Here is a 56,059-nt window from a genome sequence, read left to right as displayed (position 1 = left end):
CCAGCTTCACAGAGGACACGGACCGCACCCCGCTTGCCATCATGGTCGGGCCGGACGACACGCTCGCCGATCTTGCCAGCCGCATCAGCGGGTCGAGCGGGGGCGCTCAACGCTTATGTCGCGGAAGGGGAGGGCGGCCCGCAGCTGTTCATCAAGGGCGAGGAAGGCGCGGCCTACGGCGTCGTGCTCGAGTTTCCTGCGCCAGCAATTCGAGGTGAGGGGCAATTGAGATGACTGCGCTGCTCTCCCGCAACCCTGCCGCCGCCTATCGCCGGGTCGAAGTCGATGCCCGAATCGAGGCGGCTCGCGGCGGCGAGCTGACCCGGATCTGCCTTGAGGAGGTGGTGACCGCGCTCGGACAGGCCCTACTCGCGATCGAGCGCAATCCCGGCGTGGCCCCGCGCGAGGCGCTTGCCCGGGCGCACGGGATCGCGCTCTGGCTCGGCCGCTCTGTCGATCCAGCCAACCCGCTGCACGAGGCGCTTGTGCAGTTCTATGGCGGGCTGGCGAGCCTTATCCGGCGCAACATGGTACGCGCCGTGCCCGAAGAGATCGCGCAGGTACGCTGCGATTTCGCCGACCTGCTCGAAGCGGCGGAGGCTAGCTGATCCGCCGTTTCAGCCGATCCAGCCCGCGATGATTCGCGCGGCGTCTGCCGGGTCTTCGAAAGGGTGGAAATGGGTCCGGTCGGGGCGGTGCAGATCTTCGCCTCCGGGGATGGTCGAGGCGAGCTGCGGCCAGGTCGGCGAGCTCTTGAAATCGGTGAAGTCGGTCTGCTTCGCGCGAACGACCAGCGTCGGCGCCTCGATCCGCTTCACCGCTTCAAGAATGCCCGCATTGGAGCGGCTGGAGGCATAGACGCTCGCTTCGACTTCCGGCGAACAGGCGAGTTCGTATCCTTCTCCGCTTTCCTTCGGCAGCAGGCCATGGCGGCAGTAATCCTCGAACACGCGAGGCTCGAACAGGCAATAGGGATCGCGTTCGCGGAATCGCTCGATCATCGCTTCTGGCGAGGCGAAGTCGCGCTTGCGCCGGATCGCTGGATGGGGAGCATCGCCGGTGTAGAGCGCCGCGTCGGGGGCGTAGAAATCGGGGGCGCAGATGACGGGATCGAACAGGACGAGCCTGCTGAAGGCTTTGGGTTTGTCGGCAGCGCATTGCGCTAGGACATGCCCGCCCATCGAATGGCCCACACCCACGGCTCGGCGGATACCCAGCCGGTCGAGTACCGTCTTCACGTCCTCGGCGACGATCCGCCAGTCGTCGATCGGCTCGCCTGCGGAGCGCCCATGTCCGCGCAGATCGAGCGCGATGCATCGCCTGTCGGGGAAATGTTCGATCACCGCGTCCCACACCCGCGCGTGGAAGCCGGTCGCATGGGCGAAGATCAGCGGCGGCTCGGAATTGCTCGGTTTGCCAAGCCAGTCGAAATGGGTGAGGCGCACGCCCCCTACCTCGACCTGGTGGGTGGCGGGCGCGGTTCGTGTCGGCATGTTTGGTCTGATCCCGTTTTCTCGGCCATCGGCCGATTGGTGCTGCAGGCCTCATTCCTACAGCCGGCGCGAGGGTCAACCTCCCCCTTTTGCGAAACGGCCCCGCCGAAACTTGCGGCACCGAGATGCGCCTCGGGATTTGATTTGTCGCGCGCAGCCTCTATCGGGTAATCCGCGATCCGCCCGAACCCTCCCATGCCTTCACCCGGAGAATCCCCCTTGCCCGATGCCGCCCCTGCAGACCCGGCCCTGACTGCCGAGTTTCGCAGGCTGATGAGCCTGTTCGCGACTGGCGTGTGCGTCGTCTCCGCCCCCTCTGCCGACCACGCGGAGAATGGCGGGATCATGGGGATGACGGTCAATTCTTTCGTCTCGGTCTCGCTCGACCCGATGCTGGTGTGCTGGAGCCTGCAGAACGCCTCGAGCCAGTTTTCGGGCTGGCTGGAGACGGAGCGGTTCGCGATCTCGATCCTCGCCGAGAGCCAGCAGGCGGTCGCCCGCCGCTATGCCGCACGCGCCTCGAGCGGGCTGATCGAGTCCGATTTCGATTGGAGCGAGAACGGATTGCCCGTGGTCAAGGGCGCGCTCGCGCGGATCGAGTGCCGCCACTGGGCAAGCCATCCCGCGGGCGACCACACCATGATCCTGGGCGAAGTGACCGCGATGGACGCGCCCGAGGCCTCCGACAACGCTGCACCGCTCGGCTTCTTTCGCGGGCGTTTCTGCCGCGTCGGGGAATGAGCGTCCCGTTCATTACAATGCCGTCCGGCTGCCCTATATGACGCCGCATCGATCCATCTGACGAGATCCCCCATGCCAGTTTTCCATTCCGACCGCCGCCACTTCCTTTCCGCCACCGGCACCGCCTTTGCCGCGCTCGCCCTGAGCGGCTGCATGATCCGCACCGCGGGCCGCGACGGAATGCCGGGTGCGAACGGAGCGTTCGCCGGATATGGCCCGCTGCGGTCCGATCCGCAGGGCCTGCTCGACTTGCCCGAAGGGTTTTCCTACCGCGTGCTTTCCCGTCTCGGCGATGCGATGGACGACGGCGGCACCGTGCCCGACCGCGGCGATGGCATGGGCGCGTTCGACATCGGCAATGGCGAGATCGCGCTCGTCCGCAATCACGAACTTCAGCCGCAGCATGATGCGGGCGGACCGATCGCCCAGGGCTTCGGGACGCGGAACGGTGAATTCGTGCCCGGCGGGACGACGACGATCGTGCTCGATGCCGGCACACTGGCCGTGAAACGCCAGTTCCGCTCGCTCGGCGGGACGATCCGCAATTGCGCGGGCGGGACGACGCCGTGGGGCACCTGGCTCTCCTGCGAGGAAGCGCCGACCGGGCCGGGCCAGAAATATGGCGACGGCCTAGCGCGCAATCACGGCTGGGTGTTCGAGGTTCCCGCTACCGCGAACGGGCTGGTCGATCCGGTCCCGCTCACCGCGATGGGGCGTTTCAACCACGAAGCGGCCTGCGTCGATCCAGAAACCGGCTTCATCTACATGACCGAGGACCGCGACGACAGCGTCCTCTATCGCTTCGTGCCCCGGATGTCGGGCGACCTGGTGAAGGGTGGCCGCTTGCAGGCGATGGCGCTCGAAGGACTGGCCGACACGCGCAACTGGGCAGGCAGCGCGATGCCGGTAGGGCGCGGTTACGACGTGCGCTGGATCGACCTTTCCGACGTGGAGGCGCCCGCCGACGACCTGCGCCGGCGCGCCGCGGCCGCGGGTGCGGCGCTGATCGCGCGGGGGGAGGGGCTGCACATGGGCGCGGGCGAAATGTTCGCCTGCGCGACCAGCGGCGGGGCGAAGGGGCTCGGCCAGGTCTTCCGCCTCGTGCCCGGACGCCGCGGCGCAAGCGACCGGTTTGAGCTGTTCTTCGAAAGCGAGACTGAGGAGCAGTTCAATTACGGCGACAATCTGTGCGTGGCGCCCAACGGCCACCTGATCGTGTGCGAGGACCAGTATACCGAGGTCGTCGACAACCATCTGCGCGGGATCACGCCCGCTGGGCGCGCCTATGATTTCGCGCGTCTACGGACCCAGACCGAGCTTGCCGGGGCGTGCTTTTCGCCCGATGGCAGGTGGCTGTTCGTCAACGTCTATTCACCGACCGCGACGCTCGCGATCATGGGTCCGTGGGCGGCCTGAGGAAAGTCGCAAGGCTTGCATTGAGCCTCCGCATCCTGTGTAGCCCGAGGCCATGCAGGACGGCCCTTTAACAATGGCGTGGCGCTTCGCGATCGACCGGGGCGGCACCTTCACCGATGTAGTCGCGGTGACGCCGGATGGGCGGTTGGTCACCGACAAGCTGCTGTCCGAAAAGCCCGGCCATTATGCCGACGCGGCGAGCGAAGCGATCAGGCGGCTGATGGAGGCTCATGGCCCGGACGCGCCGGTCGCGGAACTGCGCATCGGCACTACGGTTGCGACCAATGCGCTGCTCGAACGCAAGGGCGAACCCCTTGCGCTGGTGACGACGCGCGGCTTTGCCGACGTGCTCAGGATCGGCACGCAGGCGCGGCCCGAAATCTTCGCGCGGCACATCGTCCTGCCCGAACAATTGCCGCGCTGGGTGGTCGAGGTGGACGAGCGCGTTAGCGCAGCCGGGAAGGTGCTGACGCCGCTCGATGAAGAGGCAGCCCGGCAGCGACTCGAGGCGCTGCGGGGCGAGGGCTGTGATGCGCTCGCCATCGTCCTCATGCATGGCTGGCATTTCCGCGATCATGAGAAACGGCTGGCGGAAATCGCGCGCGAGATCGGCTTCGCGCAGGTCAGCGCAAGCCACGAGGTCGCTCCGCTCATCGGCATCGTTGCGCGCGGGGATACCAGCGTGGTCGATGCCTATCTCTCGCCGGTTCTGAAACGCTACACCGACGGATTGCAGGCCGAATTACCCAACGCCGGACGGCTTCGCTTCATGCAGTCCAATGGCGGGTTGGCCGAGGTCGGCGCGTTCCGGGGCAAGGACGCGATCCTGTCCGGGCCCGCAGGCGGCGTCGTTGGCATGGTCGCGGCGAGCGCACCGCTCGGCAATGGGAAACTCATCGGTTTCGACATGGGTGGGACCAGCACCGATGTCGCGCACTACGCAGGCGAATATGAACTCACCGGCGACAATGTCGTCGCAGGCGTGCGGGTCGCCGCGCCCATGATGCAGATCCATACCGTTGCGGCGGGAGGCGGGTCGATCTGCTCCTTCGATGGATCGCGTTTCCGCGTCGGTCCGGACAGCGCGGGTGCGGACCCCGGCCCCGCCTGCTACCGCAAGGGCGGGCCACTTACCGTCACAGACTGCAATCTCTTCCTCGGGAGGCTCGATCCCGCCTTTTTCCCGCGCGTCTTCGGACCCGGCGGCGACGAACCGCTCGACCGGGGAGCGGCGCGGCACCGGCTGGAGGAGGTGGCGGAGCGCCTGCCCGAACCAAGGAGCCTCGAGGACATTGCCGAGGGCTTCCTCGACATTGCGGTCGACAACATGGCGAACGCGATCCGCAAGATATCGGTCGCGCGCGGTCATGACGTTACGACCTATGCGCTCGCCTGTTTCGGCGGGGCGGGCGGTCAGCACGCCGTGCGGGTGGCGGACCGGCTCGGGATCGAGACGGTGCTGGTCCACCCGCTTGCGGGGATATTGTCCGCCTATGGCATCGGCCTTGCGCCGGTAAAGGCGATCCGGGAAGTGAGTTTCGGCGAGGAACTGGGCGCGGATGTGTCCGGGCCGCTCGGGGAACTGGTCGAGCAAGCGCGCGGAACGCTGATCGCGCAGGACATCGCCCAAGAGGCTATCCACGTCGAACGCCGCGCCCGCCTGCGGTTTGCAGGGAGCGACAGCAAGCTGACCGTTCCGGTCGGGGAACCTGCGGACATGGCCGCCGAATTCCGCGCGCTGCACGCGAAGCTCTACGGCTATTCGGACGACGCTGCCGCGATCATCGTCGATGCGTTGAGCGTCGAAGCGAGCGGGACCAGTGGCGGGCTTGGCGCGGCGCAGGCCGAACCGCTTGCCGTTTCGGGCGAGGCTTCGGGCGACTGGCGCACGGTGGAACGAGCCGCGATGGGCGCCGAAATGGCTGGAGGAGAGGCAGTGGACGGCCCCGCTCTGGTGATCGATCCGGGCTCCACCACCGTCATCGAACCCGGCTGGCAGGCGCGCCTCGCCGAAGAGGGCAGCCTTGTCCTCACCCGCAGGGTGCCCTTGCAGCGCGAGCAGGCGATGGGAACCGCGGTCGATCCTGTCAGGCTCGAAATCTTCAACAACCTGTTCATGGCGATCGCCGAGGAAATGGGCGTCGTCCTGCGTTCGACCGCAACGAGCGTGAACATCAAGGAGCGGCTCGATTTCTCCTGCGCGCTGTTCGATGCCTCCGGAGCGCTGATCGCCAACGCGCCGCACATTCCCGTGCATCTCGGCAGCATGGGTGACAGCATCGCGCGGGTGATCGAGGTGCGGGGCAAAAGCCGCGATGGACGCGGGTTTCGACGGGGCGATGCCTATGTCCTCAACGATCCTTTCCGCGGCGGCACGCACTTGCCCGATATCACGGTGATCGTTCCCGTCTTCTACGATGACGAGGCCGACGAACCGGGCGCCTTCGTCGCCGCGCGCGGGCACCATGCCGATATCGGCGGAATCGCGCCCGGATCGATGCCGCCCGAAAGCCGTACGATCGTCGAGGAAGGAGTCCTGATCGACAATTTCCTGCTCGTCGACGAGGGACATTTCCGCGAGGCCGAGATGCGCGCCAAGCTTGCCGATGCGCAGCACCCCGCGCGCAACCCGGCGCGCAACATCTCCGACCTTCGCGCCCAACTCGCCGCCTGCACCCGCGGGGCGGAATTGCTGCGCGGCGCGGCGGCGGAGCAGGGGGGCGAGGTCGTTGCCGCCTATATGGCCCACGTCATCGACAACGCCGCCGAAAGCGTGCGCCGCCTGCTGGGCGGTCTGGAGGACGGCGCGTTCGAATATCCGATGGACAATGGCCTGACCGTCAGGGTGGCGATCCGGATCGACCGCGAGGCCCGCAGCGCCGTGTTCGACTTCACCGGGACGAGCCCGCAGCACGAGGGCAATTTCAACGCCCCGCGCTCGATTACGCGTGCGGCCTCGCTCTATGTCCTTCGCACGCTCATCGACGACGAAATCCCCATGAACGACGGCTGCCTGCGCCCGGTCGAACTGATCGTTCCCGAAGGTTCGATGCTCAACCCGAGACCCGGCGCGGCGGTGGTGGCGGGCAATGTCGAGACGAGCCAGGTCGTCACCGACGCGCTGTTCGCCGCGACGGGTCGCCTTGCGCCGAGCCAGGGCACGATGAACAATTTCACATTCGGCAATGACGAACACCAATATTACGAAACAATCGCGGGCGGATCGGGTGCGGGCCCCGACCATGACGGGACCGACGCGGTGCAGACCCACATGACCAACAGCCGGCTGACCGATCCGGAAATTCTCGAAACGCGCCTCCCGGTCCGGCTGGATCGCTTCGCCGTGCGCGAAGGTTCGGGCGGTGAGGGGTTTCACAGGGGCGGCGAGGGGGTCGAGCGCCGCGTCACCTTCCTCGAAGCCATGCGCGCCAACATGCTCGCCAATCGCCGCGCGGTGCCGCCGCGCGGCATTTGCGGCGGTGGCGATGCAGCGCCGGGAGCGAACTGGGTCGAGCGCGAGGACGGCAACCGGGTCGAACTCGGCGCGACCGGATCGGCCCGTGTCGAACCGGGCGATACCTTCGTCATCCTCACCCCCGGCGGCGGAGGCTGGGGCGCGCCCGGGCGCTAGGCCGGGGCGCCTAGATCAGGCCGCGCGCCATGTAGTGATCTTGCGGCTCTCTGGCTTCGCCATTGTCGGCGACGCATGTTTCGAAAGCGCGCGATTGCGACAGGAACACCTCGCCATTGAGTTCCTCGAGGAAATGCGAGCGTTTCAGCCGGTCCATCACTGGGCCCTTGACCTCCGACAGGTGGAGACCGACCCCTGCATCGCCCATCCGGTGATTGATCGCCTCGAGGCTTTCGAGCCCCGATGCATCGATCGCGTTGACCGCCGAACACATCAGGATGACGTGGCGCAGTTCGGGCTTTTCCGCGACCCGGGCGAGCACATATTCCTCGAGCCAGCGGGCGTTCAAGTAGGTCAGGCTTTCATCGATCCGGATCGACAGGACATGCGGCACGGTGAAGACGTCGTGCCGGTCGACATTGCGAAAATGCTCGGTTTCCGGAACGCGCCCGACGATCGCCGCGTGCGGCCTGCTGGCGCGCCACAGGTAAAGCAGCAGGCCGACGCCGACCCCTGCGATCACGCCCATTTCGACGCCCGCGATCAGGGTGATTCCGATGGTCGCCACGTGCGCCGCGAAATCGGACTTGGAATAGCGCCAAAGTCGCCCCGGCGTCTTGAGATCGACGAGGCTGAGCACGGCGACGATGATCGTCGCGGCGAGCGTCGCGATGGGCAGGCTGAACAGCAGCGGGGTAAGGAACAGCGAGGCGAGCGCGATGCCCACAGCTGTGAACGCGCCCGCCGCCGGGGTCTGCGCGCCCGCGTCGAAATTGACCACCGAGCGCGCGAAGCCGCCCGTCACCGGGTATCCGCCCGACAGCGCGCTAGCGATGTTCGACGCGCCCAATCCGATCAGCTCCTGGTCCGGTGAAATGCGCTGGCGGCGCTTGGCGGCGAGGGTCTGCGCGACCGAGACGCTTTCGACGAAGCCGATGATCGAGATGAGGAGCGCAGGCACCCACAGCGCCTCGATCAGCGACAGGTCGGCGGACGGCAGAGCGAAGGGCGGCAGACCCGGCGGGATCTCGCCGGTGATGGCCACGCCCTTTTCGCCTAGATCGAAGACGATCACCGCGATGATGGTCAGCGCCACCGCGACGACCGGCCCCGCCTTGGCGATCATGTCGGCGGGCTTGTCGGCAATGCCGAGCCGCATGAGAGCAGGCTTCGCCCCCTTGCGGACCCAGAACAGGAAAGCGAGCGCGGGAATACCGATCGCGAGCGTCCAGGGGTTGGTCGTGCCGAGCGAAGCACCGATGCTGCCGAGCATTTCGGGCCAGTTGTCCCCGCCGCCGCTCACGCCGAGGATATGGCGCAGCTGACTGGTCGCGATCAGCACGCCGCTGGCGGTGATGAAACCGCTGATGACCGGATGCGACAGCAGGTTCGCCAGGAACCCCGCACGCAAGAGGCCAAGTATGGCGAGCATAATGCCCGACAGGAATGCGAGCGTGATCGCTGCTTCGAGATAGGCCGCCGTGCCCTGCTCGGCGACCGCTCCGGCCGCAGAGGCGGTCATCAGCGAGATCACCGCCACCGGCCCGACCGCAAGCGTGCGGCTGGTCCCGAAGATCGCGTAGAGCACCAGCGGCAGGATCGAGGCGTAGAGCCCGACGACCGGCGGCAGTCCGGCAAGCAGCGCATAGGCGAGGCTCTGCGGGATCAGCATGATCGTGACGATCACCGCCGCCACGAGGTCGCTGGAAAGCACCGAGCGGTCGTAGCTCCGGCCCCATTCGAGGATGGGCAGATAACGCTTCAGCATGCTCCGCTTCTTTTCGTCACGATGCGATCAGGCCGCCCGGCCCGGCCAGCCATTCGCGGCCCTTGAGCATCCCGTTCCAGTAAAGCCAGGGGAGGAAATCGGCCTTGAGCATCCATGAAAGCCGCTGCGGCTTCGTCCCGTCGACGAGCCATTCGGGAAAGCTCGGCATGAGCTTTCCGCCATAGCCGAATTCGGCGAGCACGATCTTGCCGCGTTCCACCGTGAGCGGGCACGAACCGTAGCCGTCATAGCCCGCGCGCGGCCCCTTGCGGGAAAGCTGCTGGAGCACGTTGACCGCGACCACAGGCGCCTGCTTGCGCGCGGCGGCGGCGGTCTTGGCGTTGGGCATGCCGCCCGCGTCGCCGACGCCGAAGACATTCGGATATCGTACGTGCTGGAGCGTGTGCTGGTCGACATCGGTGAAGCCCGATTCCGCTGCCAGCGGGCTGTCGGCGAGAAATTGCGGCGCGACCTGGGGCGGGACGACATGGAGCATGTCGAAATCGCGCGTGACCTCGCCCTCTTCGGTCTTGAAAGTCGCCGTGCGCGCGGGCCCGTCGACCGCGACGAGATTGTTGCCGAGCTGGAGCGCGATGCCGTATTTACCGACATAATCCATCAGCGCGGGAACATAGTCGGCAATGCCGAACAGCGCGCCGCCCGCATTGCAGAATTCGACTTCGATATCGCCCAGCACGCCGCGCCGCAGCCAGTGGTCGCAGGAAAGATACATCGCCTTTTGCGGCGCGCCCGCGCATTTGATCGGCATGGGCGGCTGGGTGAACAGCGCGCGGCCGCTGCGCAGGGTCTGCACCAGTTCCCAGGTATAGGGCGCGAGGTCGTAGCGGTAGTTCGAAGTCACCCCGTTCCGCCCAAGCGTCTGCTCGACCCCTTCGATCTGTTCCCAGGCAAGGCGGATGCCCGGCGCCACGACGAGAACGTCATAGGCGACGGTGGACCCGTCGGCGAGCGTGACCTGATTGTCCTCGGGCCGAAAGCCGGCGGCCGCCTGTCTCAGCCATGTCACGCCTTTCGGCATGACGCTCTCCATCGGGCGGACCGTTACCTCGGGCTCGAACACGCCGCCGCCCACCATGGTCCAGCCGGGCTGGTAGGCGTGGGTGTCCGAAGGTTCCACGATCGCGATGTCGAGCCCCTTGCGCCGCTTCAGCAACGAGCTCGCGGTCGCGATCCCCGCCGCGCCGCCGCCAATGACGACGATTGTGTGTCTGTGCGTGCCGGCCATGTTTTCTCTCCCTTTTATGTGGTGCTCAGCCGCCGAGCCGTGGGGCAAGCGCGCTGAGATCGTATCCGGCGGCCTTCGCGTCCCTCAGGCGTTCATCGGCGCTGCGGGCTGCCGGGTTCGCGAGCGTCTCCAATGTGATCGACCGCGTGCCGGTGCGGCAGTATGCGATCAAAGGCCCCTGCGTGCCGCGCCGCACCGCTGCGAAGGCGGCGATCGCCGCATCGGGGAAGGCTCCGCCCGCAACGGGGATGTGGTGGAAGGCGAGGCCCGCCTGCGTCGCAGCGGCGCGCAGGTCCTCGAGCGGGGGCTGGCCGGGCTCTTCGCCATCGGGGCGATTGCACACGACCGCGACATAGCCCTTGTCCGCAAGCGTCTTCATGTCCCCAGGAGCGATCTGCGGCGAGACGGCGAAACCGGGGGTCACTTCACGAATGTCCATCACGGGTTCCTTTCGGTGAGGCGGACAAGGCCCATGCCGGCAAGCATGGCGATGACGAAGACGGCAGCGCCGACCGGCTCGATCACGAGCGCGGCGATGCCCGGTCCGGGGCACAGACCGGCAATGCCCCAGCCCACCCCGAACAGCGCCGCCCCGCCGATCAGGCGTGCATCGAGGTCCTTGCGCGTGGGGATCGCGAAAGCCTCGGCAAAGAGGGGATGGGCGAGGCGCGGCTGCAAACGCCACACCAACACCATGACGAGGACCGCCCCGCCCATGACGAAGGCAAGCGTGGGATCCCAGTCGCCGAACAGGTCGAGAAACCCGCGCACCCGCGCAGGATCCGTCATCCCGCCGAGCGCCAGCCCCGCGCCGAATACGACCCCCGAAAGGAGCGCAACGATCGAGCGCGCGTTCATTGCAGCACCTTGAGGCCAAGGGCGTTCATCGCCGCGACGGTGGCGAAACCGGTTGCCATGAACGTCGCCGTCGCGACGATCGAGCGAGACGAGAAGCGGCTCATCCCGCACACGCCGTGCCCGCTGGTGCAGCCGCTGCCGAGCTTGGTGCCGACACCGACGATCAGCCCTGCAATGGCAAGGACGAGCGGCGAGGCGAAGCTCGCCTCGATCCCGCCCAGCATCGCCATGATGACGAGCGCGCCGAGCGGCAGGCCGATCACGAAGGCCCAGGCGGAGCTGCGTTCCATCCCGCTCCCGCCGAGGCCCGCGGCGCGCGCGGCGATACCGGAGACGCCCGCGATCCTCCCCGCGCCAAGCAGCATGATCGCCGCCGCAAGGCCGATCAGCACGCCTCCGGCCAGCCCCGCAAGCGGGGCGGCGTCAGGGAAGCCTGCCAAGGTCATACCGCGTTGACCGGGATCTTGATGTAGCTCACGCCGTTGTCCTCCGGATCGGGCAGGCGCCCGCCGCGGATATTGACCTGTACCGAAGGCATGATGAGGTTCGGCATGGCGAGCGTCGCATCGCGCGTCGTGCGCATCTTCACGAATTCGTCCTCGGTCACGCCGTCCTTCACATGGACGTTTTCGCGCCGCTGCTGGCCGACCGTCGTCTCCCAGGCATAGTCGTCGCGGCCCGGTGCCTTGTAATCGTGGCACAGGAACAGGCGCGTCGCCTCGGGCAGCGAAAGCAGCCGGCGGATCGACTGGAACAGCTGGCGCGCATCGCCGCCCGGGAAATCCGCCCGCGCGGTGCCGAAATCGGGCATGAAGATCGTGTCGCCCACGAAGGCCGCATCGCCGATGATGAAGGCCATGTCGGCCGGCGTGTGGCCAGGGACGTGGAGCGCGATCCCGTCGAGCGTGCCGACCTTGAAGGTTTCGCCGTCTGCGAACAGGTGGTCGAACTGTGATCCGTCGCGCTCGAAATCGGTCCCGGCATTGAACAGCTTGCCGAACACGTCCTGCACGCGGATGATCTCCTTGCCGATCGCCAGCTTTCCGCCGAGCTTTTCCTGGAGATAGGGCGCAGCGGAGATGTGATCGGCATGGGCATGGGTCTCGATCAGCCAGGTCACTTTCAAATTGTTCAAAGTGACATATTCGACAATCCGATCGGCAGAGCCATGCGAAGTGCGGCCCGAGGCGGATTCGTAATCGAGCACGGAATCGATGATCGCCGCCTCGTTGGTCGCGGGATCATGGACGACGTAGCTGATGGTGAAAGTGGCCTCGTCGAAGAAGCCCGCGATCGTGGGGCGCTTGGCCTTTTCGGCGCGTGCGGCTTCGATCTGGATGGTGGCTGCTGCGAGAGCAGAATCGGTATTGCCCATGACACTCTCCTATAAAGTTACATAAAATGTGTATATGTATTGCATTCGAACTGTCAAGTGCTATGAGGGTGGCGATGAACGAGGCAAACGAGAATCCACCCCGTCCCGCAGGGCTCAGGATCGGCGACAGGGCTCCCGATTTCGAAGCCCGCAGCACGATCGGCCCGGTGCGGCTGTCCACCTTTCGCGGGCGCTGGCTGATCCTGTTTTCGCACCCGGCCGATTTCACCCCGGTGTGCACCACCGAATTCATGGAACTCGCCCGCCACGCGCAGGAATTCGAGGCGCTCGATTGCGAACTCATGGCGCTTTCCGTCGACAGCCTGTTCGCCCATTTCGCCTGGCTTCGGATGATCCGTGACCGGTTCGGCGTCGAGGTGCGGTTTCCCATCGTGGAGGACCCGACGCTGGTGATCGGGCGCGCCTTCGGCATGGTCGCCCCGCAGGACAATGACAGCGCGGCGGTGCGCACGACCTATTTCATCGATCCTTCGGGCACGATCCGGGCGATGACCTGCTATCCCGCCAATGTTGGGCGTTCGACGCCCGAAATGCTGCGCACATTGCGAGCGTTGCAGGCGATCGATGCCGAGGGCGGGCTCGCCCCGGCCAACTGGCAGCCCGGCGAGAAACTGCTTTGCGCGCCGACCCATGATCTCGATGCGGTCTATGCCGCGAAGGACGCGGTGTCGTGGTTTCTCGACCGCGAAGGAGACGAGGCATGAGCGATGCCCCCCCGATCCAGGAGCTCAAGGCGATCGCCCACCCGGTGCGTTTTCGCATTCTCGAAGTGTTGAGCGCAGGCGAACTCAGCGTGGGAGAAATCGACCAGGCCGCCGATATCGGTCAGCCCGCGCTTTCGCAGCAGCTCGGCGTCCTGCGCAAGGCGGGCCTCGTCGAGACGCGCAAGGAAGCCAAGCTCGTCTTTTACAGCCTCGCCGCCGAAAGGATCGCGGCGCTTTCTTCAGCGCTCGGCCGCATTGCGGGAAGCGGGCAGGGCGAGCCCGCCGTGCTGCGCACTCCCGCGCCCGGCGTTGCCAATTTCGCCCGGCTGACCTGATCGAAAAGGCGCCCGCGCGGCCCTACTTGTCGCGGAACCGCCCGATCACCAGCGCCGCCACCGCCAGCAGCAGGATCGCGCCCGCATCGAAGACGACATTCTCGGGCGCCATATCCTTGCCCTGAAGCACAATCAGCCGCGCGATGGCGGTGATCGCGATGAAGATCGGGAAGACGAAGAACGCGCCCTTGCCGGTGTAGAACACCGCGATCATGCCGATCACTTCGGTGTAGAGGAACATCAGGAGAAGGTCGGCAAGCTCGATCCGGCGGTCGGCAACCACCGACCAGACCTCGGTCCCGGCGGCCACCAGCGTCATCACCATGGTGACGATCAGGAGCGCGCGTTCGACCCAGCGAAAACCGCTCTCTGCGACAAGCAGGTGCCTGTCCTCGATCTCCTCGTCGAGGTCGGTCGGGGGGCGCGGCTCGGCCATGACGGTGATGATACAGCAAATCCCTTGATCTTCCATGCCTTTCGCGCCGCGCCTTTTCGCTTGCGGATGCGCGCAGGGATTCTAGGGTCGCGCCGACAACACGAACAGGGAGGGGCGCTTCACGATGAAAGCGATCACCACGATGCGGGCCGTGACGGCCCTTGCGGGGAGCGGAATCGCCGCAGCCTCGCTGGCGGGAAGCCCGGCGAACGCGCAGGAGCGCGCGATCGCCTTTACCGATGCGACGATCCTCACCATGGCGGGCGAGACGATCGAGGATGGCACGCTCGTGATCGAGGACGGCAGGATCGTCGCGGTCGGGAGCGATGTCGCGGTCCCCGCCGATGCGGAGCGGCGCTCGATGGAAGGGCGCGTTATCATGCCCGGCATCGTCGACACCCATTCGCATATCGGCCAGGTTTCGGGCGCGGATTCCTCCGGGCCGATCCAGCCCGAAGTGCGCGCACTCGATTCGATCAACGCGCTCTCCTCGAACATCGCCAAGGCGCGCGCGGGCGGGGTCACCACCGCCAATGTCATGCCCGGTTCGGGCCATCTGATGAGCGGCCAGACCTATTACATGAAGCTGCGCGACGGAAAGACGGCCGAGGACATCGCCTTCGAATACAAGGATGGTGTCGCGCTCGGCGGAATGAAGATGGCGAACGGCACCAATTCGATGCGCGGCAATGGCGGCTTTCCCGGCACGCGCGCGAAATCGGCGGCGCTGGTGCGTGAAACCTTCGTCGAGGCGCAGAGCTATTGCGACGGCGACAAAAAGAAACGCGATCTGGCCAAGGAAGCCCTGTGTGAAGTGCTTTCGGGTGAACGGCTGGTCCATTTCCACACCCACCGCGCCGACGACATCATGACGGTGCTGAGGCTCAAGCGCGAATTCGGTTTCGACGTGCTGATCCAGCACGGGACCGAGACCTACAAGGTCGCCGACAAGCTCGCCGAGGCGGGCATTCCGGTCTCGAATATCACGCTCGACGCTCCGGGCGGCAAGCTCGAGACGATGGATCTGAGACTCGACAATGCGGGTATTCTCGAACGCGCGGGCGTGCTCGTCTCGATCCATTCCGACGATCCGATCGTCGATTCGCGCATGATGCTGCGCGAGGCGGCGATGGCGGTGCGCGGGGGCATGAGCCGCGATGGCGCCCTGAAGGCGCTGACCATAAACGGGGCGAAGCAGATGCGGCTCGACGAGCGCGTCGGATCGCTCGAACCGGGCAAGGACGCGGATTTCCTGATCCTCTCCGGCGATCCCTTCTCGGTCTACACGCACGTCCTCGAAACCTGGGTCGAGGGCGCAAAGCTGTTCGACCGCAGCCGCGAGGAAGACCTCGTGATGGCGACCGGAGGATATGGCGCGGGCAGCCCGCTCGAAGCGTCGCACCACCATTGGGAAATCGCCGCAGGGGAGGCCGGGCAATGAACATGATGACCAGGCTTTTCGCAGGCGCCGCCGCGCTCGGTTTCGCCGTTTCGGCACACGCGCAAGACATCGTCGTCAAGGGCGAGCAAGTCCACACCATGGCAGGGCCGATGATCGCAAACGGCGTTGTGGTGATCGACGACGGCACGATCGTCGCGGTTGGCCCCGCAGCCAGCACTCCGCTTCCCGAGGGCTTCCGCGTGATCGAGGCGAAAGTGGTGACGCCCGGCCTCGTCGATGCGCGCACGGTGGTCGGCCTTGCTGGCTATCTCAACCAGGCGCAGGATCAGGACCAGCTTGACGAAAGCGCGCCGGTCCAGCCGCAACTGCGCGCGATCGACGCCTATAACCCGCAGGAGGTGCTGGTCGAGTGGCTGCGCGGCTTTGGGATCACGACGATCCACACCGGGCATGGCCCGGGCGCGCTCGTTTCCGGGCAGACCATGGTCGCCAAGACCGCTGGACTGACCGCCGACGATGCGGTGATCCGGGGCGAGGCGATGGTCGCGGCCAATCTCGGCCCATGGGCGCTCACCGACGGCAGCAAGTCGCCCGGCACGCGCGCCAAGCAGATCGCGCTGCTGCGTACGGCCCTGCTCGCCGCGCAGGCGGAGGATGAAGACAGCGAGGACAAGAAGGGCAAGTCCAAGCCCCCCAGTCTTGAAACGCGGGTCATGCGCGCCGTGCTGGCGGGCGAGCGGCCCCTGCTTGTGACCGCGCACCGATCGCAGGACATCATGAGCGCTTTGAGGCTCAAGGAGGAATTCGGCATCGACCTCGTCCTCGACGGGGCATCGGAAGCTTATCTCCTGACCGATGCTATCCGCGAAGCCGGCGTGAACGTCATCCTCCACCCCCCGATGATGCGGCAATATGGCGAGCTCGAGAATGCGAGCTTCACCACCGGCGCCGTGCTGTTCGAGGCGGGCATACCCTTCGCCTATCAGTCGGGCTATGAAGGCTATGTCCCCAAGACCCGCGTCGTGCTGTGGGAAGCCGCGATCGCCGCGGCGAACGGGCTCGAATGGAACGAGGCGCTTGCCGCCATCACAATCGATGCCGCGCGCATCCTCGGGGTGGAGGACCGCGTCGGTTCGCTCGAAGTCGGCAAGGACGGCGACGTGGCGCTCTTCGACGGCGATCCCTTCGAATACACTTCGCATGCGGTCGGCGTCGTGATCGACGGCGAAGTGGTCAGCGACACGCCGCAATAGCCGGGAATGTTCGCAAGCACGGGCCACTGCCCGGCGGCGTGAGCGATTCGCAGGCGAACCCGTGACGCGTTAAGGAACCGGGCTTCAGCAGGGTGACCATGACATCAGGCTAGGCCCGGGTCCTCGCGCTTCGGCAGACTGTCGCCAGGTGGTCAGGATCATCCGCATCAGGCACGGGATGGCGCTTTGCCTGCCTTGCCGGCTTGCGGCCCGATATCCCATAAACGAAAAAAGCCCCGGCATCGCCGGGGCTTTTGTGCATCCGTTCGCCGCTTCTCAGGGGCTGCCGAAGAGAACTCCGATCCATTTCCACATAGAAACCTCCTGTAAGCACACCGTGTGCTGCCAAGTATGGTTAACAGAGTTTTAATGGATTGCAAGGTCACGCTGCCATTCGGGCATCCTTCAGCAGTTTGGCCAGCGCCTTTGCGGGGATGGCCTGGGAAAAATAATACCCCTGCGCCATGTCGCATCCAAGCGCACGCAGCCTGTCGGCGGTTTCCTTTTTCTCGACCCCTTCGGCGACGACGGATTTCGACATGGAATGAGCCAGTTCGATCGTGCCCCGGACCAGTTCGTCCCCATCCTCCGAAGAACCTACCGACGAGACGAAACGGCGGTCGATCTTCAGCTCTGCGCTCGGCAGCTGCCTGATATATTCAAGGTTCGAATAACCCGTGCCGAAATCATCGATCGAAACCTGGGCTCCGAGCGCGACGAGGTCCGCGATCGTTCGCCTGGTGCTCTCGAAATCCAGCAGCACGGATTCCGTGATTTCGATGATGATGTTCCTGGCCGGAACGTCGTGTTTGGATAGGATCAATGCGACATCTTCGGTGATGTCCCCTCTGGTAAGGGTCCGTGAACAGAAATTGATGCTGACCCTGAATTCGGGGTGGGAACCGAGAATGTCCCCAAGATCGCTCATGGCGCGGTCGACAACGTACAAGGTGAGCTCGTCGATCAGATCGTGATCTTCGGCGAGCTTCACCGCTTCCTGTGCGGCAATCGGGCCGAGCTCGGGATGATGCCACCGCAGGAGGGCTTCGGCACCGACGATCCGGCCGCTCGGAAGATCGATCTTGGGCTGGTAACCCAATTCGATCTTCTCGTCCTCGATGGCGGATTCTAGGTCCGCGAGAAGCTTCTGGTGCCGCTCAATTTCAGATACGTGCGCTTCGTCGGAAATGCAGAGGTCGTTCCTCAGGTAAGAGCATTGTTCGCAGGCCAGCATGGCGTGGGAAATGCGCCTCCTGAGGTCCATCTCGTGATTGACGTCCACGCCCAGCACCGCCCCCAGTTTGGTGCCTTGCCGATCCTTGCCCAATGTATGCCGAACGATCGCCAGCAGACCTTCTCCATGCTCTCCGATTTCGCTTCGGGATAGCGCAGGCGCACACCAGACGAGCGTATCTCCCTCGACGGCGAACTCGGTATCGATCGAGAGCGACGGGTCGGCCTGCGCCACAAGCCGGGCCACTTTCTCCATGAACTGCGCCGCGCCGTGCGCCGCATCGCCTTGTTTGCGGTTCGGCAGGTTGAGGAGCCGCAACGCATAGACATCGCTCTGCGGCGCTGTGCCGTCTCCGGCTGTGGCTTCGAGCTTGAGGAGGCTGGTAGCATCCTCATACTTACCAAGCGCAACGCGCTTGAGGCCTCTTGCAGCGATGCCCATGGCGATCATCGCCGGGAAGATTTCGAAATAGACGCCCAGGCGATCGAGAGCCAGAGGGGCGAGCGAAAGGATGGCGACCGCCGTCCAGGTCAGCCTTCTCGACGGATGCGCCTTGCGTGTCTGGGCGATGATGATGGCGAGCGCGAAGAGCAAAGCGGGATACCAGCTCAGCTCAAGCGGCGCCCCGTCCTTGAGGGTGTGAGCGCCCAGCACGTGAAAATAGACGCCGGGCATCTGATCGCCCATCGGCAGACGATGCAGATCCGGGGAATTCAAGTGTGTCGGTGCGACGACAACCTTCTTTCCTGACAACGCAGAGGCCGGGACGCGATCGAAGATCACATCCGCATAACTCAGGGTGGGAATCGTCTTCACCTCGAAAGCCCAGTCTGGCCGATACCAGATTTCCTCGCCGCTATAGGATGCCAGGACGGCGGATATCGAGGGAATGTCCTGGCCGTCGATCTTGCTTGAAGTCGGGAAGCGCACGGCAAGTCCGAAGGGCGCTGCCTGCCCCATCATGGATGCCAGCAAGGCCTCGCTGCGCAAGGCCGGCGTCGGCATGAGGCCGTCATGCTGATTAAGGCCGTTGTCGGTTTTCGGCATGGCGCCCAGCCAGACCCGCCCCTTGAACCTGCGAAGCGCCTCTACGAACGCGCGGTCCTCATCCGGCTGCGCGGGGCTTGCATAGGCGCGGTCGAACAGGACCCGGGACGTCCCCTTTTCGAACAGGCGCGTCAGGAGCACGGCGTCATGGCTTCTGGTTGGAGGCTGCCAGCCCAGCTCGTCCATAGTGGCGTCGTCGATCGCAATGACCACGATATCGTCCGGCGCGTTGCGGGCCCTGAGTTCGGCCCTCGCGGTGCGATAGGCGTCTTCAAGCGGGAGAGGCAATTCGATGAGACCGGCGAGCGCTCCGATCAGGACCGCGACAAGGGCAACCCGGCGCCGCCGTCGCTGGACAGCCGACAATGCGTGGCTCCGCCGGCCGCCGTTAAGGTTGCCGAACCATCCCCGGACGGTTGCCATAAGCTTGGCTGGCGTGGTTGATCGCTTTTGCATTGTGATTGCCTGACCAGCGCACGTTTACGAGCTTTAGGTTGTTAAATTGGCAGCAGAGCAGGCTTAATTTCGTCTTACCATAAAGCCTGGCGCTCTCGCCAAGTGGACGATGCGCTCGTCGGCACAAAGCCCGATAGTCGCCTCAAAAGCAACCGGTTACACTGCCATCGCGTGCAGGTCATCCGTGAAAGGCTCGGGCGGATGGAATTTGCGGAGAACCCGTTTGCGGGCCAATTGCATGAAATGCGCCCGATTTGGCGCACGGATGGCGATTGCCCGACCTCGGTCAGGGGACTTGATCCGCATTTCGCCCTTGCCTTAGCCAGGCAAAGTCAAGCTTGACCGGATGGTCGGAACGGGGTCGTCAGCAAAGAAGCCGCTTGCAAGCGGTGGCGTGGCACACCTATCGGCCCGCTATCAGGGCAAGCTTTAGAGCTACCTTACGGTTTGGTTTGTGTTCTTTGGTTGGAGCCCGAAGTTTCTGCCACGTAGGAGCAGAGCCTCGGGCAGTTTTGATGCCCTCCGTTGGGCGTGAAGGTGGCGGCCGAGGTTGGAGACCCCGGCCGCCCTTCGATCCTCACTTGCGGAAGATCAGGCGTTTTCGGCCCTCGTCTGTTCCAGTTCACGACTGGTTTTGACGGTCTCGTAAACGCCAAGGCCCAGTGCAGCTCCTTGGATAATAATGAAGAGAGGGATCAACATAAGAAAGTCCTTTGGTTGTCCCGCCGCTAGAAAACCAAACTCAGACAGATGCAGTCGCACCCAAATTTGAAAATGGTTGGCATTGATCCCGAGGTCTGGAACTCGTTCGCATCGTGACAGATACAAGCATGATGTGATCCACGACCTTAGCGTGAAAATGTGCGTGGCCCGCCGAAGTTTCGGGTTTTCGCATGATCTGTTTGCAAGCAGGATCGCGTCATCCGCAAACTTGCCTTTTTTGGCCCCATTTTTTGTCGTAATTTTGCTCGCGAAGACCTGTGCTGTACAGCATTCGAAGCGATCGAAAACGCTCGGGGCCATGTCGGACAAGATGGTCGCGGGACGAGGGAACGCGCCATGCCCTGTCCGTTCCAATCTCTTACCTGCATCGCTCTCGAACGGAAGCATGATGCTTGAGCCGCCGCGGCGATATGGCAACTTCAAACAAGCTGTGAGGCGCACAGTCAGTGAATTGTCGGCAGGATGCGTTCCTACCCTGCACATCGTAGGGAGTAAGACTTTACCGCGTTCACACTAGCTAAAGAAACAGGTCACAGGGCGATTCTGCAGATTTCCTTAAGTGGCCGGCTGGTCATAATCGGGCAATTTACGAAGGCGTCGGAATTCTAGCGACGGCGAGGTTGATTATGGCAAATAACCGATCCGAGAAGCCCTTCGAGCACACTGAAAGCGGCAGACTTTCCCCCGTCGAATCTGCGCCCGAGGGCGAGGAGGCAACGGCCAGTTCCTGTCTTGCCGATAGTGAAAAGCAGGAACGGAGCACACTCGACGAAGCTGTCCGAAGCTACGAGCTTCGTCGCGTTCGTGATCGAGTGTTCGAGGATCTAAGCATCTTTGGCGAGCCGCCGTGGGATATGCTTCTTTATCTGTACATCCATGAGGCGCGCGAGCAGCTCGTCAGCGTCGATCAACTGATCATTTGTTTAGCCGCTTCAAAAACGATGGCCTCGCGCTGGCTGAAAGCTCTCGAGAACGCAGGCTTGATTAGAACGACTGATTTTGGACCAGAAGGTTGCCTTCGGCGCGTGAGCCTTACTTCTGACGGCTATGAGAGGATGACTCGGTGTTTGAGCCATCTTCCGGTCTAAGAGCTGGTTCCACGGGCAAACCAATAGGTCTCGCCTCAATCTCGCGCTTTAGCGTTTCGCAAGCTTCCGAGAGCTTTGCAGCGGTCAACAGGAAGCCTGCGCTATCGAGAATCAGTAATTCCGAATTTAGACGCGCCAGGATTGGCTCGATTGCTGCCGTCTTCGAGACCGGCCGATTCTCTCTCATGGCGCTTTAACTCCTCGGCAAGCCCGGCCATCTGCGCAGAAAATGCGAGTAAATTGCGCTCGGGATATTCACAAGGGGAAGTTGTAACATTCTATGAAACTCTCACATTGCAGCGCATTGTCAAAACATTCCGTCGAAGCTCTTCTCAAACCGTTGCCTGTTTCGACAGATTAAGTGGCGCTCCATCGGGATAATCTGGAGGCGCTGACGTACTATCTTGTAGAGGGCAGCGACCGCGATGCTGCCGACGAACTCATTATGGAGCTGGTGGGATCGGAAGGGCGGATTATGGGGAGGCGGTGCGGGCGGACGCAGAACCTTGGAAAGCGTGAGCGCCCCAACGAGTTTAAAGCGGATGGACCGCTTACGCCCCAAATTTGGACTTAGGCTCAGGACCCATTAAATCACTTGCGCTGGCGGCAGTCGATTGATTCAATAGCGGCAGCAAGGAGGTGCTGCCGATGTCCGGGCTGTGGTTGTTGAGCGAGGCGCAGATGCGCCGGATTGAGCCCTATTTTCCGTTGTCGCATGGGATCCCACGGGTCGATGACCGGCGGATTGTGAGTGGTATCATCTTCGTGATCAGGAATGGATTGCGCTGGCGTGATGCGCCTGCCGGCTACGGCCCGCACAAGACGATCTATAATCGCTTCATCCGCTGGAGCCGCCTGGGCGTGTTCAACAGGATCTTTGCCCAGCTCGCCGCCAAGGGCGGAAAGCCCGATCAGCTGATGATCGACGCCACCCACCTCAAGGCGCACCGGACGGCGGCAAGCCTGCTAAAAAAGGGGCTCTACCCAGACGTATCGGCCGCACCAAAGGCGGACTGAACTCCAAGCTGCATGCAGTCTGCGATGGCAAGGGCCGGCCATTGATCATGCTGCTCAGCGAAGGGCAGATGAGCGACTACAAAGGGGCTGCGCTGATGATCGAAGCCTTCCCCAAGGCCGAGGCGTTGCTCGCCGATCGGGGCTACGATGCCGACTGGTTCCGCGCCGCTCTGGAACAGCGCGGTATCGCTGCCTGCATCCCGTCAAAAACGAACCGCAAAGTGCCCATCCCCCACGACGCGGTGCTCTATCGCCAACGCCACAAAGTCGAGAACATGTTCGGCAAACTCAAGGACTGGCGACGCATCCACACCCGTTACGACCGATGCGCCCACACGTTCATGTCCGCCATATGCATCGCCGCAACCGTCATCTTCTGGCTGCCGCAATGAGTCCTGACCCTAGGTGAAAACATGCTCCGCGGAAGGAGCTAATCTCGGACGTTATGAGTCCTGAGGTAAAGGTTAGGCAGCCGGATACGAGGAGCGTCCTGACCTAAGCCGCCGAAATTCGGCCGTTCAGGCTGATGCGACTTGAGAGAAAGAAGCTCTAGGTAAGAGAGCGGAAATTGACACAGCTGGAAAGCGGCGCGACTGTTCAACATGATTTTCTTTCGCTTGATTGCCGCATGCGCCCTCCCGTTGACCTTGGCAGTTCCGGCCGAGGCAGAAGCTTCTGACTGTCCTGACCCAGCGCTCGCGCGGGATCAGGTCGAAGATACAATCCATGCATTCTTCGATGCCGTTCGTTTGCAGGACAAAGCGCCGCTAAGGGGTCTGGTCACGGAAACCTTCTACGCATTCGACGTGGGCAAACGCTTCCCGGGCATCACGCTCGGCGATATCATAAGCGATGCTCTTGATGCCGGCCTACAGATTAACTGGAACCTCGGCCCTATGGACACGAAGGTCCGTTGTGACGTGGCATGGTCGCAATGGGAAAACACCGGCAGCGTAGGAAATCCCCCTGACCCGAAGCCTGTCCGCTGGTTGGAGTCCGCAGTGCTCGTTTATGAAGACGGACTTTGGAAGCTCGACTTCTTTCACTCGCAGCGGGCTGAGCAGAACTAGACCGGAAAGGATGTGCCTGTTCGCAGACCCCTTCACCAAGCTTCCTTCAGCGTCTGGGCTGCCCCGAACGGATCCAAGGGGAAGCCCGTGGAAAGGCTCGACACGGGACGCCGGCGTGTGCCTTGATCAGCCACACGGCGCTCGACCCTAGAGTATAGTCCTGCAATCGTTGATCCATCCTGCAATTATCGCGCGTTTCGGCGGGCCACATTGGACTGGTCGGAAACGAGGCTTCGGAAGCGTCGGGTTTCCATGGCCATTCTTGATTTATGTGATCGGGATTTTCGGTTTTTCCTTATCGGCCAAACCGATTAGTTCGCGGGTCGTTGATCGATCCGTTCACAAGATCTCAGGAGAGGCGTCAAATGCCCAACTTCTTCAAATCTGCACTGCTTCTATCGGCGGGTACTTTCCTTGCCAGCGGCAGCTATGCAACCCCGCCCGGCTTTAACGAGCCGGGCATGGGACAGATGCCCGTGCGTGCCGCGGGCGACCTCACCCCGCGCGACGTTCAGGACTGGTGGCCGGAAGTGGTTGACCTCGAACGGCTCCGGCAGAACGAAACCAAGGCCGACCCACTCGGGGAAGACTTCGATTATGCGACGGATTTCGCGAAGCTCGACCTGGACGAAGTCAAGGCGGATGTGGCCGCAGTGCTTAAGGATTCGAAGGATTGGTGGCCGGCCGACTATGGGAGCTATACCGGCCTCTTCATCCGCCTCGCCTGGCACAGCGCCGGGACATATCGTTCCGGTGACGGGCGTGGTGGCTCCGATGGCGGGCAAATCAGGTTCGAGCCGCTCAATAGCTGGCCCGACAACGGAAACCTCGACAAGGCACGTCGCCTCCTGTGGCCGGTGAAACAGAAATACGGCCGCAGCCTCTCGTGGTCCGACCTCATCATTCTGTCGGGCAACGTCGCCCTCGAACAGGCCGGCTTCAAGACGTTCGGTTTTGCCGGCGGCAGGACCGACGACTGGCAGCCGGAACTCGTCTATTGGGGCCCGGAGAGCAAGTTCCTTACAGCCTCGCGATTTAGCCATGGCAACGGCCGCCCGGCGGATGAAGGCGCGATCCCGCAGGAATTAAAGCAGGATCTCGGGGCTTCGGAAATGGGTCTCATCTACGTCAACCCCGAAGGCCCGGAAGGCAATCCAGACATCCTCGCATCGGGCGAGCGCATCCGCACGACCTTCGGCCGGATGGGCATGAACGACGAGGAAACAGCTGCGCTGATCGTCGGTGGGCACACGCTCGGTAAGAACCACGGCGCAAGTTCGAAGGACTGCATCGGAAAGGAACCCGCAGCCGCTGGCGTCGAGGCACAGGGCTTCGGCTGGAAGAACTCCTGCGGGACGGGCGCTGGCCCCGACGCCACGACCAGCGGCCTCGAAGGCGCGTGGACCGCGACACCGGACACTTGGAGCAGCAACTACCTCGAAAATCTCTACAACTTTGAATGGCGCCTGACGACCAGCCCAGCGGGCGCGAAGCAATGGATCCCGGTCAACGCCGACCAGGTCGAATTTGTGCCGGACGCTTTCGACCCGGAGAAGTTTCACCCCCCGGTGATGCTCACGACCGACCTCGCGATGCGCTATGATCCCAAATACGGCCCCATCACCAAGCGTTGGGCGGAAAATCCGGCCGCGATGGATGCCGCCTTCGCCCGTGCCTGGTTCAAGCTCACTCACCGCGACATGGGTCCGGCTGCGCGGTATGTCGGCTCCGAAGTGCCCGATGAGCAATTCGTCTGGCAGGACCCGCTGCCAAGTGCTGATTACGGGACGATCACCTCGTCCGACATAGATATGCTCGAAGGCAAGATCCGAGATGCAGGACTGTCGACATCGGATCTCGTGCGCACGGCATGGGCTGCGGCCGTCACTTACCGCGACACAGACATGCGCGGCGGCGCGAACGGTTCGCGCATTCGCCTTGCTCCCCAGAAAGACTGGCCGGTGAATGACCCCGAAACGCTCGCCCGGGTCATCGCTGCGATGGAAGCCATCCAGGCTGACTTCAACGCCATGGGGACCGGTCGCAAGGTATCGATCGCGGATCTCGTCGTGCTGGGCGGTGCCGTCGCAATCGAGGAGGCGGCCAAGGCTGCGGGCCATGAAATCGATGTCTCATTCAGCCCTGGCCGGGTCGATGCGACGCAGGATCAGACCGATCTCGAAAGCTTCGAATATCTGCGCCCGGCTGCCGATGGCTTCCGCAATTTCTACAGCGAACGCGCTCGGCTCTCGCCGACCGAGATGCTGATCGATCGCGCGGATCTGTTGACGCTGACCGTGCCGGAGATGACGGTTCTCGTCGCGGGCATGCGGGCACTCGATGCGAATGCGGACGGTGCCAAGCACGGCGTTTTCACCGACACGCCGGGGGCGCTCACGAACGACTTTTTCGTCAATCTGCTCGACATGAGGACCGAATGGTCACCGGTCGAGGGCGAGGAATATGTCTTCGAAGGCCGCGATCGCGAGACCGGTGAGCTAAAGTGGACGGCGACCGAGGTCGATTTGGTGTTCGGCTCCAATTCGGAGCTGCGCGCCGTGGCGGAAGTCTATGCCTATGCTGATGGCGAAGAGCGCTTCATCAAGGACTTCGCGCAGGCGTGGAACAAGGTGATGATGCTCGACCGCTTCGATCTTCGGTAAGCGAACGGCGCTGGACGCGCGGCGGTCACGCTTACGCTTGCACCGCGCGTCCCTTCATTTTCCCGATAGGAAACAGGAGCAGCACATGCTTGACCGACGAGCCGCTATCCTCGGCAGCGCGGCCGCGTTCGCATTGTCAGGTTCGCGGCTCTTCGCCCAACCGCAAGGGCACGTCGTGGAGATGACGGGCCGCCCTGGCGGTGACATGTCCTTTTCGCCCCGCATCCTGCGTATTGCATCAGGCGATACCGTCACTTTCAGGCCTGCGGATCCTTCGCACAGCTGTCTTTCGACGCCCGGAATGCTGCCAGAAGGGGCCGAAGGCTGGCGCGGCAGCATTGGCAAGCCTGTGACCGTCACCTTCGACAAACCCGGTTTCTACGGCTTTCATTGCCTTCCCCACCGAAGTCTCGGAATGGTGGGCCTCGTGATTGTGGATGGCTCGGGACGTGATGCCAACCTCGCCGCAGCGAAAGCGGTGAAGCATCCGGGAAAAGCGGCGGGCGTCTGGAAGGAGATCTGGCTCGAAACCGAAGTGTAAGCGTCGCCGTCAGCCGATCAAAAGGAGCGTGTCATTAAGCTTTGCGTTGAGGTCTGGGCGAGGAACGAGATGTTGGCTGTTGGGCCCAACAAAGTGATCAATCAGTCCCAATTCGCTTCGTCGACCAAGCCTGCCCTCTCGCTTATTGATCATCTGCTCACCACCCAGAATCAGCCTTTCCCAGCAAGCCTGGTGGTCACCAGAGCGGTCAGGCAGATGTTGTGCGCATCTCTGACAACAGACCGACTGGAAACGGCCCCAAAATGGACCCAGACGCATTTTCTTTTTCCGCGTGAAAGTAGAGAGTTTTCGCGGTCGCCAGATTTGAAGACGTTCATGCGAATGGGCAATTGAGCGCTTCTCGACAAGCGTCATGTCCGCTTTCGACCTGGACCACAGTAGTCTTGCACAAGGCCCTCAGCCCCATGGTTCGTGACAAACGCCAACGCATGAACTAAGCGCAGCGCCGCATGCGGTCCAATTCGACATCCTTCTCCACGAGGAGACTCGCGGTCTTTGCGGTGATGGTGCTCGCGCTCATCGCCAGCATGCTGATCCCGCGCGGATACATGATCGCGCCGTCCTCGACGCATCTGTTCAGCCTTTCTGCCTGCCCTGAAACCAATCCAATCGCGCGCATGGCCGTGCGTGGCATGGGCGACGAACAACGCATGGTGCATGCAGCCATGGGCCACGATACCGATCCGGCCCATGGCGACCCTGCGAAAGGCCAGAAGGCTGGAGATTGCTCGTTCGCAGGGTTCACAGCGCAGGGTCTCGCACCGGATCACGAACCGGAGGAGGAGCGTCTTCGGGTTGATGCCGCGCCGGTACCATCGGCTTATCGGGAGCGTGCCGAACAGCGCCTGCTGAGGCTCAGACCTCCCTTGCGCGCGCCACCCTTCAGCGCCTGACCCCGACGAGATCAGACACTGACGCTGGCCATCTGCCAGCGGCAGACGGCGCACACCTTTTTCCGGATATAACCAATGGCATTCAACACGCTTGGCAGGGCGATTCTGCTCGCCTCCTTCTCATTCATCCCACTCAACCACGCGCTCGCGCAGGACACGGACGAGCGCGAGAAGTCCGACAGGCCGACGGCCGATCCCATCCTCACCGACACGATCTTGGTGAGCGCCGTGCGCGCCAGCCGTGACGAGAGGATCGCGACTGATGAACTCGCGATGCCCGAGCAGATCGCTCTCCCGGCCGATGCCACTGCGATCGCCGCCCGCGTGCCCGGCGGCGCGTTCTTCGGCAACGGCGCGCTGTCTGGCCAACTGTCCTATCGCGGCCTCGCCGGGCAACGAGTGCTGGGACGGGTCAACGGTCAGCGCTTCGCAACGGGCGGGCCGAACGCGATGGACCCGCCCTTCCATTACGCGCCTTCCGTCCTCGTCGAGCGCATCGACGTGGCGCGGGGCGTTGCCCCGGTCTCGCAGGGACCCTCGCTTGCCGGGGCGGTCAACGCGCAGCTTTTCGAGACAGATTTTACGGAGAGCGCCGGCTGGTCGACCGACCTTCGCTTCACCAGCCAGTATCGCAGCGTCGACAACAGCTACGCCCTTGGCGGCATGGCCGGCCTGTCGAACGAGAAATGGCGCATCGGCGTCATCGCCAGCCGGGAGGAGGGCGAGGACTACGAATTTCCCGGAGGCACGGCCGTCGGCACGTCCTTCGAGCGTAATCTCTATGGCGCCCATGCTGGCTTTCAGACCGGTTCGGGTGAGCTTTTCCTCGAATACAGACGCAGCGAAACCGACCCGACCGGCAACCCGCCTTTCTTTCTCGACATCGTCTTCTTCGACACAGACTTCGTCCAGGGGGGCTATCGAGGGGAGATTGCACAGGACGTGCAACTCACGCTCAGGCTGGGACATGTCGCGATCCGTCACCTGATGGACAATCAGACCACCCGCGATCCCGTGGCCCCGCCCAATCGTGCGCGGGCGACATTCGCCGATGCCGATACGAGCACGGCAGAACTTGCTTTGCGTTTCGGCGAGCCCGATTCCTATTTCCAGATCGGAGCGGATACCGAACTGACCGACAAGTTCGTCACCATCACAAATCCGTTTAACGATGCCTTCTTTCTCGAATCGCAGCCCAATGTCGAAGCGGAGCGGATCGGCGCCTTCGGCCAGTGGCGCGGCGCGGCCGGCAAGGTCGAGTTCGAGCTTGGCGCGCGGGTGGACAGCACGAACCAATCGGCCGGCGCACCGCAAGTGGGAACGGCCGTGCCCATGGGGCCGCGCGGGCTCGCCGCTGCCTTCGCTGCCGCCGATCGCGAGACGCGACAAACGACCATGGACGCGGTTCTTCGGACATGGTTCCCGCTCGGTGACATCACGCCGCGCATGACGCTTGCCCGGAAGGAGCGCGTGGCAAGCCTCCTTGAGAGGTTCGGTTGGCTGCCGACAGAGGCGAGCTTTGGTCTTGCGGACGGCAACATCTACGTTGGCAATCTCGATCTCGAGCCAGAAACCGCCTGGATCGCCGAAATAGGCTTCGATCTTGACACGGGCGATTTCTCGCTGCGCCCGACCGCCTTCTACCGCCGCATCGACGACTTCATCCAGGGCGTCCCCTTCGACGACACCATCGGTGTGATCGACAGCCCCGTGGAGATGATCGCCTCCATGAACGGCGATCCCACGCCGCTTCGCTTCGGCAATGTGGACGCGGAGCTGTTCGGGGTCGATCTTGATTTCGCGCTAAGGCCGGTCGATCGAATCGAAGTCAGTGGCACGGCCAGCTTCGTGAGGGGCAAGCGACGCGATGCGGATGACAACCTTTACCGAATACCGCCCGCCAATCTGCGCCTGTCGGCGGCATACCGGGGCGACGGCTTTTCCTTCGGCGCCGAACTCTTCGCCGCTGCGGACCAGAACGAGGTGTCGGCATTCAATGAAGAAGAGCCAAGCGATTCCTTTGCAGTCGTTGGCCTTTTCGCACGATATGGAATTGCCGACGGGCTCGCCCTCGAGGCGGGAGTGGAGAACCTGTTCGACGAGTTCTATCAGCCGCATCTTGCGGGCCGGAACCGGTTCGGGGCGTCGGACGTCCCACTGTTCGACCGCTTGCCAGGTCCTGGACGCGGTGTCTGGGCGCGACTCACCGGGCGCTTCTGACGAAGCGCCCATCACATGGCAGGCATGTCTGCAATAGCAGCGCTAGGGGCCAGCAATGAAGGAGAACGAGCAACTCGGCCCCTAAGCGGTGCAATATTCCTGCGCGCCGCAACAGCCCTCCCATTGACTGTCGCTGACCAGACTTACGTACGATCAGGATGACCGGTGACCGCCCAAACCGAGCCGTACGGTGCCTGTAGGGGGTGTCCTGAAAAAGGTCTGACTGGTTTGCCAATTTACTGTCCAAAAGTCGCTGGTCGGCTTTCGACCTCTTTTCCGGACGTTCGCTAACCGAACTTTTGTCGGCAGCTTAGGGGCGGACAGCTGCCGGCATCGGCCCCCAAATTCTCAAGCGTTTTCTACCGAGTGCTCAAAAACGCTGGTTTTCCGCCATTCTTGAAAAGTGGTGCCCCATAGAGGACAAAGATGGGCACTCAAATCATTGGAGAATTCAGACCGAGCTGCCTGAGTGATGAGCGTTTTTCGCCCTAATCTCGGCTATTCGCCCTTTCGCCCGCAGCTCCCGAAAGCAGGCGAAGCCGCCAGACCTCGGTGAATGTCCGCTCTCGTATCTTTCCAGGTGGATTTGTCGCGAAGTGGGTGGTTGGCTGCCTGTCTGCCGTCAGGACGCCCGCTCTAAGAACCCACATTGATCGGTAGTTGTGGCCAAGCTGGTTTGCGCCCGAATCGTGGTCGCTTGAGGCGGCGCAGCCTGTATTCGATCGGGCAGTGCTGCGGTGGTGCGCGGCTTTGCTGGCGCGCTTTATCGGGCAAGAACACGTCCCAACGATTTCAGCACCCGAGCAGACCACGTTTGGCCATGGAATCGGCGGCGCAGCAATGTATTTGCGGCCTTGAGTTGCAATTCCTCATTTGTCACAAAATCTTGGAGTGTTTGATCACGGAGCAGCGCATGGCGACATCGGACAACCCGTCTGGCGGCGGACGGACTTTCATGCGGACGTCGGCAGGCGCGGTCCGCAGGGCGCCGCCACTGGCCACGGGCGTCCGGCTCGGCCCGTGGGCGGTGGAAGAGCCGCTCGCGACCGGCGGGATGGGACAGGTCTACCGCGCAAGGCGCGCCGACGGCGTCTATGAACAGGCAGTCGCGATCAAGCTCATCCATGACAGCGATCCCGTCCGCGTGGGCCGCTTCGGCGCCGAGCGGCAGCGGCTCGCGGAAATGGACCATCCCGGCATCGCCCGGATCATCGACGGCGGAACCCATGACGATGGCCGCCCGTGGATGACGATGGAACTGGTCGACGGCGAGCCGATCATGCCGCAGGCGTCGGCCCTGCCGCGCAAGGATCGCCTGAGGCTGTTCGTCGCCCTGTGTTCGGCGGTGTCGCACGCCCATGGCCGGCTGGTCCTGCACCGCGATCTCAAGGCCCAGAACGTGCTGCTCGATTCCAGCGGCGCGGTGCGGCTCATCGACTTCGGCATCGCCTCGCTGGCCGAGGGCGAGGATGCGCCCAGCGGGAGTTATACCGCGGCCACCGCCGCGCCCGAACAGCTGCGCGGCGAGCCGCCCACGGTCGAGACCGACATTTTCGCGCTCGGCTGCATCCTTCACGAGCTTCTGACCGGCGCCGTGCCGGCGCGCAATGACGACCGCAGCGTCCGATTGGACGTCGGCGCGATCGCCGATCCCGACCTCCTCGCCGTGATCCGGCGGGCAACCGCCGCGCTCCCTTCGGATCGCTATGCCACGGCCGAGGCGCTGGGAGCCGACGTCGCGGCCGTCCTCGAACATCGCCCGGTCGCGGCCCGGCAAGGCGGCGCGCTCTATCGCGCGCGCAAGTTTGTTCGCGGCGCGCCCGTGGCAAGCGCACTCGCGGCGGCCTTCGTTACGGCGCTGGTGGGAGGCATCCTGGTGAGCCTCAATTTCGCCCGCGAGGCCGAGGCCGCAGCCGCGCAGGCCCGGACGGAGCTGGCACGCGCGGAATTCTTCCTCGACCGTGCCCAGGCATTGAACGAGGCCAAGGATGCCTATGGCGACCTGCTGCGCAGATTGACAGCCAGCGAAGCCGACGTGGAACGCGAATCGCGCCTCTTGATGGAGCGTTGGCGCGAAGCGCACGACAATCGCGACATCGCCCCCGGAACCGCGGCGGCGATCAGCTACGCGGTGGGGATGCATTTTGCCCTGCGGCGGGACGAGCGCAGGGCGATCGAGGTTCTCGAGCCATGGATTTCCGAAGGCTACGGCCCCGAAGGACTGGTCGATCTGGCACGGGTTTTCCTTGCAAGTTCATACGATGAAACGGGTCAGAGCGAAAAGGCAATCGCCATTCTTGAAGAGCTGGACCGCGAAATGTCCGACAATTTCGATGCCAATTCGATCAACCATGTTCAGGTCGTCAGCGCTCTTGCAGGTTCCAACAACAAGCCAGAAGCACAGCAGCGCGTCATCGATGTGATCGAAGCCGCGCTGGAGACCGAAGATGCGCCGCATTACCGGGCGTTCCTTTGGAACCAGCTGGGCAGTGCGCGCCTTGGCGTCGGAGACCGGGTCGGCGCGACTTCCGCCTATCGCGAAGCGGTGAACACGGATGCGGCCAATCCGCTGGCCGATCAGGCCAATCTCGGCACCGCGCGGGTGAACCTGGCAGCGAGCGAGCTCTATTTCGCGGACCGGTCCGCAGCCTCGTGCAAGCAAGCCGACATCGTGCTCGGCACGATGCGCGAGGCCATCGGCGAGAATGTGATGACCGGCTTTGCCCATATGCTGCGCGGCGAGGCGAAGCTTGCCGACGGAGACCGTGCCGGCGCTCTGGACGACACGCGCATCGGGCTGGAGATGATCGCCCGCTACAGCAGCGACACCTCCAAAAGCTGGATCAACGGCGCGTGCGCTCACGCTGCGGCGCTGGTGGCCAATGGCGATCTGGCAGGCGCCGAAACGCTGATTGCCCGAATGGAGGCCGTCGCCCGCGGGAATGACTATTCCCCGACCATGGGCGAACTGGCGCGGGCCCGCCTGCTGGCAACGCGCGGCGATATCGCCGGCGCGCGTAAGCAACTGGCGCTGGCGCGCGCGAACAAGGCGGGGCTCGAGCGCGGGATGCCCAATGCCTGGCGGCTGGCGCAGGCCGAAGCCTGGGTCGCGGCCGAAGCCGAGCGGCGCGCGGGCGGCCAATAGCCGCCGCCCCCGGTCAGGCGCTCCCGGTCATCCCGCAGCGAGTCCCATTCTCTCGGCCAGCCATTCGCGCGCCTCGCTCCAGTCGCGGCGGATGGTGCGCGCGGACACGCCTAGGACACTGGCGGTCTCATCCTCGGTCATGCCGCCGAAATAGCGCGCATCCACCACCTTGAGCCAGCGCGGGTTGCACGCCTCCAGAGCGCGCAGCAACTGGGCAATGCCAACCAGCTCCTCGGGCGTTTCGGAGAATTCGGGGAACAGTGGCGAATGCTCGTCGAGCGTCACGGCGCCTTGCCCCCCGCCGCGCTTCCCCGCCAGCTTGCGCCGCGCGTGGTCGATGATGACGTGGCGCATCGCAAGGTTGGCTGCCCGAATGAAATGCGCGCCATCGTCGAACAGCGCTTCGCCGCCGATGCGGACATAGGCTTCGTGCAGCAGGTCGACGGTGCTCAAGGTGTCGTTGAGGCCGTTGCGGCGGCGCTTGGCGCGGGCAATGCCGATGAGCGTGTCGTAGTGTTCGGCGATAAGGGCTTCGGCGCGCTCCCGCTCGTCCGAGGCATAGGCGGCCAACCCGGCGAAGTCTTCGCCGTCGCTCGCCCGGCCTGATCCGAATTCGCCCGATTGCACGTCTAGCAAGGTCGCCAGTCCCTTTTCGCATCGCGGCATGGCGCGGAGCGAACGGCTCCCACCGCCAAGCCCGCGCAATGTCGATGATTGCCTCGCAGGGGCACACCCTTGCGGCGAGACCCCCACAGCAGTGCCCAACCGCTGCCGGTTTTGCGGAACACGGCGGGAATTTCTTATTTTGCGCCATAAACTTGTCCGCAAAACCCCCGGTTGGCAAGAAAATTTGTCCGGATTTGCCGCGCGATTGCGTCTTTCAATGTGAGCGCGCGCTTGGCGGGCGATCCTGCACAGGCCTCCGGGACATCGCGCAGGTCATCGGACTGCGTGCTCGTGGCAATTGGGCCTGCCTTGCCGCCGCACCTGCCATTCCGCGGCAGGCGGAGCAGGGCCGGCGAGCAGCAGTGTTGGAGGAATGCAGATGCCCGATCCGGACCGCCCCGACGAAGCACGCCTCGATGCCCGGCGGAGCGCGATCATGGACGCGGGGTTCCCCGAGATCGAATGGCCGACCCTGTCGGGGATGATCGTCGACCTGCCGTGGCTGACGACATTCATCGGCCTGCTGCCGGTCGCCCTGTTCGCTGCGGGCCTCGCCTGGCTCGAGCGCGATCCCTCGGTCGATGCCTTCGTGAGCCACGATCACCCGGCGTGGCAGGCGCGCGAACTGGCACGCGAAACCTTCGGACTGGAAGACCCGGCGATCGTGGTGTTCGCCGAGGAGCCGGGCACCAGCGCCTTCAACGCGCCGACTCTCGCTGCGGTCGACCGCTTCACCGACGAGGTCGCCGCGCTCGAGGGCGTGGAGCCGGGCGTCATCAGCATCGGATCGGAAAATGCGATTCTTGCCACGGCTGCAGGCGATCTCGAAGCGCCCGAAATCATCGACCCTTACGCAGTCGACCCGCAGGCCTCGCTCGAACTCTACCGGCAGATGCCGGCGCTCGCCCGGACGCTCGTTTCGGAAAACGAGGACGCGCTGATGGTGATCGTCCCCGTCACCGATCCCAACCGTGCCGAAGAGGTGACCGCCGCGATGCGCGATCTCGCGCAGGACCTCGCGCCACCGGGGGTGAGCGTGCACCAGTCGGGCGTGGCGACGATGAACGCGCGGCTGGCCGAGCACATCGCGGGCGACACGCGGATCTTCCTTCCCGCCGCCTTCGTGGTGATCGGCCTGTTCCTGCTGTTGGCGTTGCGGCGCGCGCGGGCAATCATCGGTCCGATCGTGGTCGTGATCGGCTCGGCCCTCAGTGCGGTCGGGGCGATCGGCCTTTTCGGGTCGAAATACTACCTCATCACCACGGCCCTGCCCGTCGTGGTGATGGCGATTGCCGTTGCCGACAGCATCCACTTAACCCTCGCCTACCAGCGCGCCCGCGCGCAGGCGCCGAAGGGCACGCGCGCGCAGGCAATGAAGGCCGCCATCGACAAGGTGGCGCTGCCGATCGTCCTGACCAGCGTGACGACCGCGCTCGGCTTTTCCGGGCTTGCGATCGGATCGCCGATGAAGCCGATCGCCGATTTCGGGCTCGTGGGCGCGGTCGGCGTGATGGTCGCCTGCGTGCTCAGCCTGACCGTGCTGCCGCTCATCCAGATGCGCCTTGCCGACCTGCCGCCGGCGGTGGTCCGCGCGCGGCGGCTCGACGGCCTGCTCTCCCGGATCGCGCAATGGAGCGCGCTGCGTCCCGCCGCGGCCCTTGCGCTGTCAGCGGTGGTGGTGGGCGGCGCGATCATCGCCGCCTCGCAGGTCGAATTCGATTACGAGCGGCGCAACTACTTCACCCCCGGCGACGATGTGCTGGTCGCCGACGACCTCATCGCCGAGCGCTTCTCGGGCGGCAACATCCTCGATGTCGTGATCGACAGCGGCGAGGAAGAGGCGCTGCTCACCGCCGGGGCCGTGCGCGACATCGTCGCGCTCCAGCAGCGGCTCGAAGCCATTCCCGCAATCGGCAAGGTGACGAGTTACGGCGACGCGATCGGCCTGATGCACGAACGGCTCAACGCCGCTCCCCCGGGCGCGCTGCCCGACAGGAGGGATGCGCCCGCGCAATACATGTTCCTTTACGAGGCGAGCGGCGACCCCGGCGATTTCGACGCCCAGCTCGATTTCACGAGGCGCTTTGCAATGGTGCGCGGCTACCTTGAAAACGGGGAATATTCATCGACAAAGCCGGTGATCCAGGAGGTCGGCACCATCGTCGAGGACTGGTCGCGCGAAAGCGGACTCGAGGCTTCGCTCAGCGGCCGGATGGCGGTCAATGACGGCTGGATGGATTCGCTAAAGGCGAGCCACCCCTTCACCATCGGTGCGGCGGTGCTGATGGTGTGGGCCGCGACCTTCGTGCTGCTGCGCGGCTTCGGCCCGGCGCTGGTCGCGATGCTCCCGGTGCTTTCGGGCATCGCGCTGCTCTATGCCGCGATGGGCCTTGCCGGGATCGACCTTGCCCCCGCGACCAGCATGTGCGCCGCGATTGCCGCCGGGCTCGGCGTCGATTTCGGAATCCACCTCGTCCAGGAACTGCGCAGCAGGATCGCGCGCGGGGACGACCTCATCGCCGCGCTTTCGGGCAATTACGTCACCGTCATGCGGGCCTGCTTCTTCAGCGCGGTGAGCCTCGGCGCGGGCTTTACGGTCGTTGCGCTGAGTGAAACGCCGGTGCTGCGCTGGTTCGGCGTGCTGATCGCCTTTGCCGCGATAGGCAGCCTGTTCGGCGCGCTCGTCCTCGTTCCCGCAATCGCTTCCATCACCTCACGCAAATGGAGTTCGTCCAATGCATAGGACCCTGCGCAGGCTTGCGCTGATCGCCGTTTCGGCGGCAACCGCCCTGTCCCTCCCGCTCGCCGCATTGGCGCAGAAGGCCATGACGGGCGATGAGATCGCGCGAAACATCGCCGAGCGGCCCAATGCCGACCCGCGCAAGGGCACGATCACGTTCACGATGCGCGACAAGGGCCGCTCGCGCACGCGCGCGGCGAAGATGCTGCGCACCGAAAGCAAGGCGACCCACCGCCTGCTGCTCGCCTTCGACACGCCCGCCAGCATCCGCGGGACATCCTTCCTCAGCTATGATCACAAGGCCGCAGACAGGACCGACGAGACCTGGCTCTACCTGCCCGCCACCAGCCGCACCCGCCGCGTGCCGGCATCCGACCGGGCGGACAGTTTCATGGGAACCGAATTGTCCTATGGCGACGTCAAGGACAGCTTCATCTTCGGCCTTGCCGATTACACCTTCTCCTCCGCAGGCCGCGCGGCCAATGGGCGATACATCCTCAAGGGCAAGGCGCGCGATGCGAAGACGGCGCGCGAGATCGGCTATGGCGGCTTCACCGCCGAAGTCGACCCGGCGACCTGGTTCCCGCGCAAGATCGCCTTCACCGATCCGGCAGGCAGGAAGCTCAAGACCATTGCGGTGAGCGATCTTGAAAAGGTCGGCGCATCGTGGACGGCGACGGATTTCACCGTGACCAATCACCGCACCGGCCGCTCGACCAAGGTGACGGTGTCTGGGCTCGCCCGGGCATCGGGGGCGAACGAAAGGCTGTTCGACCCGGCGCGGCTCGACCGCGCGGCCGGTCGGATGCCGTGAGGGTCGCCGCCGCATCCTGCGCCCTTGCGCTGGGCCTCGCGGCGGCGGGCGCGAGCGCGCAGACGGTCGATGGCACGCTCGTCGCGGCGGCCGACGAGGACGGGCTCGCCAAGGCCAGTCTGCTGATCGAGCCCGAGACGATCAGCTCGCTCGGCCCCGGCTTGGAACTGGTTGCATCGCTCCGGATCGAGGCCGCTGGGTCCGAAACCGGGACAGGTTCGCGCAGCGGCTTTTCCCCGATATCCGCACCGCTCGTCAAAGGCGATGATTTCCGCATTGAACTCGATGAATTCTACCTCGCGATACCTGCCGGGGCGCTCGAATTCAGGCTTGGCAAGCAGGAGATCGCATGGGGATCGATCGACGGCGCGCGGGTGGTCGATACGGTCAGTCCGGCGCGCCTGACCGAAGGGCTCGCGCGCGATCCCCGACCCGACCGCATCGCGATATGGGCCGCGCGGGTGCAGGCGATTGTCGGCAGGGTCGATCTCGACCTCGTTTTCGCACCCGATCCGACCGTGAACCAGCTGGCCGAGCCCGGCGCGGCCTTCTTCCCGCAGGCCCCGCGCTTTCTTGCAGGGCTCCAGCCCGCCGGCCCCCTGCCCCCTATCCAGAGGGAAGATCGCGGCGACCTCGTCGGCGATGCCACCATCGGCGCACGCGTTTCCTACCGGCTCGACGCGAGTGACCTGCGCGTCTCCTTCGTGCGCGGCATCGACCAGGACGGGGTTCCCGTTTTCGATGGTCGCCAGATCGAGCTGCGACATCCGCGCAGGCATACGATCGGGCTCGAATTCGTGCGCCAGTTCGGCGCGGTCGTGGGCAGGCTGGAGGCCGCATGGACGCCCGATGCCCGCTTCGTCGTGGCAGGCTCGCTCGGCAGCGAAGTCGCCGAGGTCGATCGCATCGTCGGCGGGCTGGGGGCGGATTTTTCCGGTCCGTGGGACACCTATGTCAACGTCCAGCTGATCGCCGACCACGTCACGTCCGACCGCGAACTCGTCCGACCTCGTACCGATGTGATCTCGACCCTGCGGATCCAGAAGGACTTCGATGACAACCGGCACGCTCTGCGGGCCGAATGGCTCAATTCGCTGAGCGACGGCGATGGCCTCGTCCGCCTCGAATTGTCGCGCCGGCTCGACGACCGTTTCGCGCTCTTCCTCGGCGGCGACATCTTCTACGGCACGTCGCGCGGCATCTTCGGACAGTTTTCGGAAGGCTCGAGGATCCTCGGCGGCATTCGCTTCGCGCTTTGATGTTACGATCGGGCGATTATCCCGTGCAACAGGAGAGCGTTGCTCCTCAGTCGTCGATGTCTCGCATGGTGAGACCATGAACGGCATTGAAAAAATGGATCGGCTTGCCGCGGCAGCCCTACGGAGGTCTGGACCAAAAAGTTCTCGTCTGTCCGGAACCGGGGGGCGAAAAATTCCCAGAATTCTGGGGTTTTCAAAAAGTGGTGCGGTCGAGAAGACTCGAACTTCCACGGGCGTTAGCCCACAACGACCTCAACGTTGCGCGTCTACCAGTTCCGCCACGACCGCACTCATGTCAGGGGGCCGTTGCTGGCACCCCTCGGTAGGAGCGCGCCCCTAGCAAGGGGGGTGACGCGGCGCAAGCACTTTGAGGCGGCTCTTGCAGCACACCTGCGAGAGGGGCGCGAAAGGGCAGGCTGCCGGCCTGTCCCTTGGCGGGACTGCCCCTCATGCGGACCTTGCGAGCGGCATTAGGGATTTGGCAACCATGTCGGGTGAGCGCTGCCCTGAGCCTTGCCTCCGGCCTTCTCCTGGCCGCCCAGTCGGTGCAGGTGTCACCTTCGGGCCTTGCCGCGCGGCCGGCGCGGGAGTCCGTGGGGGTAGCAAGCAGCGCCACCGTTAGGGTGGTGCGCCCCGCGGCGATTGATTTCAAACGCGAGGTCGAGGCCGTCCGGGACGATCGGCAAGGCGGCGCAATGGCCCGCCAGCGACGGGCCGACGCTCAGGGAACGATCTGGATCGAATTCAGCTGAAAAGTGCGTTGCGGCGATCAGCCCGGTGCCCAGCCGATTTCGGCGTATCGCGCGGCCGGCGGCACTTCGGCAATCGCCTCGGTCACGTTGAGCATTTCGCCCGGGGCGAGCTCGCGCTTGGTGGGGACCACGACCCAATCCTTGATCGGCCGGTCGGTCTGGTCGCGGAAGACGATCAGCAGGTCGGGGACATGCAAGCTTTCGCGACCCTCATTGCTGATCGTCCCGCGCACGCGATAGATCCGCTCGCCGCTTTCGAGCGTCTCGATCCGCTGTTCGGCGGGGTCGAAGGCGAGCGCGAGGTCGGGCTTGCCGATCCCGAAGGTCGGACGGCTGAAGGGAGCGAATTCGGGAAGGCCGTAGAGGTTCACTGCGACCGCCGTTCCGCCAGCAAGCAGGCCGAAGACGACGACAGCCAGGGTCCACATCTTCGCCGGGTTGCGCCGCGCGGTGAAGGGAGCGCGATATTCGAACTGCGAGACTTCGTCCGCGTCCTGATGTTCCTCGTCCCCGTATTCTTCCTGAGAATATTCGCCCTTGAGCGAACCGTCTCCGGACGCATCCTCCGCTTCGCCCAAGGCCGCGGGAGGAGCCCCGCCGGTTCCTGCCTCATCCTCGTCCGCTAATGCGCTGCCGTGCCCGGCTTCCCCGGCCAGTGGATCGGCTGCGGGATCGATCGGCGGCCCTGCGGCCCGCTCGCCTCTATCCTTCGGCTGGTCTGCCGGCACAGCGGGACGAGAGGGCCAGGAGGCGGGCCCGTCGCGGCTGATCCTGGCATTTTCCTCGGCCGGTTCGTCTTGCTGCGAAGAGCCGAGACCGCGGCGCAGGGCCCGCAGGGCTATGCTCCCTTCGATGTTGCCAGTTCCCGGTGCCGGATTCTGCTGGTTTCCCCCATCCACATCCGGGGCGTTCGGGCCGGACACGATATCGTCCGAGCTGCGCCAGTGGCTGATGCCGGGGCGCGCCGCTTCGCCACTTTCGTCCCGCGCGGGGGCCGGGGATGCAGAGCTCCCGGTCGCGGAGGCCCCGCCAGCGTCCTTATCGCCTGCCTCGCTCGCCCGGCTCTGTTCCGGTTCCTGCGCCATCGGCCGTTCGGCGCGTTCTGGGCGGGGGCGGACTGCCGCTTCGGGCGAGGGTTCCTGGAACCAGCTGTGTTTGCACTTCGCGCAGCGCACGGTCCGGCCTTCCGGTCCGATCGCGGTTTCCGGCACGGCATAGCGGGTAGCGCAGGCGGGGCAGGATATTATCATGGTCACCTATGCCTTATCGCGCCGCTTCGCCAGCACAAGGGCAGCACCCTCGAAGAGCCGGATATCCGCGCTTTTTTCCACATCGATGCGCCTTATATGGGCGAGAAGGGGGCAAGATGCACTTCCCCCCCACAGGCCCCACTGATAGAGCCGCGCGATGACCGACAAGCCGGGCGAGATCGTTAAGTTCGATAATGTCGGGCTGCGCTACGGCACCGATCCGGAAGTCCTCAGCGACCTCAGCTTCACGCTCTACCCCGGCAGCTTCTACTTTCTCACCGGAGCCAGCGGTGCGGGCAAGACGAGTCTTCTGAAGCTGCTCTATCTCTCCCAGCGCCCCTCGCGCGGGGCGATCCGGATGTTCGGCAAGGACATGGTCACCCTGCCGCGCGGACGCCTGCCCGACTTCCGCCGCAGGCTCGGCGTGGTGTTCCAGAACTTCCGCCTCGTCGATCATCTTTCCGCCTTCGACAATGTCGCCCTGCCGCTGCGGCTGGCGGGAACCGAGGAGGTGCGGGTGAGGAAATCGGTGTCGGAAATGCTCGAATGGGTCGGCCTTGCGCAACGCGCTCAGGCGTGCCCGCCGAGCCTGTCCGGGGGCGAACAGCAGCGCGTCGCGATTGCCCGCGCCGTGATTGCGCGCCCGCAGATGCTGATCGCCGACGAGCCGACGGGCAATGTCGATCCCGAAATGGCGCTCAAGCTGCTGCGCCTGTTCGAGGCGCTCAACAACAGGATCGGCACCACCGTCATCGTCGCGACCCACGATGTCCACCTGCTCAAGAAAGTGCCGGATTCGCTCATCATGCGGCTCCACAAGGGGCGCTTGTCCGATCCGACCGGCGCGCTGCGCTTTCCGCCGCGGCCGGGCGGGAGCGAGCCGGGTGGCCGCGCTTCGCCGGAACCCGCGCCATGAGCGCGCCGCCGCTCGCCGAAAAGCCTTCGCGCATGGCCGCGCCGATCGGCTCGCGGCTCGCGGCGAGCCTCGTCCCGTCGAGCCGTTTCGGCGGGGCGATGCCATGGGTGATCGCGCTGCTCACCGCGCTCGTCGTGATCGCGGCTGCCGGGGGCCTCGCGCTCGGCAATCTCGCTGCCAACGCCCGCGCCGACCTGTCCGGCGCGGTGACCGTGCAGGTGATCGAGGCCGATCCGGCCTTGCGCGAGGCCAAGGCCGCGCGCGCGGCCGAAATCCTTGCGGGCGAGAGCCTGGTGCGATCGGTCCGGGTGGTCCCGCGCGCGGAACTGGTCGAACTGCTGGAGCCCTGGCTGGGCGATGGCGCGGCAAGCGGCGAAGTACCGATCCCGGCGCTGATCGACGTCGAACTCATTCGGACGGCCGATACGCAGGAGATCGCGGCGCTGTCGCGCGCGCTCGAGGGTGAGGTGGAGGGCGCGCGGGTCGATGCGCAGTCCGAATGGCTGCGGCCGGTCTACGATGCACTCGCGGCGCTGCAATATCTCGCGCTCGCGCTGATCGCGCTGGTCGCCTTTGCCACCGCCGCCGCGGTCTGGCTCGCGGCCCGCAGTGCCTTCGCCAATCACCGCGAGACGGTCGAGATCGTGCACCTGCTCGGCGGCACCGACGGTCAGGTGACCCGCATTTTCCAGCGCGCAGTGATCCGCGATGCGGCGTTTGGTGCGCTGGTCGGCACGGCGCTGGGCGGAATTGCCGTTCTCGCTCTGGGTCGGCAATTCGCAGGGCTTGACAGCGGCATGGTGGCGGGCGGGGCACTCGGCCTCAGAGACTGGGCGGTGATCGGCGCCGTCCCGGTGATCGCGATCGCGCTCGCGGCGCTCACCGGGCGGATCACCATTGCCTTCGCCCTCAGGAAAATGCTTTGAGCGCGGCCGCTGTGATTCGCTACGTCCTCTCCTCGCTCGTGCTTGTCTGGGCACTGGGTTTCCTGTGGTTCACTGTGTCGCTGCCGCAGCCGGCGGGCAAGGTGCGGACCGATGCAGTGATCGTGCTGACGGGCGCTGCCGGCCGGATCCCGCAGGGGCTCGCCGTGCTCGATGCAGGGCTTGCAGACCGGATGCTGGTGAGCGGGGTCGCGCCCGAAGTGCGCCCGGCCGAATTCGCCGCCGAGTTCGGGGTATCCGAGGAGCGCATGGATTGCTGCGTGTCCCTCGGCTTCGCGGCGGTCGACACCAAGGGCAACGCGTCCGAGATCGCGGCCTGGGTGGAGCAGAACGAGATCGCATCCCTGCGGCTCGTGACGACCGACTGGCACATGCGCCGCGCCGCGAGCGAGCTTGACCGCACGCTGCCCGACGGCGTCCCCGTCCTGCGCGATGCGGTCCCATCGCAACCGAGCCTCGCGAGCCTGTTCCTCGAATATCACAAGCTGCTCGCAAGCTGGGCGGGCGGGCTGGTCGGGATCTGAGGCGCGCGATGATCGCCCTGCGCAATCTCCTCTTCTACCCGCTCTTCTACGGGATCAGCGCGCTGCTGGTCATGGCCTCGCTGGCGGTGATGCCGTTCGGGATCGGACCGCTCAGACGGGTCGTCTCGGCCTGGAGCGGGTGGCATCGCTGGTGCGTGCATCGCCTGCTCGGCATCGATGTGCGCATCGAGGGCGAATTGCCGCGCGGCGAAGTGCTGATCGCGGTCAAGCACGAAAGCTTCTTCGAAGCGATCGACATGCCCTGCCTGCTGGGCTTTCCGACGGTCTTCGCCAAGCGCGAGCTCTTCGCCATTCCCGGCTGGGGCTATTCTGCGCGGGCGTACGGGCTGGTTCCGGTCGCGCGCGATGCCGGAGCCAAGGCGCTGCGCGAGATGATCGCGCTCGCAAGAGTCCGGGTGGAAGAGGGCCGGCCGCTCGTGATCTTCCCCGAAGGAACCCGCGTCCCCCATGGCAGGCGCGCGCCGCTGCAATCGGGCTTTGCCGGGACGTACAAGCTGCTCAAACTGCCGGTCGTGCCGGTGGCGGTCGATTCCGGGCCGCTCTATCACCGCCGGATCAAGCGTTCGGGCACGATCACCTATCGTATCGGCGAGACGATCCCGGCGGGCCTCCCGCGCGCCGAGATCGAGGCACGCGTCCACGACGCGATCAACAGCCTCAACCCACCTGCCTGAAGGTCAGTGGCTGCGCCCGAAATCGGGCTTGCTCTCGTCCTGCCCCTGTTCGATCACCTGCCGCCTTATCGCGCGGGTTCGGCTGAACAGGTCGTGCAGCGTTTCCCCATCGCCCGAACGGATCGCGCGCTGCAACGCGGTAAGGTCCTCGGTGAAGCGGCCCAGCATTTCGAGCACTGCCTCGCGGTTGTTGAGGAACACGTCGCGCCACATGACGGGATCGGAGGCGGCGATGCGGGTGAAGTCGCGAAAGCCCCCCGCGGAATACTTGATGACCTCGGAACGGGTGACCTCTTCGAGATCGCTTGCCGTGCCGACGATGGTGAAGGCGATGAGGTGGGGGATATGGCTCGTCACCGCGAGGACGAGATCGTGGTGGCCCGCGTCCATGACCTCGACCCTGGCGCCCAATCCGGCCCAGAAATCCGACAGCGCCTCGAGCGCTTCGGGGTCCGCGTCCTCGGGAGGGGTAAGGATGCACCAGCGCCCGACGAACAGCGTTGCGAAGCCTGCTTCCGGCCCGCTTTCCTCGGTTCCGGCGACCGGGTGCGCGGGGATGACGCAGCGACCAGGCAGAGCTTCGGCGAGGGCCCTTGCGACGCTCTGTTTCGAAGAGCCGACATCGCTGACGATGGCTCGCGCGGGCAGGGCCTCGGCGATCGCGGCGGCGGCTTCGCTCATCGCCCCGACGGGCACGCACAGCACCACCAGATCGGCTTCGCGAACGGCTTCGGCGGGGCTTTCGCAGACCACGCCGACAAGGCCCAGCTCCTCCGCTTTGGCACGCACGTTGGGATTGGCGTCGAAGCCGGTCGTGGCGATGCCCGGCGCGCGTTCCCTCAGCGCGAGCCCGATCGAGGATCCGAGCAGTCCGAGGCCGATGATCGCGACGCGCTCGATCCTCACGCCGCTTCCCCGCACAGCCGGCGCAGGCAGGCGATCACGCGGTCCATGTCGGCCGACTTGCCGATCGTGATGCGCAAGCCATGGGGCAGGCCCTGTCCCGGCAGATGGCGCACCGCGTAGCCTTCCCCGGCGAGCGCTTCGAGCGCCGTTTCGGCCTTGAGCTCGCCTTCGAACAGGACGAGGAGGAAATTGGCCTCGCTCGGCACGGCGCGAAGACCGTGATTGCCGAGCGCCGCGATCGCCTCGGCAAGGCGTGCGCGTTCGGCGGAGTTGTGGGCACGGCTGCGTTCGACGAAGGACTGGTCGGAAAGCGCGGCGATGCCCGCCGCTTGCCCGCTCGCGGTCACGTTGAACGGGCCGCGGATCCGGTTCAGAACGTCGACAAGGCCGGTCGCGCCATAGGCCCAGCCGACCCGTTCGGCGGCAAGTCCGTAGATCTTGGAAAAGGTGCGCGTGACCAGCACGTTGTCATGCCTGCCCGCAAGCTCGAAGGCGGCGCGCTGGTGGGCGGGATCGACATATTCGCCATAGGCCTCGTCCACCACCAGCAGCACATGCGCGGGCAACCCGGCATGGAGCCGCTCGACCTCGGCGGGCGGCAGCCACGTGCCCGTCGGATTGTTCGGATTGGCGAGGAAGACGACCCGCGTTGCGTCGCCGACCGCGCCGAGCAGCGCATCGATATCGGCGGTGTAGTCGCGATCCGCCACCTCGACTGGATTTGCCCCGCAGCGGCGCGCGGCGATGTCGTAGACCGCGAAGGAATGGCGCGCGAACACGACCTCGTCGCCCGGCCCGGCAAAACCCTGAGCGGCGAGGTTGAGCAATTCGTCCGAACCGGTCCCGCACACGATCCGTGCCGGATCGAGCCCGTGCAACCCGCCCAGCGCCTCGCGCAGGGCGATCGCGCCGGGATCGGGATAGGTCGCCGCCTCTCCCCGCGCCGCCTCGAGCGCTTCGAGCGCGGCCGGGCTGGTGCCGAGCGGGTTCTCGTTCGCCGACAGCTTGACGAGCGCGCGGCCGTCGCTCGCCTTGGACTTGCCGGGCGTGTAGGCGTGGATACCGAGGATCCAGGGCTTGGGCTGGGGCTGTGTGTTCATGGAAGTGTTCGTCATGGAGAGCGCGGCGATACAGGCTCGCTGCCGCCGGGACCAGCCCTCTCGTTGCGGCGCGCTTGCGCTCCGATTGACTTGCGCGCGCGCCTCGCCCAATCGCTGCCGAGCCCATGAACGTCACTCCGCCCACCAGGAGCCATGCGCTCGCCGAGGATCTGCCGCTCGACAGCGGGCAGACGCTGGTGGGCGCGCGGATCGCTTATGAAACCTATGGCGAACTTGCGGAGGACCGGTCGAACGCGGTGCTGATCTGTCATGCGCTGACCGGCGATCAATATGTCGCGAGCACCCATCCCGCCACCGGCAAGCCGGGCTGGTGGGAGCGCATGGTCGGGCCGGGCAAGCCGATCGACACGGATCGCTTTCACGTCATCTGCGCCAATGTCATCGGGTCGTGCATGGGCTCTACCGGCCCGGCAAGCGACGGCCCGGACGGCAAGCCGTACGGCATGCGCTTTCCCGTCATCACCATTCGCGACATGGTGCGCGGGCTCGTGGCGCTGCTCGACGGGCTCGGGATCGAGCGGCTGCATGGCGTGGTCGGCGGGTCGATGGGCGGGATGCAGGCGCTGAGCCTTGCCGCCAACTGGCCCGAGCGCGCGGGCCGCGTGCTGGTGATCGCCTCGACCGCGCGCCATTCGGCGCAGAACATCGCCTTTCACGAAGTCGGGCGGCAGGCGATCATGGCCGATCCCGGCTGGGCTGCGGGCGATTACTATTCCAGCGATGCGCGGCCCGACAACGGCCTCGCCGTGGCGCGCATGGCGGCGCACATCACCTATCTTTCCGAAGAGGGACTTACCCGCAAGTTCGGCCGCCGCCTTCAGGACCGCGAGGCGACGAGCTTCAGCTTCGATGCCGATTTCCAGGTCGAGTCCTACCTGCGCTACCAGGGCAGCGGCTTCACCCAGCGCTTCGATGCCAATTCCTACCTCTACATCACCCGCGCGATGGATTATTTCGACCTCGCCGAAGAGCATGGCGGCAAGCTCGCCAATGCCTTCGCACGCAGCCGCCATGCGCGCTTCTGCATCGTCAGCTTCGACACGGACTGGCTCTATCCGACCACGGAAAGCCGCCATATCGTTCATGCCCTCAATGCGACCGGCAACAGAGTGAGCTTCGTCGAACTGTCGGCGCCCAACGGGCATGACAGCTTCCTTCTGCCGCACGAACAGCTCGACCGGGTCGTGCACGGATTTCTCAATGGCTGAAAGCAGGACCCCGCTGCGCTTCGATCTGGCCGTGATCGCCGATGCGATCGCGGGCTATGGCCCGGGCAGGATGGTGCTCGATATCGGCTGCGGCGACGGCGCGTTGATGGCTGCCCTGCAGGGCGATAGCGGCTGCGATGCGCGCGGGATCGAGATCGACGCCGCCTTGGTCGAGCGCTGCGTCGCACGGGGGCTTTCGGTGGTGCAGGGCGATGCGAACATCGATCTTGCCGAATATCCCGACAAGGCGTTCGATTTCGCGGTGCTCAGCCAGACGCTGCAGACCGCGACCCGGCCCGACCTCATGCTCGACGAGCTTTTGAGGGTGGGCGAGCGGGCCTTCGTCAGTTTCCCCAATTTCGCGCATTGGCGCACCCGTGCCGCGCTGATGTTCGGCGGGCGGATGCCGGTCACGAGCGCACTGCCCGTGAGCTGGTACGAGACGCAGAACATCCACCATGTCACGATCGACGATTTCCGCGATCTCGCGCGGGAAAAGCGCGCGGTTATCGAGCGTTCGTGGTTCTTCGCAAGGGAGCGCGCCATTTCGCCCGTGGGGGCGAACTGGCGCGCCGAATTCGCGGTCTTTCAGCTCAGCCGGTGAGACCTTCCCAGTTCAGCCCGGGCGGTGGATGCCGCAGACCTTGTTGCCGTCGGGGTCGGTGAAATAGCAAAGATGCATCACGCCCATCGGCCCTTCGCGCGGGCCGGGCGGGTCCTCGATGCTCTTTCCGCCATTCGCGATCGCCGCGTCGTGGAGTTCCTTGACCTGCTCCGGGCTCGAACAGGCAAAGCCGATCGTCGCTCCGTTGGCGCAGGTCGCAGGCTGGTCGTTGATCGGCTCGGACACGGCAAAGGTGTGCCCGCCATGCATGTAGAACAGGCGGGTGTGCCCGCTCGCGGCGACGTTGACGAAAGGTTCGCCCGCGCCGAGCACGCCGAGAACGGCGTTGTAGAAGGATTTGGCCTTCTCGATATCGTTGGTGCCGATCATTACGTGGCTGATCATGTGTGGTTCTCTCCTATTTCGACCCGGACGACGGATTAGGCGCTGGCCCGTGAGGCGGCAAGCCGGGTTTTCGTAGCCAGCGGTTCAGCCGGGCGCCTATAGGGCAGCGCATGACCATGCTCTCCATCATCGCCCCGCTCGCGCTTTTCGCACAGGCCGCCCCTCCCGCTGACGAAACGGCTCTCGAGGCGGCCGAGCCCGTCAGTCTCGAGACGCTCGATCTGGAACAGGCCGCCGCATTGCGCTGCGCGGTGGCGATCGCGCTCGTGAATGGCTGGCAGAAGGACGGCGACGAGCGTGGCGCGGCCTATCCCGCACAGCCGGAGGAAGGCGCGCGCGAATTCTTCGTGCGGACGATGGCCCGGCTGATGGACGAACGCGGGCTCGATCGGCGCGCAGTGTTCGATCTCGTCGCGCTCCAGTTCAACCAATTCGAGGAGCGCCCGGAGACCGTCGAAGAGATCATGCCTGCCTGCCTGATGATGAAACGCTCCGCCGGGCTGTAGATCCTGGCCGTTTATGCGCAGGCTTCGTCGTCCGCGCGCTTTCACCGGGTGGATTCGCGTGGCCGTTTGAGGCATGCGTGGATGCGCAATGTGGCGTCTTTACCAGTTTCCCCTGTGCCCCTTCAGCCGCAAGGTGCGCCTGCTCATGGGCGAAAAGCAGATCGCCTACGACATGGTGCGCGAGGATCCCTGGGCGGCTTCGGATGCCTTCTGGAATCTCAATCCTGCCGGGCGAACACCGGTGCTGGTCGAAGAGGTGCGCGGCATCACGCTCGCCGACAGCCGTGCGATCTGCGAATATCTCGAAGAGACCTGCGAAAAGACGCCGATGATCAACGGGCCGGCGGTGATGCGGGCCGAAATCCGGAGGCTGGTCGCGCTGTTCGACGAGAATTTCTACGCCGATGTGACCGCGCCGCTGCTGTCCGAGCGGATGAAGAAGCGCCTCGTCCTGCGTCAGCCCCCCGACAGCCGGGCGCTGCGCGAGGCGATGAAGATGGCGCATGGCCATCTCGACTACATGGACTGGCTGATCGACAACCGCCCGTGGCTGGCGGGTTCGACCATGAGCCTCGCCGACCTTGCCGCCGCGGCGCAGATCAGCGTTGCGGACTATCTCGGCGGGATCGACTGGAACGGACACGAACAGACGCGTGGCTGGTATGCCGTGTTCAAGAGCCGCCCGAGCTTCCGCCCGCTGCTGACCGAACGGATGGACGTGATCAAGCCGCCCGCCCATTACGCGCTCGTCGACATGTAGCAGGGCCGCCCGTGCGCCCTTGCGCCCGCGCGCGCGGTCCCGATATAGCCCGGTGAAAGAGAGGACAGCGCGATGGATTCCACCCCCGAAGATCCCAAGAGCCTGACCGAGGAGCAGTGGCGCGAACGGCTCACGGCCGAACAGTTCCACATCCTGCGTGAGGCCGGAACCGAACGCGCCTATACCGGCAAGTACGACAAGTTCTACGAGAACGGCGAATATATGTGCGCCGCCTGCGGCACGCGGCTGTTCATCAGCGCGGCGAAATACAACAGCGGCTGCGGCTGGCCCGCCTTCACCCGCCCCGCCGAAGCCGAAACGGTCGAGGAGCGCCGCGACATCTCCTTTGGCATGATCCGCACCGAAGTCCTGTGCGGCAAGTGCGGCAGCCATCTCGGCCATGTCTTCCCCGACGGCCCGCCCGAGGAAGGGGGGCTGCGCTACTGCATCAATTCCGCCGCGCTCGAATTCGTGCCGGAAGGCGAATAGCCGCCTGCATCGCGCTCCCGCATCCACGCCTCCTCGCGCCGACATGCGCCGCGTGTGCGACCGGCATCGGGGAAGGGTCCGCGCCTGGATGTTCACGCGGGGTTACAACTGGCCTATGCATGGCCTCTTCGAGGGTCCGGGCAGGGCCCTGCGAGAGGCGGACGGGCTGATTTCATTCGATGTCTAAACGGGGCAGGAACCTGCAGAACAAGGACAAGCGCGGATCGCGCCGGGCGGCGAGCGAAAGATCGGGGAAGGGCTCTTCAGGAGGCGCCTTGGGGCGCAGGCGCGGACCTTCCCCGCTCCGGCGCTGGATCAAGCGGATTGCGCTGGGCGGCATCACCCTGGCTCTCATCGCCGTGCTGTTCCTGGCGGTCGCGATCGGTTTCGCCGCGCGTTCGATCCCGAGCTATTACCAGTTGAAGGCGCAGCAGGCGGGCCAGACCATCCTCGTGCGCGCGAGCGACGGCAGCGAGATCGTCGAACTCGGCCCGTCCTTTGGCGAATGGCTCGATTTCGACGAAATCCCCGAGACAATGACCAATGCGATGGTCGCGGTCGAGGACAAGAGGTTCTATTCGCATTACGGCATCGATCCCGTGCGCACGACCGGCGCGATCGTCGAAGGTCTGGTCGGCTCGCGCGAACGCGTCGGCGGGACCTCGACCATCTCGCAGCAGCTGGCGCGCAATCTCTTTCTCAACACCAACCGCACCTTCGATCGCAAGGCGCGCGAAGCGGTGCTGGCGATGGCGCTCGAATGGAAGTTCTCGAAGGAGCAGATCCTCGAGCTCTATCTCAACAAGGTCTATTTCGGCGGGGGTGCCTATGGGATCGACAGCGCCAGCCGGAAATTCTTCAGCCATCCCGCCACCGAGCTTTCCGTGGCCGAGGCCGCGATCATCGCGGGACTGGTCAAGGCGCCGAGCCGCTATTCGCCCACCGCCGACGTGCAGGCAGCGGTCGACCGTGCGCAGGTCGTGCTGCGCCTGATGCGCGAGCAGGGCTATATCACCCCGGCGCAGGCCTCTGTCGATGTCGATGCGGTCAAACTGAAACAGCAGGCGGGACAGAATTCGGTCCGCTACTTCACCGACTGGGCGCTGCCGCAGCTCGATATCCTCCTGCCCGAAACCTTCGCCCCGATCGAGGTGTGGACGACGCTCGACATCGGCAAGCAGCGCGCCGCGACTGCCGCGATCGATGCCAACACGCCCGGCGGCGCGCAGGGCGCGCTGGTGAGCCTCGACCGCGACGGCGCGATCCTCGCGCTGGTCGGCGGCACGGATTACGTCGAATCCAATTTCAACCGGGCGACAAACGCGATGCGCCAGCCCGGTTCATCATGGAAACTGTTCGTCTATCTCGCCGCGCTGGAGGCCGGGTACCGTCCCGAGGACCTGGTGGTCGATACCCCGGTGACTATCGACGGCTGGAGCCCGCGCAATGCCAACGGGCGCAATATCGGCGAAACCAATCTGCGCACCGCCTTCGCCTATTCGATCAACACCGTCGCGGCCCAGCTTGGCAACGAAGTCGGCTTCGGGACAGTCGCTTCGATGGCGCGCCGCTTCGGGATTTCCTCGCCGGTCTCGACCTTTCCCTCGATGGTTCTGGGTTCCTCGGAAGTTCGCCTGATCGAGATGACCCGCGCCTTCGCCTCGGTTTCGGCAGGCGGGATGGGGGTGGAGCCCTACGGCATCACAAAGGTCGTCACCGCCGACGGCGAATTGCTCTATGAACGCGAGCGTCCGCGCGACCGCCAGCTCGTCCCCGAATACGTCACCGCGGGAATGACCGACCTGTTGCAGGCCGCGGTCCAGACCGGCACCGGCCGCGCGGCGCAGATCGGGCGGCCGGTGGCGGGCAAGACCGGGACCACCAGCTCCAACAAGGACGGCTGGTTCGTGGGCTTTTCCAGCGGCATCACGACCGGGGTGTGGATGGGCCGCGACGATGCGAAGGCGGTGCCGGGCCTGCAGGGCGGGCGCGCCCCGGCGCAGGCCTTTGCCGCCTACATGCGCTATGCGGTGAAGGACCGCGCGGTGGAGGAATTCGACACTGAACTCAACCTGCCCGAATGGCAGCTTGAGCCTGACGACGAGTACATGTTCGGCGATCCGGACGATTACTACTTCATCGACGAGCAGGGCAATCTGATCGAACCCGGCCGGCGTGGAGGCGAGGGCTCGCCCTTCGGGATCGAGGGCGAGCGGCCCGACGCCCCCGACGTGGTCGACGAGCCACCCGCCGCGCTCGACGAAGACGTGCTCGAACGCGCAATCGGCAGCGGATTGCCCGAAGTGCGGCGCGGCAACGCTCAGCAGCAGCAGCGCCAGCAACAGCGCCAGCAGCAGGGCCAGCCGCGCAATGTGCCGCCGAGCCCGAGCCCGACGCCAACGGTAGCTCCGCCGCTCCCGCGGCAACAGGGCAATGCGGGCGGCCCCTGAGGCGCTTCGCCAGGACCGCAAAAGAAGAGGGCGCCCGCTGCCGAGGCCGCGGGCGCCCTTTTGTCTCTCGCGCGGCTTTCGCCGCTTGTGTCAGCGCAGGCGAACCGGGAGGAAGCGCGCGGGCTGGCCGCGCCGCTTGATCCGTAGCAGAACCGCGTCGCGTCCATCTTCCTCGGCAGCGGCGATCTGCGCATTGAGCGCCTCGATCGTGTCCACCGCCTCGTAATTGGCCGAGAGGATGATGTCGCCGCGGCGCAGGCCCTTGCGGCCCGCATCCGAATTGGGATCGACCGCAGCGATGACAAGGCCGTTCGTCTCCTCGCCAACGCCAAGGCTGTTGCGGATCTGCGGGGTCATGGTGATCACCTGCAGGCCGAGCTTTTCCTCGACATTGCCGTCCGAGGCATCGGGGTCCATGGGCGTTTCCGCGTCCGGATCGAAGACCTGCTGCGAGCGCATCAGCTCTTCCTCGGTCGGACGCTTGCCGAGCGTGGCGGTGAGTTCGAGTTGGTTTCCGTCGCGCAGGACCTTCATCGGAATCCGGGTGCCGGGATCGAGATTGCCGACGATGATTGAGACCGTCTGGTCGGCGGTGACCTCGCGGTTGTTGATCTCGGTGATGATGTCGCCCGGACGCAGGCCGGCAGCCTCGGCGGCGCTGTCTTCCTGCACGCTCTGGACGAGTTCGCCCCGGTTGCGCTGCAGGCCGAGCGAATCGGCAAGGTCGTCGTCCATGGGCTGAAGGCCGACGCCCAGGAAGCCCCTCTCGATCTCCTCGCCCGCCATCAGCTGGCGGACGATTGGCGCGGCGGTTTCCGCCGGAATGGCGAAGCCGATGCCCACGCTCCCGCCCGAGGGCGAGAAGATCGCGTTGTTGATCCCGATGACATTGCCGCGCATGTCGAATAGCGGGCCGCCCGAATTGCCGCGGTTGATGCTCGCATCGGTCTGGATGTAGCGATCGTAGGCTCCGCCCTGGCCGGTCGTGCGCTGGATCGCGGAGACGATGCCGCTCGTGACGGTACCGCCAAGGCCGAACGGATTGCCGATGGCGACCACCCAGTCGCCTACGCGCGCCGCACTCGAATCGCCGAAAGTGACGAAGGGGAAACTGCGGTCGGCATTGATCTTGAGCACGGCAAGGTCGCTCGCCGCGTCCGAACCGACCAGCTCAGCCTCGTACTCGGTCCCGTCGGGCATGGTCACGGTGATCTCCTCCAGCGTCGCATTGCTGTTGGGAGGCGAGATCACGTGGTTGTTCGTCACCACGAAGCCATCGGCGGAGATGATGAAGCCCGAGCCGAGCGATTGCGCCTCGCGCGTCTGCGGCTGAGTGCCGCCACGGCGGCGGTTGAACAGTTCGGCAAAGGGCGTGCCGGCAAAGGGATTGCGCGACACCTCGACCCGCTGACGGGTGGCGATGTTGACCACGGCGGGCTGCAATTGTTCGGTCAGGTCGGCGAAGCTCGCCGGCGCGCCTTCGCGCGGGACGACGCGGTTCATCACCTGGTCGTCATTCTGCGCCACCTGCGCTCCGGCGGGGATTCCCGTCATCAGCGAGATCGCCGCGCCGCCCAGCAGCAGCGCGCTCGAGAGGCCATATACATAACGCACGGTGTTCACGTCCTCTTATCCTTGTCCTTGGGTCGCAACGCAGGGGCTCGCCTCAGCGTTCCGGCCGGTTCATTCGAAAGCACCGCAGTTTCAGCCGAAAGGCACTGAACGCCGTTTGAACATGGCTCGCCTTCCGTCGGCGCGAGTCAACGCTTGGTCGGCAGGTCCACGGGCCGCGTCGCAGCGGCGCGCGGGGAAATCGAGGGCGAGAGCGCGCGGCTTCAGCGGCGGCCTCGGAACTGCCGGAGATATTCATTGTCGGGCGAGAGGATGATCGAGCTGTCGCCGCGACCCTCGCCCCGCGCGAAGCTCTGCTCATAGCTCTGCATCGCGCGGTAGAAGTCGTAGAAGCTCTCGTCCGCGCCGAAGGCGTCGGCATAGATCCGGGCGGCCTCGGCATCGGCTTCGGCGCGGATGATCCGGGCATCGCGCGTGCCCTGCGCACGAATGGTGCGGGCTTCGCGTTCACGGTCGGTTTCCATCCGGCGGAAGGCCGATTGCAGCGGCGCGCCTTCGGGAAGGTCGGTCCGCTTGATCTGCACGTCGATCACTTCCGCGCCGTATTGCCGCGCCTCGCGATCGAGATTCTCGCGCACATTTGCCAGCGCCGTCCCGCGTTCGGCGGTCAGCATCGCCTGGAACGTGCGGCGGCCGAGCTCCTGGCGCAGCGCCGAGTTGAGGATGGGTTCGAGCGCGCGGCGCACCCCGTCGGTGTTGTTGGCGCGTTCGACCATAGTCACCGGATCGACGATGCGGAACCGGGCATAGGCGTTGACGAGCAGGCGCTGCTGGTCGTTCGAGAGCACTTCCTCGTCGCGCATCTCGAGATCGAGCACGCGCTTGTCGACCCGGCGCAGGCTCTCGAACAGCGGGACGCGGAACTTGAGCCCCGCGCCCGATTGCCCGCCCGGCGTGTTGACCGTGCGGACCGGCTTACCTGCCTGGACGACGACGACCTGCTCTTCCTCGTTGACGACATAGGCCGACAGGAACAGGCCGACGAGCGCGATACCCGCGATCACGAAGGCCCAGCGATACTTGTTCCAGATGGATTCCATGTTTCCTGCGATCCCGTTCGATTATTGTCCGGCCGGCGCCTGCTGGCGCGAGCGGCGCTGCAGTTCGGGCAGCGGGAGATAGGGTGTGACATTGTCCGCCTCGACCACGGTCTTGTCGGTCTGGGCGAGCACCCGCTCCATGGTTTCGTAATAGAGCCGCTGGCGCGTCACTTCGGGGGCGAGGCGATATTGTTCGTAGACCTTGGTGAAGGCCTCGGCCTCACCCTCGGCGCGGCTCAGGGTCTGCTGGGCATAGCCGCGGGCCTCGTTGCGGGCGGCATCGGCGTTCTGTTCAGCGACCGACACGTCGCGGAAGGCATCGACCACTTCGCCCGGCGGGTCGGCCTTCGCGATCTCGACACCGAGCACGTCGATACCCGCGCCATAGGCGTCGAGGAATTCCTGCATGCGCAGGCGCACCCGCTGCTGGATCTCGGCGCGGCCCTGGCCAGTGAAGGTTTCGTCGAGGGTCTTCTCGGCAACAGAAGCGCGCATGGCGGCTTCGGCGACTTCGTTGACCGTCTCGATCGGATCGGCCAGTTCGAATTTGAAATCGGCCAGGTCCTTGATGTTCCAGCGCACCGTGTAGCTCAGGTCGACGAGGTTCTGGTCGCCCGTCAGGATAAGCTTCGCGCGCTGGTTGGAGGCCGGGATGTTGACGGCGCGCACGCCCTGCACATCTTCGACGTCCACCGTTTCGATCGGGAAGGGCAGCGTGAAATGCAGGCCCGGATCGAGCGTGCGGCTGTAGCTGCCGAGCCTCTTGACCACGCCCTGCTCGCGCGGTTCGACCAGATGGATGCTGGACAGAAGCAGGAAGGCGCCGATCACGACGACCGCGATGACCGGAGCCCAGCTCTTCCCGCCGGGGCGCTGGGGCATGCGGAAATTGGGGCCGCCCGGACCACCGCCGCGGCGGCGCGGGCCTTCGGGGCCGCGATTCCTGAAAATGTCCTCGATGCTGGCGGAACGGCGTTTGCCGTCCTCGCCGCCGCCGGGAAGCCAGGGGTTGCGCGGGCCTTCGCCGCGCGGTCCGCCCTTGTCGCCCGAAGGCGGATCAGCGTCGCCGCTGTCGGGGCCTTGATCGGCATCGCCGCGACCGGCATCGCCGCTGTCGCCCCCGCCGGAGCCTCCCCAGGGATTCTTCTTGCCCGCCATGGCAAGGCCCTGTCCCGCGACACCTGTGGTCATGCCGAGCCGCTTCTTCCAACTCTCGAAAATCTGCATGACACCCTTATAGGAACGCGAGTCCGGGAAAAACAGGGGTTTTGCGATTTGAAAAAGCTGCACGAGTGCAAAAACCCAATTCAACATGGCCCGATTGATGATAGAGGCCGCTGCCCATGAGCGAGGGCAACAATTCCGGCGCCACCAATGGCCGCGAACCCGCCGGTGAGGAAAAGCGCCTGCGCGCGGCGCTCCCGCCGGAGATCGACCACCGCGTGCGGTCCGCGCGCATCCTCAACGGCCGCGCGATCATCGTCGCCGAAGCAGGCGACCTTTCCGAGGCGAAACGCGAAGAGCTTGAGGCCGAGATCACGCGCCTTCTCTCCACGCTCGATGGTGTAGAAGAGGTCCGCA

At 65.0% G+C, this 56,059-nt stretch carries 49 protein-coding genes and 1 tRNA gene (1 of these 50 running past the window's edge); 30 read left to right on the top strand and 20 right to left on the bottom strand.

Annotation, left to right across the window (positions count from 1 at the left end; translation table 11 throughout):
* Positions 1-230: 230 nt before the first annotated feature.
* Entirely contained in the window at positions 231-608 is a 378-nt protein-coding gene (locus Ga0102493_RS13745) for a hypothetical protein (protein ID WP_034902003.1), read from the top strand.
* Positions 609-617: 9 nt separating this feature from the next.
* On the opposite strand, the gene Ga0102493_RS13740 is transcribed toward Ga0102493_RS13745, so the two are convergent.
* Positions 618-1,493: an alpha/beta fold hydrolase gene (locus tag Ga0102493_RS13740; RefSeq protein WP_034902001.1), complete on the bottom strand. Its 876-nt coding sequence runs from the start codon at positions 1,491-1,493 to the stop codon at positions 618-620.
* Between the two features lie 219 nt (positions 1,494-1,712).
* Here Ga0102493_RS13740 and Ga0102493_RS13735 point away from each other — a divergent pair, with 219 nt between their 5' ends.
* The 3 genes from Ga0102493_RS13735 to Ga0102493_RS13725 all read left to right on the top strand — a co-directional run bounded on the left by Ga0102493_RS13735 (position 1,713) and on the right by Ga0102493_RS13725 (position 7,281).
* Entirely contained in the window at positions 1,713-2,234 is a 522-nt protein-coding gene (locus tag Ga0102493_RS13735) for a flavin reductase family protein (protein ID WP_161490073.1), read from the top strand.
* Positions 2,235-2,306: 72 nt separating this feature from the next.
* Positions 2,307-3,650, top strand: coding sequence for an alkaline phosphatase PhoX (locus tag Ga0102493_RS13730; protein WP_034902000.1), 1,344 nt, complete (start codon positions 2,307-2,309; stop codon positions 3,648-3,650).
* Between the two features lie 73 nt (positions 3,651-3,723).
* The gene (locus tag Ga0102493_RS13725) at positions 3,724-7,281 is read left to right on the top strand and encodes a hydantoinase B/oxoprolinase family protein (protein ID WP_174544544.1); all 3,558 of its coding nucleotides are present in this window, start codon (positions 3,724-3,726) and stop codon (positions 7,279-7,281) included.
* A 10-nt stretch (positions 7,282-7,291) separates the two neighbouring features.
* Here the strand turns inward: Ga0102493_RS13725 and Ga0102493_RS13720 are convergent, their stop codons facing one another.
* The 6 genes from Ga0102493_RS13720 to Ga0102493_RS13695 are packed head-to-tail and all read right to left on the bottom strand — an operon-like array spanning position 7,292 to position 12,528.
* Entirely contained in the window at positions 7,292-9,049 is a 1,758-nt protein-coding gene (locus Ga0102493_RS13720) for a SulP family inorganic anion transporter (protein ID WP_034901996.1), read from the bottom strand.
* A gap of 16 nt (positions 9,050-9,065) precedes the next feature.
* Positions 9,066-10,295, bottom strand: coding sequence for an NAD(P)/FAD-dependent oxidoreductase (locus Ga0102493_RS13715; RefSeq protein WP_034901995.1), 1,230 nt, complete (start codon positions 10,293-10,295; stop codon positions 9,066-9,068).
* Positions 10,296-10,320: 25 nt separating this feature from the next.
* Entirely contained in the window at positions 10,321-10,734 is a 414-nt protein-coding gene (locus Ga0102493_RS13710; protein ID WP_034901994.1) for a TIGR01244 family sulfur transferase, read from the bottom strand.
* Positions 10,734-11,153, bottom strand: coding sequence for a DUF6691 family protein (locus tag Ga0102493_RS13705; RefSeq protein ID WP_034901993.1), 420 nt, complete (start codon positions 11,151-11,153; stop codon positions 10,734-10,736). Before Ga0102493_RS13705 ends, Ga0102493_RS13710 begins: the two co-directional genes overlap by 1 nt.
* Positions 11,150-11,599 carry a YeeE/YedE family protein gene (locus tag Ga0102493_RS13700; protein ID WP_034901992.1) on the bottom strand — a complete coding sequence of 150 codons (450 nt, stop codon included), beginning with the start codon at positions 11,597-11,599 and terminating at the stop codon, positions 11,150-11,152. The genes Ga0102493_RS13705 and Ga0102493_RS13700 overlap by 4 nt, the downstream gene beginning before the upstream one ends.
* On the bottom strand, positions 11,596-12,528 hold the full coding sequence (locus tag Ga0102493_RS13695) for an MBL fold metallo-hydrolase (protein ID WP_034901991.1): 933 nt from the start codon (positions 12,526-12,528) through the stop codon (positions 11,596-11,598). The genes Ga0102493_RS13700 and Ga0102493_RS13695 overlap by 4 nt, the downstream gene beginning before the upstream one ends.
* 74 nt (positions 12,529-12,602) lie before the next feature.
* Here Ga0102493_RS13695 and Ga0102493_RS13690 point away from each other — a divergent pair, with 74 nt between their 5' ends.
* The gene (locus tag Ga0102493_RS13690; RefSeq protein WP_051697723.1) at positions 12,603-13,253 is read left to right on the top strand and encodes a peroxiredoxin; all 651 of its coding nucleotides are present in this window, start codon (positions 12,603-12,605) and stop codon (positions 13,251-13,253) included.
* Entirely contained in the window at positions 13,250-13,588 is a 339-nt protein-coding gene (locus Ga0102493_RS13685) for an ArsR/SmtB family transcription factor (protein ID WP_069297560.1), read from the top strand. The genes Ga0102493_RS13690 and Ga0102493_RS13685 overlap by 4 nt, the downstream gene beginning before the upstream one ends.
* 22 nt (positions 13,589-13,610) lie before the next feature.
* On the opposite strand, the gene Ga0102493_RS13680 is transcribed toward Ga0102493_RS13685, so the two are convergent.
* Entirely contained in the window at positions 13,611-14,060 is a 450-nt protein-coding gene (locus Ga0102493_RS13680) for a phosphate-starvation-inducible protein PsiE (RefSeq protein WP_236922236.1), read from the bottom strand.
* 88 nt (positions 14,061-14,148) lie between these two features.
* Here Ga0102493_RS13680 and Ga0102493_RS13675 point away from each other — a divergent pair, with 88 nt between their 5' ends.
* The gene (locus Ga0102493_RS13675) at positions 14,149-15,465 is read left to right on the top strand and encodes an amidohydrolase family protein (protein ID WP_069297559.1); all 1,317 of its coding nucleotides are present in this window, start codon (positions 14,149-14,151) and stop codon (positions 15,463-15,465) included.
* Positions 15,462-16,679, top strand: coding sequence for an amidohydrolase family protein (locus Ga0102493_RS13670; RefSeq protein WP_034901984.1), 1,218 nt, complete (start codon positions 15,462-15,464; stop codon positions 16,677-16,679). Before Ga0102493_RS13675 ends, Ga0102493_RS13670 begins: the two co-directional genes overlap by 4 nt.
* Positions 16,680-17,061: 382 nt before the next feature.
* Here Ga0102493_RS13670 and Ga0102493_RS13665 read toward each other — a convergent pair whose 3' ends face one another.
* Together Ga0102493_RS13665 and Ga0102493_RS16030 are read right to left on the bottom strand one after the other, a co-directional pair.
* A complete protein-coding gene (locus Ga0102493_RS13665) occupies positions 17,062-19,416 on the bottom strand; it encodes an EAL domain-containing protein (protein WP_083228529.1) in 2,355 nt (784 codons plus the stop codon).
* Positions 19,417-20,007: 591 nt separating this feature from the next.
* The gene (locus Ga0102493_RS16030) at positions 20,008-20,526 is read right to left on the bottom strand and encodes a hypothetical protein (RefSeq protein ID WP_150132488.1); all 519 of its coding nucleotides are present in this window, start codon (positions 20,524-20,526) and stop codon (positions 20,008-20,010) included.
* 239 nt (positions 20,527-20,765) lie between these two features.
* On the opposite strand from Ga0102493_RS16030, the gene Ga0102493_RS13660 reads away from it, so the two are divergent.
* The 5 genes from Ga0102493_RS13660 (at position 20,766) to Ga0102493_RS13630 (ending at position 26,518) form a co-directional block, all read left to right on the top strand.
* Positions 20,766-21,227, top strand: a complete 462-nt coding sequence (locus Ga0102493_RS13660) for a hypothetical protein (protein WP_051697717.1) — start codon at positions 20,766-20,768, stop codon at positions 21,225-21,227.
* A gap of 648 nt (positions 21,228-21,875) precedes the next feature.
* A protein-coding gene (locus tag Ga0102493_RS15810; RefSeq protein ID WP_150132387.1) for an IS5 family transposase occupies positions 21,876-22,636 on the top strand; the annotation gives its coding sequence in 2 pieces (ribosomal slippage) (positions 21,876-22,209 and positions 22,209-22,636; 762 coding nt in all).
* Positions 22,637-22,846: 210 nt separating this feature from the next.
* On the top strand, positions 22,847-23,314 hold the full coding sequence (locus Ga0102493_RS13640) for a hypothetical protein (protein ID WP_034906708.1): 468 nt from the start codon (positions 22,847-22,849) through the stop codon (positions 23,312-23,314).
* Between the two features lie 461 nt (positions 23,315-23,775).
* Positions 23,776-25,977, top strand: coding sequence for a catalase/peroxidase HPI (gene katG, locus Ga0102493_RS13635; RefSeq protein WP_199796954.1), 2,202 nt, complete (start codon positions 23,776-23,778; stop codon positions 25,975-25,977).
* 181 nt (positions 25,978-26,158) lie between these two features.
* Complete coding sequence (locus Ga0102493_RS13630; RefSeq protein ID WP_236922343.1) at positions 26,159-26,518, top strand: pseudoazurin; 360 nt, start codon at positions 26,159-26,161, stop codon at positions 26,516-26,518.
* Between the two features lie 9 nt (positions 26,519-26,527).
* On the opposite strand, the gene Ga0102493_RS16025 is transcribed toward Ga0102493_RS13630, so the two are convergent.
* Positions 26,528-26,893, bottom strand: a complete 366-nt coding sequence (locus Ga0102493_RS16025; RefSeq protein WP_150132487.1) for a hypothetical protein — start codon at positions 26,891-26,893, stop codon at positions 26,528-26,530.
* Between the two features lie 95 nt (positions 26,894-26,988).
* On the opposite strand from Ga0102493_RS16025, the gene Ga0102493_RS16020 reads away from it, so the two are divergent.
* The 3 genes from Ga0102493_RS16020 (at position 26,989) to Ga0102493_RS13615 (ending at position 32,797) form a co-directional block, all read left to right on the top strand.
* Positions 26,989-27,432 carry a DUF2946 family protein gene (locus Ga0102493_RS16020; RefSeq protein WP_150132486.1) on the top strand — a complete coding sequence of 148 codons (444 nt, stop codon included), beginning with the start codon at positions 26,989-26,991 and terminating at the stop codon, positions 27,430-27,432.
* A gap of 75 nt (positions 27,433-27,507) precedes the next feature.
* Positions 27,508-29,652 carry a TonB-dependent receptor gene (locus Ga0102493_RS13620; protein ID WP_034906713.1) on the top strand — a complete coding sequence of 715 codons (2,145 nt, stop codon included), beginning with the start codon at positions 27,508-27,510 and terminating at the stop codon, positions 29,650-29,652.
* 913 nt (positions 29,653-30,565) lie between these two features.
* Positions 30,566-32,797, top strand: a complete 2,232-nt coding sequence (locus Ga0102493_RS13615) for a serine/threonine-protein kinase (protein ID WP_161490072.1) — start codon at positions 30,566-30,568, stop codon at positions 32,795-32,797.
* A 27-nt stretch (positions 32,798-32,824) separates the two neighbouring features.
* On the opposite strand, the gene Ga0102493_RS13610 is transcribed toward Ga0102493_RS13615, so the two are convergent.
* Positions 32,825-33,463, bottom strand: a complete 639-nt coding sequence (locus tag Ga0102493_RS13610; RefSeq protein ID WP_051698461.1) for an ECF-type sigma factor — start codon at positions 33,461-33,463, stop codon at positions 32,825-32,827.
* 379 nt (positions 33,464-33,842) lie between these two features.
* Between Ga0102493_RS13610 and Ga0102493_RS13605 the strand changes: the two genes are divergently transcribed.
* From Ga0102493_RS13605 to Ga0102493_RS13595, 3 genes are read left to right on the top strand one after another with little or no spacing between them, the layout of a single operon-like run.
* On the top strand, positions 33,843-36,206 hold the full coding sequence (locus Ga0102493_RS13605) for an efflux RND transporter permease subunit (protein WP_161490071.1): 2,364 nt from the start codon (positions 33,843-33,845) through the stop codon (positions 36,204-36,206).
* Complete coding sequence (locus tag Ga0102493_RS13600; protein WP_051698465.1) at positions 36,199-37,017, top strand: outer membrane lipoprotein-sorting protein; 819 nt, start codon at positions 36,199-36,201, stop codon at positions 37,015-37,017. Before Ga0102493_RS13605 ends, Ga0102493_RS13600 begins: the two co-directional genes overlap by 8 nt.
* Positions 37,014-38,276 carry a hypothetical protein gene (locus Ga0102493_RS13595; RefSeq protein WP_034906718.1) on the top strand — a complete coding sequence of 421 codons (1,263 nt, stop codon included), beginning with the start codon at positions 37,014-37,016 and terminating at the stop codon, positions 38,274-38,276. Before Ga0102493_RS13600 ends, Ga0102493_RS13595 begins: the two co-directional genes overlap by 4 nt.
* A gap of 201 nt (positions 38,277-38,477) precedes the next feature.
* Here the strand turns inward: Ga0102493_RS13595 and Ga0102493_RS13590 are convergent.
* Together Ga0102493_RS13590 and Ga0102493_RS16640 are read right to left on the bottom strand one after the other, a co-directional pair.
* Positions 38,478-38,564 (bottom strand) — tRNA-Leu (locus Ga0102493_RS13590).
* A gap of 481 nt (positions 38,565-39,045) precedes the next feature.
* A complete protein-coding gene (locus Ga0102493_RS16640) occupies positions 39,046-40,278 on the bottom strand; it encodes an MJ0042-type zinc finger domain-containing protein (RefSeq protein ID WP_069297557.1) in 1,233 nt (410 codons plus the stop codon).
* Positions 40,279-40,435: 157 nt separating this feature from the next.
* Here Ga0102493_RS16640 and ftsE point away from each other — a divergent pair, with 157 nt between their 5' ends.
* Genes ftsE through Ga0102493_RS13560 form a run of 4 tightly spaced genes read left to right on the top strand, consistent with a single transcriptional unit; the run spans position 40,436 to position 43,357 of the window.
* A complete protein-coding gene (gene ftsE / locus Ga0102493_RS13575; RefSeq protein WP_034906721.1) occupies positions 40,436-41,194 on the top strand; it encodes a cell division ATP-binding protein FtsE in 759 nt (252 codons plus the stop codon).
* Positions 41,191-42,120 (top strand): cell division protein FtsX, encoded by a 930-nt coding sequence (locus Ga0102493_RS13570; RefSeq protein WP_034906722.1) that lies wholly within the window; start codon positions 41,191-41,193, stop codon positions 42,118-42,120. The genes ftsE and Ga0102493_RS13570 overlap by 4 nt, the downstream gene beginning before the upstream one ends.
* Positions 42,121-42,131: 11 nt before the next feature.
* Positions 42,132-42,662: a YdcF family protein gene (locus Ga0102493_RS13565; RefSeq protein WP_034906880.1), complete on the top strand. Its 531-nt coding sequence runs from the start codon at positions 42,132-42,134 to the stop codon at positions 42,660-42,662.
* Between the two features lie 8 nt (positions 42,663-42,670).
* Positions 42,671-43,357 (top strand): lysophospholipid acyltransferase family protein, encoded by a 687-nt coding sequence (locus Ga0102493_RS13560; protein WP_034906724.1) that lies wholly within the window; start codon positions 42,671-42,673, stop codon positions 43,355-43,357.
* A 3-nt stretch (positions 43,358-43,360) separates the two neighbouring features.
* Here the strand turns inward: Ga0102493_RS13560 and Ga0102493_RS13555 are convergent, their stop codons facing one another.
* Together Ga0102493_RS13555 and hisC are read right to left on the bottom strand one after the other, a co-directional pair.
* Positions 43,361-44,263: a prephenate/arogenate dehydrogenase family protein gene (locus Ga0102493_RS13555; RefSeq protein ID WP_034906883.1), complete on the bottom strand. Its 903-nt coding sequence runs from the start codon at positions 44,261-44,263 to the stop codon at positions 43,361-43,363.
* Positions 44,260-45,363: a histidinol-phosphate transaminase gene (hisC, locus tag Ga0102493_RS13550; protein ID WP_150132485.1), complete on the bottom strand. Its 1,104-nt coding sequence runs from the start codon at positions 45,361-45,363 to the stop codon at positions 44,260-44,262. Before hisC ends, Ga0102493_RS13555 begins: the two co-directional genes overlap by 4 nt.
* 125 nt (positions 45,364-45,488) lie before the next feature.
* Between hisC and metX the strand changes: the two genes are divergently transcribed.
* The gene (metX, locus tag Ga0102493_RS13545; protein WP_034906727.1) at positions 45,489-46,592 is read left to right on the top strand and encodes a homoserine O-acetyltransferase MetX; all 1,104 of its coding nucleotides are present in this window, start codon (positions 45,489-45,491) and stop codon (positions 46,590-46,592) included.
* Entirely contained in the window at positions 46,585-47,196 is a 612-nt protein-coding gene (gene metW / locus Ga0102493_RS13540) for a methionine biosynthesis protein MetW (RefSeq protein WP_034906731.1), read from the top strand. The genes metX and metW overlap by 8 nt, the downstream gene beginning before the upstream one ends.
* A 12-nt stretch (positions 47,197-47,208) precedes the next feature.
* Here metW and Ga0102493_RS13535 read toward each other — a convergent pair whose 3' ends face one another.
* Positions 47,209-47,601: a VOC family protein gene (locus Ga0102493_RS13535; protein WP_034906733.1), complete on the bottom strand. Its 393-nt coding sequence runs from the start codon at positions 47,599-47,601 to the stop codon at positions 47,209-47,211.
* A gap of 110 nt (positions 47,602-47,711) precedes the next feature.
* Here Ga0102493_RS13535 and Ga0102493_RS13530 point away from each other — a divergent pair, with 110 nt between their 5' ends.
* The 4 genes from Ga0102493_RS13530 (at position 47,712) to Ga0102493_RS13515 (ending at position 51,806) form a co-directional block, all read left to right on the top strand.
* Complete coding sequence (locus Ga0102493_RS13530; protein WP_051698469.1) at positions 47,712-48,107, top strand: hypothetical protein; 396 nt, start codon at positions 47,712-47,714, stop codon at positions 48,105-48,107.
* Positions 48,108-48,195: 88 nt separating this feature from the next.
* Positions 48,196-48,867, top strand: a complete 672-nt coding sequence (locus Ga0102493_RS13525; protein ID WP_034906736.1) for a glutathione S-transferase family protein — start codon at positions 48,196-48,198, stop codon at positions 48,865-48,867.
* 72 nt (positions 48,868-48,939) lie between these two features.
* A complete protein-coding gene (msrB, locus tag Ga0102493_RS13520; protein ID WP_034906738.1) occupies positions 48,940-49,356 on the top strand; it encodes a peptide-methionine (R)-S-oxide reductase MsrB in 417 nt (138 codons plus the stop codon).
* Between the two features lie 179 nt (positions 49,357-49,535).
* The gene (locus Ga0102493_RS13515) at positions 49,536-51,806 is read left to right on the top strand and encodes a transglycosylase domain-containing protein (protein WP_051698471.1); all 2,271 of its coding nucleotides are present in this window, start codon (positions 49,536-49,538) and stop codon (positions 51,804-51,806) included.
* Between the two features lie 90 nt (positions 51,807-51,896).
* Here Ga0102493_RS13515 and Ga0102493_RS13510 read toward each other — a convergent pair whose 3' ends face one another.
* The 3 genes from Ga0102493_RS13510 to hflK all read right to left on the bottom strand — a co-directional run bounded on the left by Ga0102493_RS13510 (position 51,897) and on the right by hflK (position 55,669).
* Complete coding sequence (locus tag Ga0102493_RS13510) at positions 51,897-53,429, bottom strand: Do family serine endopeptidase (protein WP_150132484.1); 1,533 nt, start codon at positions 53,427-53,429, stop codon at positions 51,897-51,899.
* Between the two features lie 212 nt (positions 53,430-53,641).
* Positions 53,642-54,478, bottom strand: a complete 837-nt coding sequence (gene hflC / locus Ga0102493_RS13505; protein WP_034906741.1) for a protease modulator HflC — start codon at positions 54,476-54,478, stop codon at positions 53,642-53,644.
* A gap of 21 nt (positions 54,479-54,499) precedes the next feature.
* Complete coding sequence (hflK, locus tag Ga0102493_RS13500) at positions 54,500-55,669, bottom strand: protease modulator HflK (RefSeq protein WP_236922234.1); 1,170 nt, start codon at positions 55,667-55,669, stop codon at positions 54,500-54,502.
* Positions 55,670-55,821: 152 nt separating this feature from the next.
* Here hflK and Ga0102493_RS13495 point away from each other — a divergent pair, with 152 nt between their 5' ends.
* Positions 55,822-56,059, top strand: partial view of a P-loop NTPase gene (locus tag Ga0102493_RS13495; RefSeq protein ID WP_051698473.1) — the 5' portion only. The gene runs 746 nt beyond the window's last position; the window shows 238 of its 984 coding nt (coding positions 1-238); it begins with the start codon at positions 55,822-55,824; its stop codon lies beyond the right edge, outside the window.

Source organism: Erythrobacter litoralis (assembly GCF_001719165.1).
In the GTDB taxonomy this organism is placed as follows: domain Bacteria; phylum Pseudomonadota; class Alphaproteobacteria; order Sphingomonadales; family Sphingomonadaceae; genus Erythrobacter; species Erythrobacter litoralis.
The sequence above is the reverse complement of the archived record's forward strand: the minus strand, read 5'-3'. Positions and strand labels throughout refer to the sequence as shown.

Bases quoted from the DNA above. Each gene is read 5' to 3' on its own strand.
- Ga0102493_RS13745 (WP_034902003.1), top strand. From the start codon at position 231: ATGACTGCGCTGCTCTCCCGCAACCCTGCCGCCGCCTATCGCCGGGTC.
- Ga0102493_RS13740 (WP_034902001.1), bottom strand. From the start codon at position 1,493: ATGCCGACACGAACCGCGCCCGCCACCCACCAGGTCGAGGTAGGGGGC.
- Ga0102493_RS13730 (WP_034902000.1), top strand. From the start codon at position 2,307: ATGCCAGTTTTCCATTCCGACCGCCGCCACTTCCTTTCCGCCACCGGC.
- Ga0102493_RS13725 (WP_174544544.1), top strand. From the start codon at position 3,724: ATGGCGTGGCGCTTCGCGATCGACCGGGGCGGCACCTTCACCGATGTA.
- Ga0102493_RS13720 (WP_034901996.1), bottom strand. From the start codon at position 9,049: ATGCTGAAGCGTTATCTGCCCATCCTCGAATGGGGCCGGAGCTACGAC.
- Ga0102493_RS13715 (WP_034901995.1), bottom strand. From the start codon at position 10,295: ATGGCCGGCACGCACAGACACACAATCGTCGTCATTGGCGGCGGCGCG.
- Ga0102493_RS13710 (WP_034901994.1), bottom strand. From the start codon at position 10,734: ATGGACATTCGTGAAGTGACCCCCGGTTTCGCCGTCTCGCCGCAGATC.
- Ga0102493_RS13705 (WP_034901993.1), bottom strand. From the start codon at position 11,153: ATGAACGCGCGCTCGATCGTTGCGCTCCTTTCGGGGGTCGTATTCGGC.
- Ga0102493_RS13700 (WP_034901992.1), bottom strand. From the start codon at position 11,599: ATGACCTTGGCAGGCTTCCCTGACGCCGCCCCGCTTGCGGGGCTGGCC.
- Ga0102493_RS13695 (WP_034901991.1), bottom strand. From the start codon at position 12,528: ATGGGCAATACCGATTCTGCTCTCGCAGCAGCCACCATCCAGATCGAA.
- Ga0102493_RS13690 (WP_051697723.1), top strand. From the start codon at position 12,603: ATGAACGAGGCAAACGAGAATCCACCCCGTCCCGCAGGGCTCAGGATC.
- Ga0102493_RS13685 (WP_069297560.1), top strand. From the start codon at position 13,250: ATGAGCGATGCCCCCCCGATCCAGGAGCTCAAGGCGATCGCCCACCCG.
- Ga0102493_RS13680 (WP_236922236.1), bottom strand. From the start codon at position 14,060: ATGGAAGATCAAGGGATTTGCTGTATCATCACCGTCATGGCCGAGCCG.
- Ga0102493_RS13675 (WP_069297559.1), top strand. From the start codon at position 14,149: ATGAAAGCGATCACCACGATGCGGGCCGTGACGGCCCTTGCGGGGAGC.
- Ga0102493_RS13670 (WP_034901984.1), top strand. From the start codon at position 15,462: ATGAACATGATGACCAGGCTTTTCGCAGGCGCCGCCGCGCTCGGTTTC.
- Ga0102493_RS13665 (WP_083228529.1), bottom strand. From the start codon at position 19,416: ATGCAAAAGCGATCAACCACGCCAGCCAAGCTTATGGCAACCGTCCGG.
- Ga0102493_RS16030 (WP_150132488.1), bottom strand. From the start codon at position 20,526: ATGCTTCCGTTCGAGAGCGATGCAGGTAAGAGATTGGAACGGACAGGG.
- Ga0102493_RS13660 (WP_051697717.1), top strand. From the start codon at position 20,766: ATGGCAAATAACCGATCCGAGAAGCCCTTCGAGCACACTGAAAGCGGC.
- Ga0102493_RS13640 (WP_034906708.1), top strand. From the start codon at position 22,847: ATGATTTTCTTTCGCTTGATTGCCGCATGCGCCCTCCCGTTGACCTTG.
- katG (WP_199796954.1), top strand. From the start codon at position 23,776: ATGGGACAGATGCCCGTGCGTGCCGCGGGCGACCTCACCCCGCGCGAC.
- Ga0102493_RS13630 (WP_236922343.1), top strand. From the start codon at position 26,159: ATGACGGGCCGCCCTGGCGGTGACATGTCCTTTTCGCCCCGCATCCTG.
- Ga0102493_RS16025 (WP_150132487.1), bottom strand. From the start codon at position 26,893: ATGACGCTTGTCGAGAAGCGCTCAATTGCCCATTCGCATGAACGTCTT.
- Ga0102493_RS16020 (WP_150132486.1), top strand. From the start codon at position 26,989: ATGCGGTCCAATTCGACATCCTTCTCCACGAGGAGACTCGCGGTCTTT.
- Ga0102493_RS13620 (WP_034906713.1), top strand. From the start codon at position 27,508: ATGGCATTCAACACGCTTGGCAGGGCGATTCTGCTCGCCTCCTTCTCA.
- Ga0102493_RS13615 (WP_161490072.1), top strand. From the start codon at position 30,566: ATGGCGACATCGGACAACCCGTCTGGCGGCGGACGGACTTTCATGCGG.
- Ga0102493_RS13610 (WP_051698461.1), bottom strand. From the start codon at position 33,463: ATGCCGCGATGCGAAAAGGGACTGGCGACCTTGCTAGACGTGCAATCG.
- Ga0102493_RS13605 (WP_161490071.1), top strand. From the start codon at position 33,843: ATGCCCGATCCGGACCGCCCCGACGAAGCACGCCTCGATGCCCGGCGG.
- Ga0102493_RS13600 (WP_051698465.1), top strand. From the start codon at position 36,199: ATGCATAGGACCCTGCGCAGGCTTGCGCTGATCGCCGTTTCGGCGGCA.
- Ga0102493_RS16640 (WP_069297557.1), bottom strand. From the start codon at position 40,278: ATGATAATATCCTGCCCCGCCTGCGCTACCCGCTATGCCGTGCCGGAA.
- ftsE (WP_034906721.1), top strand. From the start codon at position 40,436: ATGACCGACAAGCCGGGCGAGATCGTTAAGTTCGATAATGTCGGGCTG.
- Ga0102493_RS13570 (WP_034906722.1), top strand. From the start codon at position 41,191: ATGAGCGCGCCGCCGCTCGCCGAAAAGCCTTCGCGCATGGCCGCGCCG.
- Ga0102493_RS13560 (WP_034906724.1), top strand. From the start codon at position 42,671: ATGATCGCCCTGCGCAATCTCCTCTTCTACCCGCTCTTCTACGGGATC.
- hisC (WP_150132485.1), bottom strand. From the start codon at position 45,363: ATGAACACACAGCCCCAGCCCAAGCCCTGGATCCTCGGTATCCACGCC.
- metX (WP_034906727.1), top strand. From the start codon at position 45,489: ATGAACGTCACTCCGCCCACCAGGAGCCATGCGCTCGCCGAGGATCTG.
- metW (WP_034906731.1), top strand. From the start codon at position 46,585: ATGGCTGAAAGCAGGACCCCGCTGCGCTTCGATCTGGCCGTGATCGCC.
- Ga0102493_RS13535 (WP_034906733.1), bottom strand. From the start codon at position 47,601: ATGATCAGCCACGTAATGATCGGCACCAACGATATCGAGAAGGCCAAA.
- Ga0102493_RS13530 (WP_051698469.1), top strand. From the start codon at position 47,712: ATGACCATGCTCTCCATCATCGCCCCGCTCGCGCTTTTCGCACAGGCC.
- Ga0102493_RS13525 (WP_034906736.1), top strand. From the start codon at position 48,196: ATGTGGCGTCTTTACCAGTTTCCCCTGTGCCCCTTCAGCCGCAAGGTG.
- msrB (WP_034906738.1), top strand. From the start codon at position 48,940: ATGGATTCCACCCCCGAAGATCCCAAGAGCCTGACCGAGGAGCAGTGG.
- Ga0102493_RS13515 (WP_051698471.1), top strand. From the start codon at position 49,536: ATGTCTAAACGGGGCAGGAACCTGCAGAACAAGGACAAGCGCGGATCG.
- hflC (WP_034906741.1), bottom strand. From the start codon at position 54,478: ATGGAATCCATCTGGAACAAGTATCGCTGGGCCTTCGTGATCGCGGGT.
- hflK (WP_236922234.1), bottom strand. From the start codon at position 55,669: ATGACCACAGGTGTCGCGGGACAGGGCCTTGCCATGGCGGGCAAGAAG.